Origin of the sequence: Acinetobacter sp. P8-3-8 (genome assembly GCF_000214135.1) — a bacterium.
Taxonomy (GTDB): Bacteria; Pseudomonadota; Gammaproteobacteria; order Pseudomonadales; family Moraxellaceae; genus Acinetobacter.
In genome coordinates this window covers 1-57,671 of record NZ_AFIE01000017.1, presented here as the reverse complement: position 1 = coordinate 57,671, position 57,671 = coordinate 1, and the positions used below count along the sequence as shown (strand labels likewise).

At 38.5% G+C, this 57,671-nt stretch carries 51 protein-coding genes, 1 tRNA gene and 1 pseudogene (1 of these 53 running past the window's edge); 14 read left to right on the top strand and 39 right to left on the bottom strand.

Going from position 1 to position 57,671, the window contains the following annotated elements; translation table 11 throughout:
* On the bottom strand, positions 1 to 382 hold the start of the coding sequence (gene tpiA, locus GGG_RS0109300) for a triose-phosphate isomerase (RefSeq protein WP_010114135.1). It extends 407 nt beyond the left edge of the window; 382 of the gene's 789 nt are visible here — the first part of the coding sequence; the start codon lies at positions 380 to 382; its stop codon lies beyond the left edge, outside the window.
* Positions 383 to 657: 275 nt separating this feature from the next.
* Between tpiA and pilB the strand changes: the two genes are divergently transcribed.
* The 4 genes from pilB to coaE are packed head-to-tail and all read left to right on the top strand — an operon-like array spanning position 658 to position 5,175.
* Positions 658 to 2,373 (top strand): type IV-A pilus assembly ATPase PilB, encoded by a 1,716-nt coding sequence (gene pilB, locus GGG_RS0109295; protein WP_010114134.1) that lies wholly within the window; start codon positions 658 to 660, stop codon positions 2,371 to 2,373.
* Positions 2,374 to 2,400: 27 nt separating this feature from the next.
* Positions 2,401 to 3,633: a type II secretion system F family protein gene (locus tag GGG_RS0109290; RefSeq protein ID WP_010114133.1), complete on the top strand. Its 1,233-nt coding sequence runs from the start codon at positions 2,401 to 2,403 to the stop codon at positions 3,631 to 3,633.
* Between the two features lie 27 nt (positions 3,634 to 3,660).
* Complete coding sequence (locus tag GGG_RS0109285) at positions 3,661 to 4,524, top strand: A24 family peptidase (protein ID WP_010114132.1); 864 nt, start codon at positions 3,661 to 3,663, stop codon at positions 4,522 to 4,524.
* 51 nt (positions 4,525 to 4,575) lie between these two features.
* Positions 4,576 to 5,175, top strand: a complete 600-nt coding sequence (coaE, locus tag GGG_RS0109280; RefSeq protein WP_010114131.1) for a dephospho-CoA kinase — start codon at positions 4,576 to 4,578, stop codon at positions 5,173 to 5,175.
* 26 nt (positions 5,176 to 5,201) lie between these two features.
* Here coaE and GGG_RS0109275 read toward each other — a convergent pair whose 3' ends face one another.
* The 4 genes from GGG_RS0109275 to GGG_RS0109260 form a co-directional block, all read right to left on the bottom strand.
* On the bottom strand, positions 5,202 to 6,128 hold the full coding sequence (locus GGG_RS0109275) for a DMT family transporter (protein WP_029574521.1): 927 nt from the start codon (positions 6,126 to 6,128) through the stop codon (positions 5,202 to 5,204).
* 83 nt (positions 6,129 to 6,211) lie between these two features.
* Positions 6,212 to 6,964, bottom strand: a complete 753-nt coding sequence (rlmB, locus tag GGG_RS0109270; RefSeq protein ID WP_010114128.1) for a 23S rRNA (guanosine(2251)-2'-O)-methyltransferase RlmB — start codon at positions 6,962 to 6,964, stop codon at positions 6,212 to 6,214.
* Between the two features lie 182 nt (positions 6,965 to 7,146).
* On the bottom strand, positions 7,147 to 7,470 hold the full coding sequence (locus tag GGG_RS0109265; protein WP_010114126.1) for a pyrimidine/purine nucleoside phosphorylase: 324 nt from the start codon (positions 7,468 to 7,470) through the stop codon (positions 7,147 to 7,149).
* A gap of 71 nt (positions 7,471 to 7,541) precedes the next feature.
* Positions 7,542 to 8,846 carry a tetratricopeptide repeat protein gene (locus GGG_RS0109260; RefSeq protein WP_010114124.1) on the bottom strand — a complete coding sequence of 435 codons (1,305 nt, stop codon included), beginning with the start codon at positions 8,844 to 8,846 and terminating at the stop codon, positions 7,542 to 7,544.
* Positions 8,847 to 8,960: 114 nt separating this feature from the next.
* Between GGG_RS0109260 and recN the strand changes: the two genes are divergently transcribed.
* The 3 genes from recN to ruvX all read left to right on the top strand — a co-directional run bounded on the left by recN (position 8,961) and on the right by ruvX (position 11,744).
* The gene (gene recN / locus GGG_RS0109255) at positions 8,961 to 10,616 is read left to right on the top strand and encodes a DNA repair protein RecN (RefSeq protein WP_010114122.1); all 1,656 of its coding nucleotides are present in this window, start codon (positions 8,961 to 8,963) and stop codon (positions 10,614 to 10,616) included.
* Between the two features lie 137 nt (positions 10,617 to 10,753).
* Positions 10,754 to 11,308, top strand: a complete 555-nt coding sequence (locus GGG_RS0109250; protein ID WP_010114120.1) for a YqgE/AlgH family protein — start codon at positions 10,754 to 10,756, stop codon at positions 11,306 to 11,308.
* Positions 11,301 to 11,744 (top strand): Holliday junction resolvase RuvX, encoded by a 444-nt coding sequence (gene ruvX / locus GGG_RS0109245; protein ID WP_010114116.1) that lies wholly within the window; start codon positions 11,301 to 11,303, stop codon positions 11,742 to 11,744. The genes GGG_RS0109250 and ruvX overlap by 8 nt, the downstream gene beginning before the upstream one ends.
* 487 nt (positions 11,745 to 12,231) lie before the next feature.
* Here the strand turns inward: ruvX and GGG_RS0109240 are convergent, their stop codons facing one another.
* Genes GGG_RS0109240 through GGG_RS0109230 form a run of 3 tightly spaced genes read right to left on the bottom strand, consistent with a single transcriptional unit; the run spans position 12,232 to position 15,567 of the window.
* Positions 12,232 to 13,239, bottom strand: coding sequence for an HlyD family secretion protein (locus GGG_RS0109240; protein WP_010114114.1), 1,008 nt, complete (start codon positions 13,237 to 13,239; stop codon positions 12,232 to 12,234).
* Between the two features lie 35 nt (positions 13,240 to 13,274).
* Positions 13,275 to 13,481, bottom strand: coding sequence for a DUF1656 domain-containing protein (locus GGG_RS0109235; RefSeq protein WP_010114112.1), 207 nt, complete (start codon positions 13,479 to 13,481; stop codon positions 13,275 to 13,277).
* A 1-nt stretch (position 13,482) separates the two neighbouring features.
* Positions 13,483 to 15,567: an FUSC family protein gene (locus GGG_RS0109230; protein ID WP_010114110.1), complete on the bottom strand. Its 2,085-nt coding sequence runs from the start codon at positions 15,565 to 15,567 to the stop codon at positions 13,483 to 13,485.
* 562 nt (positions 15,568 to 16,129) lie between these two features.
* On the opposite strand from GGG_RS0109230, the gene GGG_RS0109225 reads away from it, so the two are divergent.
* A complete protein-coding gene (locus GGG_RS0109225) occupies positions 16,130 to 16,933 on the top strand; it encodes an IclR family transcriptional regulator (protein WP_010114108.1) in 804 nt (267 codons plus the stop codon).
* Between the two features lie 251 nt (positions 16,934 to 17,184).
* Here the strand turns inward: GGG_RS0109225 and GGG_RS0109220 are convergent, their stop codons facing one another.
* The 9 genes from GGG_RS0109220 to lpxO all read right to left on the bottom strand — a co-directional run bounded on the left by GGG_RS0109220 (position 17,185) and on the right by lpxO (position 25,878).
* A complete protein-coding gene (locus GGG_RS0109220) occupies positions 17,185 to 17,820 on the bottom strand; it encodes an alpha-ketoglutarate-dependent dioxygenase AlkB (RefSeq protein WP_010114106.1) in 636 nt (211 codons plus the stop codon).
* 222 nt (positions 17,821 to 18,042) lie between these two features.
* Positions 18,043 to 19,206 (bottom strand): hypothetical protein, encoded by a 1,164-nt coding sequence (locus tag GGG_RS0109215; protein ID WP_010114104.1) that lies wholly within the window; start codon positions 19,204 to 19,206, stop codon positions 18,043 to 18,045.
* A 209-nt stretch (positions 19,207 to 19,415) separates the two neighbouring features.
* Positions 19,416 to 20,003 carry a CDP-diacylglycerol--glycerol-3-phosphate 3-phosphatidyltransferase gene (gene pgsA, locus GGG_RS0109210; protein WP_010114102.1) on the bottom strand — a complete coding sequence of 196 codons (588 nt, stop codon included), beginning with the start codon at positions 20,001 to 20,003 and terminating at the stop codon, positions 19,416 to 19,418.
* Positions 20,004 to 20,113: 110 nt separating this feature from the next.
* Positions 20,114 to 20,908 (bottom strand): thioesterase family protein, encoded by a 795-nt coding sequence (locus GGG_RS0109205; protein ID WP_010114100.1) that lies wholly within the window; start codon positions 20,906 to 20,908, stop codon positions 20,114 to 20,116.
* A 113-nt stretch (positions 20,909 to 21,021) separates the two neighbouring features.
* The gene (locus GGG_RS19645; RefSeq protein ID WP_157998078.1) at positions 21,022 to 21,342 is read right to left on the bottom strand and encodes a DOPA 4,5-dioxygenase family protein; all 321 of its coding nucleotides are present in this window, start codon (positions 21,340 to 21,342) and stop codon (positions 21,022 to 21,024) included.
* A gap of 97 nt (positions 21,343 to 21,439) precedes the next feature.
* On the bottom strand, positions 21,440 to 23,239 hold the full coding sequence (gene uvrC / locus GGG_RS0109195) for an excinuclease ABC subunit UvrC (RefSeq protein ID WP_010114098.1): 1,800 nt from the start codon (positions 23,237 to 23,239) through the stop codon (positions 21,440 to 21,442).
* Between the two features lie 155 nt (positions 23,240 to 23,394).
* Positions 23,395 to 23,838: a PH domain-containing protein gene (locus GGG_RS0109190; RefSeq protein WP_010114096.1), complete on the bottom strand. Its 444-nt coding sequence runs from the start codon at positions 23,836 to 23,838 to the stop codon at positions 23,395 to 23,397.
* Positions 23,839 to 24,179: 341 nt separating this feature from the next.
* Positions 24,180 to 24,803 (bottom strand): PH domain-containing protein, encoded by a 624-nt coding sequence (locus GGG_RS0109185; protein ID WP_010114095.1) that lies wholly within the window; start codon positions 24,801 to 24,803, stop codon positions 24,180 to 24,182.
* Positions 24,804 to 24,933: 130 nt separating this feature from the next.
* On the bottom strand, positions 24,934 to 25,878 hold the full coding sequence (gene lpxO, locus GGG_RS0109180) for a lipid A hydroxylase LpxO (RefSeq protein WP_010114094.1): 945 nt from the start codon (positions 25,876 to 25,878) through the stop codon (positions 24,934 to 24,936).
* Positions 25,879 to 26,412: 534 nt separating this feature from the next.
* Here lpxO and fadB point away from each other — a divergent pair.
* Together fadB and fadA are read left to right on the top strand one after the other, a co-directional pair.
* Positions 26,413 to 28,566, top strand: a complete 2,154-nt coding sequence (gene fadB, locus GGG_RS0109175; RefSeq protein ID WP_010114093.1) for a fatty acid oxidation complex subunit alpha FadB — start codon at positions 26,413 to 26,415, stop codon at positions 28,564 to 28,566.
* A gap of 12 nt (positions 28,567 to 28,578) precedes the next feature.
* Positions 28,579 to 29,751, top strand: coding sequence for an acetyl-CoA C-acyltransferase FadA (gene fadA / locus GGG_RS0109170; RefSeq protein ID WP_010114092.1), 1,173 nt, complete (start codon positions 28,579 to 28,581; stop codon positions 29,749 to 29,751).
* Positions 29,752 to 29,800: 49 nt separating this feature from the next.
* Here fadA and GGG_RS0109165 read toward each other — a convergent pair whose 3' ends face one another.
* A complete protein-coding gene (locus GGG_RS0109165) occupies positions 29,801 to 30,436 on the bottom strand; it encodes an alpha/beta hydrolase (protein WP_010114091.1) in 636 nt (211 codons plus the stop codon).
* 73 nt (positions 30,437 to 30,509) lie between these two features.
* On the opposite strand from GGG_RS0109165, the gene GGG_RS0109160 reads away from it, so the two are divergent.
* A complete protein-coding gene (locus tag GGG_RS0109160; protein WP_010114090.1) occupies positions 30,510 to 30,863 on the top strand; it encodes a MerR family transcriptional regulator in 354 nt (117 codons plus the stop codon).
* Between the two features lie 61 nt (positions 30,864 to 30,924).
* On the opposite strand, the gene GGG_RS0109155 is transcribed toward GGG_RS0109160, so the two are convergent.
* Positions 30,925 to 31,416 carry a hypothetical protein gene (locus GGG_RS0109155; protein ID WP_010114088.1) on the bottom strand — a complete coding sequence of 164 codons (492 nt, stop codon included), beginning with the start codon at positions 31,414 to 31,416 and terminating at the stop codon, positions 30,925 to 30,927.
* A 202-nt stretch (positions 31,417 to 31,618) separates the two neighbouring features.
* Complete coding sequence (locus GGG_RS0109150) at positions 31,619 to 32,368, bottom strand: hypothetical protein (RefSeq protein ID WP_010114087.1); 750 nt, start codon at positions 32,366 to 32,368, stop codon at positions 31,619 to 31,621.
* A 196-nt stretch (positions 32,369 to 32,564) separates the two neighbouring features.
* On the opposite strand from GGG_RS0109150, the gene GGG_RS0109145 reads away from it, so the two are divergent.
* Positions 32,565 to 33,293, top strand: coding sequence for a DsbA family oxidoreductase (locus tag GGG_RS0109145; protein WP_010114085.1), 729 nt, complete (start codon positions 32,565 to 32,567; stop codon positions 33,291 to 33,293).
* Positions 33,294 to 33,424: 131 nt separating this feature from the next.
* Here GGG_RS0109145 and GGG_RS0109140 read toward each other — a convergent pair whose 3' ends face one another.
* Both GGG_RS0109140 and GGG_RS0109135 read right to left on the bottom strand, forming a co-directional pair.
* On the bottom strand, positions 33,425 to 33,625 hold the full coding sequence (locus GGG_RS0109140; protein WP_010114083.1) for a dodecin family protein: 201 nt from the start codon (positions 33,623 to 33,625) through the stop codon (positions 33,425 to 33,427).
* A 187-nt stretch (positions 33,626 to 33,812) separates the two neighbouring features.
* Positions 33,813 to 34,730, bottom strand: a complete 918-nt coding sequence (locus tag GGG_RS0109135) for a hypothetical protein (protein ID WP_010114081.1) — start codon at positions 34,728 to 34,730, stop codon at positions 33,813 to 33,815.
* Between the two features lie 397 nt (positions 34,731 to 35,127).
* Here GGG_RS0109135 and GGG_RS0109130 point away from each other — a divergent pair.
* A pseudogene (locus tag GGG_RS0109130) lies at positions 35,128 to 36,114 on the top strand (hypothetical protein); the annotation flags it as partial.
* A gap of 257 nt (positions 36,115 to 36,371) precedes the next feature.
* On the opposite strand, the gene htpG reads toward GGG_RS0109130, so the two are convergent.
* The 5 genes from htpG to GGG_RS0109105 all read right to left on the bottom strand — a co-directional run bounded on the left by htpG (position 36,372) and on the right by GGG_RS0109105 (position 42,494).
* Positions 36,372 to 38,315 carry a molecular chaperone HtpG gene (gene htpG, locus GGG_RS0109125; RefSeq protein WP_010114078.1) on the bottom strand — a complete coding sequence of 648 codons (1,944 nt, stop codon included), beginning with the start codon at positions 38,313 to 38,315 and terminating at the stop codon, positions 36,372 to 36,374.
* A gap of 171 nt (positions 38,316 to 38,486) precedes the next feature.
* Positions 38,487 to 38,828 carry a lysozyme inhibitor LprI family protein gene (locus GGG_RS0109120; RefSeq protein ID WP_029574520.1) on the bottom strand — a complete coding sequence of 114 codons (342 nt, stop codon included), beginning with the start codon at positions 38,826 to 38,828 and terminating at the stop codon, positions 38,487 to 38,489.
* Positions 38,829 to 39,042: 214 nt separating this feature from the next.
* On the bottom strand, positions 39,043 to 39,645 hold the full coding sequence (locus tag GGG_RS0109115; protein WP_029574519.1) for an OmpW family protein: 603 nt from the start codon (positions 39,643 to 39,645) through the stop codon (positions 39,043 to 39,045).
* 475 nt (positions 39,646 to 40,120) lie between these two features.
* Complete coding sequence (locus tag GGG_RS0109110) at positions 40,121 to 41,497, bottom strand: Na+/H+ antiporter family protein (RefSeq protein WP_029574518.1); 1,377 nt, start codon at positions 41,495 to 41,497, stop codon at positions 40,121 to 40,123.
* 127 nt (positions 41,498 to 41,624) lie between these two features.
* Positions 41,625 to 42,494, bottom strand: coding sequence for an alpha/beta fold hydrolase (locus GGG_RS0109105; RefSeq protein ID WP_010114072.1), 870 nt, complete (start codon positions 42,492 to 42,494; stop codon positions 41,625 to 41,627).
* A 120-nt stretch (positions 42,495 to 42,614) separates the two neighbouring features.
* Here GGG_RS0109105 and GGG_RS0109100 point away from each other — a divergent pair, with 120 nt between their 5' ends.
* Entirely contained in the window at positions 42,615 to 43,103 is a 489-nt protein-coding gene (locus GGG_RS0109100; RefSeq protein WP_010114071.1) for a PaaI family thioesterase, read from the top strand.
* A gap of 107 nt (positions 43,104 to 43,210) precedes the next feature.
* Here the strand turns inward: GGG_RS0109100 and GGG_RS0109095 are convergent, their stop codons facing one another.
* From GGG_RS0109095 to GGG_RS0109040, 12 genes are all read right to left on the bottom strand, one after another.
* Positions 43,211 to 43,567: a hypothetical protein gene (locus GGG_RS0109095; RefSeq protein WP_010114070.1), complete on the bottom strand. Its 357-nt coding sequence runs from the start codon at positions 43,565 to 43,567 to the stop codon at positions 43,211 to 43,213.
* A gap of 251 nt (positions 43,568 to 43,818) precedes the next feature.
* Positions 43,819 to 44,370 (bottom strand): hypothetical protein, encoded by a 552-nt coding sequence (locus GGG_RS0109090; protein WP_010114069.1) that lies wholly within the window; start codon positions 44,368 to 44,370, stop codon positions 43,819 to 43,821.
* A 79-nt stretch (positions 44,371 to 44,449) separates the two neighbouring features.
* Complete coding sequence (gene rpoC, locus GGG_RS0109085) at positions 44,450 to 48,643, bottom strand: DNA-directed RNA polymerase subunit beta' (RefSeq protein ID WP_010114068.1); 4,194 nt, start codon at positions 48,641 to 48,643, stop codon at positions 44,450 to 44,452.
* 158 nt (positions 48,644 to 48,801) lie between these two features.
* On the bottom strand, positions 48,802 to 52,890 hold the full coding sequence (rpoB, locus tag GGG_RS0109080; RefSeq protein ID WP_010114066.1) for a DNA-directed RNA polymerase subunit beta: 4,089 nt from the start codon (positions 52,888 to 52,890) through the stop codon (positions 48,802 to 48,804).
* A 304-nt stretch (positions 52,891 to 53,194) separates the two neighbouring features.
* Positions 53,195 to 53,560 (bottom strand): 50S ribosomal protein L7/L12, encoded by a 366-nt coding sequence (gene rplL / locus GGG_RS0109075; protein ID WP_010114065.1) that lies wholly within the window; start codon positions 53,558 to 53,560, stop codon positions 53,195 to 53,197.
* Positions 53,561 to 53,608: 48 nt separating this feature from the next.
* Positions 53,609 to 54,115, bottom strand: a complete 507-nt coding sequence (rplJ, locus tag GGG_RS0109070) for a 50S ribosomal protein L10 (RefSeq protein WP_010114063.1) — start codon at positions 54,113 to 54,115, stop codon at positions 53,609 to 53,611.
* Positions 54,116 to 54,440: 325 nt separating this feature from the next.
* A complete protein-coding gene (rplA, locus tag GGG_RS0109065; RefSeq protein ID WP_004718482.1) occupies positions 54,441 to 55,136 on the bottom strand; it encodes a 50S ribosomal protein L1 in 696 nt (231 codons plus the stop codon).
* 3 nt (positions 55,137 to 55,139) lie between these two features.
* The gene (gene rplK / locus GGG_RS0109060; protein WP_010114061.1) at positions 55,140 to 55,568 is read right to left on the bottom strand and encodes a 50S ribosomal protein L11; all 429 of its coding nucleotides are present in this window, start codon (positions 55,566 to 55,568) and stop codon (positions 55,140 to 55,142) included.
* Between the two features lie 117 nt (positions 55,569 to 55,685).
* On the bottom strand, positions 55,686 to 56,219 hold the full coding sequence (gene nusG / locus GGG_RS0109055; RefSeq protein WP_010114059.1) for a transcription termination/antitermination protein NusG: 534 nt from the start codon (positions 56,217 to 56,219) through the stop codon (positions 55,686 to 55,688).
* 7 nt (positions 56,220 to 56,226) lie between these two features.
* Positions 56,227 to 56,667, bottom strand: a complete 441-nt coding sequence (gene secE, locus GGG_RS0109050) for a preprotein translocase subunit SecE (protein WP_010114057.1) — start codon at positions 56,665 to 56,667, stop codon at positions 56,227 to 56,229.
* A 75-nt stretch (positions 56,668 to 56,742) separates the two neighbouring features.
* Positions 56,743 to 56,818 (bottom strand) — tRNA-Trp (locus GGG_RS0109045).
* Between the two features lie 51 nt (positions 56,819 to 56,869).
* Positions 56,870 to 57,671: elongation factor Tu (locus tag GGG_RS0109040; protein WP_029574517.1), on the bottom strand; the 802-nt coding region annotated here is incomplete at its 5' end.

Here is a 57,671-nt window from a genome sequence, read left to right as displayed (position 1 = left end):
TTAAAGCATTTGTAACTTTTGCTTTAATTTTAACAACATCATCACCAAAAATTTCACGACGCTCAGAATGACCAATCAATACATAATCAATTTGACTATCTTTAAGTAGTTCTGCACTGACTTCACCCGTATATGCACCCGTTCCAGCCATTTGTGAAACGTCTTGTGCAACAACCTTAACCGCAGAGATATCTTGAAGCGATTGTTTTATTGAAAGTAGTGCAATAGAAATAGGTGCTACACCAATATGACATTGTTGTTCTGAAATTGGCGCATTTTGTAAAAGCTGTGTTAAATCCTGTATGAGTCGCTGCGAATCCGCCTGCATTGGGTTCATTTTCCAATTGCCGACAACCCAAGGAATAATGTTCGAACCCGACATACATCTAACCTTTTATCGAAAATGTGCACATTCTACACGGAATTTTCAATTTTAAAGCATTTTTTCTTTATCAATTTAAGCTTCTCATTTAAAGTCGTCATGTAGAATTCATAGGAAATATAAATCATTTCATGGATAATGATTAAAATTCTAATTGGCTCAAGTTATTGCTAAAATATCTTTGTAGAATAATGCGTTTAATTCTAGATATTTTTGCTGATAATCGTATAATTTTCGTATTCAAATTATAAAATCAAATTTAAGGTGTTGTGGGGATGTCTATACAAAATGGTTCACTTAGGTTTTCAGGATATATCCGTCGCTTAGTTGATGAAGGTTTTGTATCTGCACAACAAATGAAAGACGCCCTAGACAGCGCTCACAAATTGAAAATGAGTACTGTTGAGTATCTTATTGAAAAATTAAACCTCAAACCATTGCTCATCGCAGAAATGATCTCTTGTGAATTTGGTGAGCCTATTCTTGATCTGGACAGCTTTAATCCAGACATGTTCCCCAAAGAGGTTGCTGATAGCAATTTATTTTCTAAACATAGGCTCATACCTCTAGTTCAGCGTGGCAACATCCTATATGTCGCTACCAGTGATCCTACAAATATTGAAGCACTTGATGCGATTCGCTTTAACTGTGGGTTAAATATTGAACCGATTATCGTTGAATACGATAAATTAGAAAAAGTTTTAGAAAAACATTTTACTGTAGAAGAAAGCTTTAATTTTGGTGATGAAGATTTCGATGTTGATATCATTGCAACCAGTGATGATCCACCTTCAGATGAGGATGAAAATGAAACCTCTGAAGATGAAGCACCGATTGTTAAATACATCAATAAATTATTAATTGATGCAATTCGGATGGGTGCATCAGACTTACATTTCGAACCTTATGAAAAATCTTATCGTGTACGGTATCGAGTAGATGGCGTACTCAGAACGATTACTAATCCACCACTACAACTTGCTACACGTCTTGCCTCTCGTTTAAAAGTCATGTCAAGAATGGACATTTCTGAAAAACGTGTGCCTCAAGATGGTCGGATTAAATTAAAGCTTTCTAAGACCAAAGCGATCGATTTTCGTGTTAACTCACTACCAACTCTATTTGGTGAAAAATTAGTACTGCGTATTCTGGATCCATCTAGTGCGATGCTAGGCATTGATGCCTTAGGTTATGAGGAAGCTCAAAAAGCTTTATTTATGGAAGCTTTAGAAAAACCTCAAGGAATGTTATTAATTACAGGCCCAACAGGTTCTGGTAAAACAGTTTCTCTGTATACAGGTTTGAATATTCTAAATACCGAAACATCTAACATCTCTACTGCCGAAGATCCAGTCGAAATTAACCTAGAAGGGATTAATCAGGTCAATGTTAATCAAAAAGTTGGCCTAACCTTCTCTGTTGCACTCAAATCATTCCTTCGTCAGGACCCAGACATTATTATGGTCGGGGAAATTCGTGATTTAGAAACAGCTGAAATTGCGATTAAGGCAGCACAAACAGGTCATATGGTCATGTCAACATTGCATACCAATAGCGCACCTGAAACCTTAACCCGTTTACGTAATATGGGCGTTCCTTCATTTAATATTGCCACATCGGTGAATTTGGTCATCGCTCAACGTCTTGCACGACGTCTTTGTAGTCACTGTAAAACACCTGTTGAAATCCCAAAGCAAAGTCTGTTAGAAATGGGCTTTACTGAACAAGATCTAAGCAATCCAGATTTACAAATTTTTCAACCTGTCGGCTGCTCAGAATGCCGTGAAGGTTATAAAGGTCGAGTCGGTATTTATGAGGTGATGAAAGTAACACCTGAAATTTCTAAGATTATCATGGAAGATGGCAATGCATTACAAATCGCAGCTGCATCAGCAAAATTGGGGTTTGATAATCTCAGACGCTCAGGACTAGTCAAAGTCATGAATGGACTAACTTCTTTACAAGAAATTAACCGTGTGACCAGTGAATAAATATAATCAATATTCAAGGAAATTCTAATGGCAGCGAAAAAAGCTCAAATGATGCCTACATTTGCTTATGACGGGGTTGATCGTAAAGGGGTCAAAATCAAAGGGGAACTACCTGCACGAAATATGGCACTGGCAAAAGTGACCTTAAGAAAGCAAGGGATTACCATTAAAACCATTCGAGAAAAAAAGAAAAATATTCTCGAAGGCTTGATGAAAAAAGGCATTTCAACACTCGATATCACCATTTTTACTCGCCAACTCGCAACCATGATGAAAGCAGGTGTTCCATTGGTACAAAGCTTTGAAATCGTTGCAGAAGGTTTAGAAAATCCGTCAATGCGTGAAGTCGTACTCGGTATTAAAGGTGAAGTTGAGGGAGGCAATACCTTTGCTGGTGCTTTAAGAAAATATCCACGTTATTTTGATAATCTGTTTTGCTCACTGGTCGAATCGGGTGAACAATCGGGTGCTTTAGAAACCATGTTAGACCGCGTTGCTATCTATAAAGAAAAAAGTGAACTGTTAAAACAAAAAATCAAAAAAGCAATGAAATATCCCATAGCAGTTATTGTTGTTGCCTTAATTGTAACCATTATTTTGATGGTCAAAGTCGTCCCTGTCTTTCAGGACTTATTCAGTTCATTTGGTGCTGACCTGCCTGCTTTTACCCAAATGGTTGTGAATATGTCAAACTGGATGCAAAAGTATTGGTTTGTATTCTTACTCATCATTGGCATTATTATCGCTACTTTTCTCGAAACAAAAAAGCGTAGTAAAAAATTTCGAGATTTTCTTGATAGAACAGCATTAAAACTGCCTATTTTTGGAGACCTAGTTTATAAAGCCATTATTGCCCGTTATAGCCGTACATTAGCAACCACATTTGCTGCAGGTGTACCACTGATTGAAGCTCTTGAATCAACAGCAGGTGCAACCAATAATGTGGTTTATGAACAAGCGGTGATGAAAATTCGTGATGACGTTGCAACAGGTCAACAATTGAATTTCGCTATGCGTGTCACCAATCGATTCCCGTCCATGGCTGTGCAGATGGTTGCAATTGGTGAAGAATCAGGTGCCCTTGATGCAATGCTCGATAAGGTGGCAACGCACTTTGAAAATGAAGTGGATAATGCTGTCGATGGCCTGACATCAATGATGGAACCTTTAATTATGGCTGTACTCGGTGTACTTGTTGGTGGTTTGGTTATCGCAATGTATCTACCAATTTTCCAAATGGGCTCAGTTGTTGGTGGATAACTACAGCTTAAATGAAAGACTCTTAATATGTTTAATGAACTTCTAGATTTACTTATCCAATCCCCAACAGCACTCTATCTAACTGTTGGGATATTAAGCTTATGTATTGGCAGTTTTCTCAATGTTGTGATTTTTAGAACACCGAAAATGATGGAGCAAGAATGGCAACAAGAATGCCAAATGCTCTTGCACCCTGAACAAGCGATTATTGATGAGTCAAAACTCAGCCTAAGCAAACCAGCATCAACTTGTCCTAAATGTAAAACACCTATTCGTTGGTATCAAAATATACCCGTAATCAGTTGGTTAACTTTAAAAGGCAAATGTGCTACATGTCAAAACCCGATTAGTTTTCGTTATCCCTTCATCGAAATACTGACTGCTGTTTGTTCTTTAACAGTAGTCGCTGTGTATGGCCCAACTTTACAAATGGTTTTTGGTGTCTTACTCACGTGGATGCTCATCACTTTAACTTTTATCGATTTTGATACCCAATTACTACCAGATCGTTTTACCTTAACACTGGCAGGAATCGGTTTAGCTGTTAATGCTTTCCAAATCTATACCTCTCCCACTTCTGCGATTTGGGGTTATCTGATTGGTTTCTTATGTTTATGGGTGGTTTACTATCTATTTAAAATCATCACAGGCAAAGAAGGTATGGGTTATGGTGACTTTAAACTTCTCGCTGCGCTAGGAGCGTGGATGGGACCGTTAATGTTACCGCTGATTATTTTACTTTCCTCTTTGGTTGGTTCTATTATTGGAATTATTTTGCTTAAAACACGTAAAGAGAATCAGCCTTTCGCTTTCGGACCTTATATTGCAATTGCAGGTTGGATTGCATTTTTATGGGGTGAGCAAATTATGAAAGTATATTTAGGTCAATAATTTCCTGAATCATCTAAATCATTCATCAAAAGTTGTTTTAAAGGATGTAGCATGACATTTATCTTGGGTTTAACAGGTGGAATTGGCAGTGGAAAATCTGCCGCAAGCCAGTGGTTTGAAGCTCAAGGTATTCAAGTAGTTGATGCTGATATTGTGGCACGCGAAATTGTCGAAAAAGGACAACCAGCTTTAACACAAATTAAAGATACTTTTGGAGATTGGGTCTTACTTGAAGATGGTGAGCTCAATCGACGTGCTTTACGTGAACATATTTTTAAAGAGCCGAATGCACGTCAGCAACTTGAACAAATCACTCACCCTGCCATTCGTAGCGCCATTATTCAGCAATTGGCAAATGCGACAAGTCCTTACGTGATCTTAGTTTCACCTTTATTATTTGAAACTTCACAACACCAATTAACACATCGTACTTTGTTGATTGATGCGAGTGAAGATCTACAAATTTTACGTGCAGCACAACGTGATGAACAGTCTATCGACCAAATTCAAAAGATCATTGCAGCCCAAATGCCTCGAATCAAAAAGCAAGAAATGGCGGATGATATTGTGCTGAATGATGGTCATATTGAGCATTTATATACTCAGCTTGAAACACTACATCAGCAGTATCTTGACCGTTCAAAACCATAATATATGGGTTCTGTGACTTTGTTATTTTACTTTTTTAGACCGTTATTTTGCTGATCCAAGCTGTTTTGTAAACTATCTTTATGCATAAACCAGCGCCAAGGTTGTAATGCGCCAATTCCCATACCAACCAAACCACAAAGAATCGCTCCACTTAATGGTTCATTGAGCAAAGGCACAGCAATAATCGCTGCAATAAAAGGTGCCAAAGTGACGATACTGCCTGTTTTGAATGCACCCAAACGTTTAATTGCTTCAACATAAGCTAAGGTCGCAATGATGACCACAAAAATGCCATGAAACAGCGTTTGCATAATCAAATGTGGCATCGTAACTTGATCAAGTTGTTTTGGTAAAAACACCAAATAAAAAGGTACATAAACAATTGCTGACCAAATGGCCACACCTGCCATAGAGTGCCAAGCTGATAACTTCCATTGGCGTAGTAAAACAGTAAAGATTCCCCACCAAATGGCACTGATAAAAAACAGTAAATCACCAAAGCCAAACGCAACACCCGTTTCTTCATACATTAAGAAACTCATCCCTGAAATTGCAGACAACATAATCACTAAACTGACCCATGTGTGCTTATCAAAGGGTTGTTTGAATAAAAGAAAACCTGCAAGAGCTGTACATAAAGGAATGCAACCATTTAAAAAAATTGCTGCATGTGCTGCTGGAACATAAAGAAAGGCGCTATAACATGTTAAACAATAAACAACCCCACCGATCATGGCTAAAATGAACGGCTCTTTTTTAAAGAGAAAAGCAGTATCTTTTTTATAGATTAAAATCGGCATGAGAATACAAAATGCCAATGTAAAACGTAGTGCAGCTATATCCCAAGCACTGATATGCCAAAGTGCATTAAGACGTGATGTAATGGTAAACCCGCCCCAAATACACATCGTGATTGCGACATATATATAGCCTTGTGTACGGGTGGTCATCATGGTCATTCTCGAATCAAAAGAATAATTAAATGGATAATCTCTAAAATTACCCATTTACCGATTATAAAATGCTGATCATAAAATTAATTTGATTGTCTTTGACGGCAAGCTTCATACAGTGCCATACCTGTTGCAACACTGACATTTAAGCTTTGCAAATTACCTGACATCGGAATAAAGACAGTTTGATCGCACTGAGATTGAGTAATTGGACGCAGGCCTGTATCTTCTGCCCCCATCACCACACAAACTGCTGTACCTGTAAAATCAAATTGTTGAATCGGTAATGCTTTCTCATCAAGCATCGTTCCAACCACACGTACATTAAAATTGTCTTTGATATGACCCAATGTTCTTGCCAAATTGGTCACTTGAATAAATTTAACTTTTTCCGCACCACCTGCTGCGACTTTACGTGCAGTTGGTGTTAATGTTGCAGCGCGATCACGTGGAACAATTACAGCTTCAACACCCATTGCAGCAGCAGTACGAATACAAGCGCCTAGGTTGTGTGGATCGGTAATATGATCCAAAGCCAAGAGTAAAGGATGATTTGTCGATTCTAAAATTTGATCTAAATCTTTTTCGTTCAATACAGGTAAAGCTCGAACGGCAGCAACCACCCCTTGATGAAAAGGTTGACCCGCTAATTTTTCCAAGCTATCACGACTGGCTTTTTGTACGCTGATACCAAAAGGTTCAGCCAGTTGTAAAATGCGCTGTAAGCGTTGATCATCACGCCCTTTCAACGTAAACAAAGTTAAAACTCGTTCTGGTTCCAACTCCAATAATGACTCCACAGAATGAACGCCATAATAATATTCGGGCTTCGCCATGAACGACCTCTATTTGCAATACAATGATAGAAATGAAAAATCCTGCAAAGCCAACTTTACAGGATTTAATTTGATGCTTTAGTTTAACCGATTTACACTAATATTTGTTTGTCTAATTTCAAAACGCTTGATGCTGAAACAACTGGCTAAAAACTCAGTCATTCACATTTTGAAGCAAACAATTAACCTTCTAAATGGCAAACGTAGTCCAATACATCATCAGTTTCAATTTTAAAACGACTATTGCCTGGCACATAAAATGATTGCCCTGCACGGAACAATTCACTTTCTTCACTATCTGCAATTTTTACTCGACATTCACCAGAAATAATTTCCATACGCTCAGGTACATGCGTTTCAAAAGTCAAAGCTTCTTCAGTTGGAAGAATAACCCCTAAAGTCTTTTTAGTTCCGTCTTCAAATTGCACAGTATGACTAATGCACAAGCCACCAAAATATACATTTGATTTTTTTACCACTGATACGTGATCGTACTGAGTTGACATGCGTATTCTCCAGATAATGCGCATTTATATAAATGATGATCAAGCTAGTTTAATGTTGCGATTCAAACTAATCAATCTATGTTTTCAACTGGATGTACTTCTACTTTCCAATTTTGTTTTTCAATCTGTTTGGCAAAAAATCTTGGCATATCGATTTCTAATTTACCAGCACATGTCTGCGCTAGATAGCGACAGATTTGCTGTTGCTCTTGATTATAAATCGCCCAGAAAATCTGCTCACTCTTCAGATCATGAATGACTATTTTAGATGAACCTTCATTCATTCCAACATGGAATTGCGCTTCAGTTTCATAGTCTTTATACCTATCTGACTGCGGAAAATCCACACTGTTTTCATCAAAATGATGACTATCGTGATTAAGAACACTTTGCTTTAAGATGGGCCAAATACAAAACCGCAGGAAATGTTGATCTGCAACACGACTATTTAAATAATTTCCCGTATTTAAAAATTGCTGAATGTGCTTTTCTATATCATTTACACCACCCTGACAGCCGCCCCACATACCTGCCAATATCAGTTCTGTATGTGAATAATAATCATGCATAACATGAAACCAGCAATCACTCTCCAACCATGCATTCACAGCCGCCTGTTCACGGTAAGACACCAGTGAATCTGCATCACGGATTAAAAATCGTTTTACCGTTGGATCATCCATCACCAGAAAACGCCAAAATAATCCAGAAATTTGTCGTTGTTGTTCATTCACAATAATAATTTGCGTACCTTTCTCTCGCAATCGCTGCACCACATCTATAGGAACGCTATCATCCATATAAAAACGACAAATCCAATCTGGGTAGATTTCTTTGGCTAGGTCCACATTGATCACTGAAGTTTCACAATAACGTGGATTTGCTCCAAACAAAGAAAATGCAATGATATTTTCAGATGGATTTTTAGGATTGAATGGCGGTGGAGCTTCAGCGAGCAAGGTCACAACCGCATGTTCTTGGACTTGTTTTTTCTTACTCTCTATTGCTAAGCGACCATATTTTTTTAAATCGTCTATTTTATTTAGAAAATGGCATACTTCTGCCAAACCATCATAAATATTAGTATCTACATTATTCGGACTAAGTTGAATGGCTTGTAAATAATGATCATAAGCATCGTCATAACGTTTTAGACGCAATTCAGTAAAGGCCAAATCCATCATCACAACAGCATGATGAGGAACAAGTTTGGCCACTTGTGAAACAGCTTTATAGGCTTCTAAATAGTTCCCTTGTGCTGTCGCCTGTTTAAACTGTGTTGAAAATTGACTCAGCTTTTGGTTTAACTGTGCGATGTTATTTTTATTGATTTGCTGTTTAATGGGTGCCTTTGGTAAAGGAAGTTTCATTTTCATATTAAAATTATTTAGAATACTTAGAATTACTCCATATTAGAATATTTTCTGACTTGTGACAAAAACAAAACTTCACTATCTTAGAACCTCATCGTTCGCAGCTTGGATGCGTTTATGCTGACACACTTAAATTTAATGAATTTTGCTTTAGCTGATAACCTTGCAATCGATATAGAGCATGGTTTTAACGTCCTGACTGGGGAAACGGGCGCAGGTAAATCATTACTCTTAGATGCTTTATCGGCCTGTCTAGGTGAACGTACAGATACCAATTATGTCCGCTATAATGCTGAAAAAGCGGATGTAACGGCTGTTTTTAGTTATCAACCCCAAAGCCCTGAAGCTGAATGGCTCAAAACTCACGAACTGGATGATGAATCGGGTGAAATTCATTTACGTCGTGTTATTTTTGCCACAGGTCGTAGCAAAGCGTGGATTAATGGTCGACCAAGTAGTTTGGCTGAGTTAAAAGAAATTGGACGCTTACTGGTTCAACTTTATAGCCAACATAGCCAACAACAATTATTAGAACCACCTTATCCAAAACATTGGTTAGATCGTTATAGTAACTTTTATCAACCTGCACAAGATGTCCGTGAAGCCTTTAATGCTTGGCAGAAGAATATTCGAACTCATCAAGCCGCTATTGATGCTCAAGCCAATCGCTTACAACGCATTGCAACTTTAGAATTACAACTCGAAGAACTCGAAGATGTGATTCGTATTGATTATAAAGAAATTGAACAGGAATTTGATCGTTTAAGCCATCATGAACACATCATGCAAGATTGCGGATATAGTTTGAATGTTTTAGATGATTCCGAGCAAAATATCAGTCAAGAAATCTCTTCTGTGATTCGTCGTTTAGAATCTCATGCAGGACGTAGTGAACAACTCACAGAAATCTACAACTCATTGTTGAATGCTCAAAGTGAAATCGATGATGCCGCAGCAAATTTACGTCAATTCATTGACCGCCAAAGTTTTGACCCTGAACGTATGGATGAGTTGAATACTCAATTAGAAATTTTCCATCGTTTAGCACGTAAATATCGTATTCAGCCTGATGAACTCAAACAACAATTTGAAACATGGCAAGCTGAATTAGCACAACTACATCAACTTGAAGACCCTGAAACTTTAGCTGAACAAGTTGAAGTTTCTCATCAAAGCTTTTTAGAAAAAGCAGAATATTTAGATCAAATTCGTCGTGAAGCAGCCCTACCATTAGCCAAACATTTGACAGAACAAGTTAAACAATTAGCACTTCCAGAAGCACATTTTGAATTTAGATTTGAACCTTTAGAACAAGTATCTAGTGAAGGATTAAGTTTTATCCAACTGCTCTTTACTGCCAATAAAGGTATACCTGCACAGCCTTTAGCTCGTGTCGCTTCAGGGGGTGAATTATCTCGAATCGCCTTAGTTATGCAAGTAATGAATGCTGAAAAAACCGAAGCCGAAGTTTTGGTTTTTGATGAAATTGATGTCGGGATCAGTGGAGGTACAGCAGAAATTGTCGGTCGATTATTGGCAGGCTTAGGACAACATGTTCAAATTTTGTGTATTACCCATCAAGCTCAAGTCGCAGCACAATCTGATCAGCATCTATTGGTGAAAAAACAGCAGACAGACCCTGCAAGCAGTACCATTATCGAATTAGAAGAAGATGCGCGCATCCTTGAATTAGCAAGAATGACAGGTGGTGTTGAAATTAGTGAAACCACTTTGCAACATGCAAAACAACTTCGACAGTTGAAATTTCAATAAAAAGATTCAATATGGCGATATTCACCTTAAAAACTATTTGGTGAATATCGATTTGTCTAGTATGTTGAAATTTAAATAGGACAATCTATCCATAAAACTTTAATCCTTCATATATAAATCGCAGGAGCAGTCCATAGGTGACCAAACAATATCTTTCACATCGCTGCTTAATCGCCCCTCCTGATTTAGCGGATGATTTTTTTGCAAATACCGTGATTTATATTGCTCGGCATGATGAAGACGGCGCTCAAGGCATTATTATCAATCGTCCTGCTGGCATTCAGGTCAAAGAACTGCTCAATGATTTAGAAATAGCAGCCGATCATGTACATCCTCATGAGGTGCTACAAGGTGGGCCTCTGCGTCCCGAAGCAGGGTTTGTCTTGCATACAGGTCAACCGACTTGGCATTCTTCGATTGCTGTTGGGGAAAACCTGTGCATTACCACCAGTAAAGATATTTTAGATGCGATTGCTCACAATGAAGGCGTAGATCGTTATCAAATTGCTTTGGGTTATGCCAGTTGGGCGAAGAATCAACTCGAAGATGAAATTGCCAAAGGTGACTGGCTGATTTGTGATTCAGATATGGATCTGGTCTTTAATTTACCGTATACCGACCGTTGGGATGCTGCATACCGTAAAATGGGCATTGATCGTACGTGGTTATCTTCTGAGATTGGACATGCTTGATTTAACAGCCCCACAACTCATCATGGCTTTTGATTTTGGTACACAGAAAATGGGGATGGCTGTTGGTTCATCTTTGATCCAAAGTGTAAATCCTTTGCCACTGTTCCCAATGAAAGATGGCATCCCCAACTGGGATAATTTATTAAAAATTGTCAAACAGCATCAACCCAGTTTATTTTTAGTGGGCTTGCCATTAAATATGGATGATTCAGAATCTGAATTATCGACCCGAGCTCGAAAATTTGCTCGACGCTTACGCCATCAAACCAATATTGAAACCTTGATGGTCGATGAGCGTTTAACCACACGTGAAGCACGAGATGAATTAGAACATTATCAAGCTCAAGGTCGTGGTAAAAATTTAGCCGCAGATAGTATTGCAGCAGCATTATTTATTGAAAGCTGGTATCGAAATCCTGAAGGCGTTACACCTTAGTAAATAACCTGAACTCGAGATAAGTATGTTCCCTACTATACGATACGCGGAAACGTCAGTCGCATTGTTTGAGGCCGGGCTACATTTGCAATATACTGTTTTTGCAATATATTTGGCACTTGAAGATATCTGTCGAGTTGGCGACTGACAAATGGTTTTGCCCTTGCGTGGCAGTGCCACTCATCCCGAAAGCCTTGCGAGGTAGTACCTCTCAGGTCGAACCTGAACAAGATTGAAATATATTTCAAACGAAGTGCAAGACGAAGTGGGTTAATTCTTGTATCTGACTTTAAATGGTAAGACTCCGTTGTGCCTGATCTATCTTTTCAATACCTTACATCAGAATTTATCCCGAACTGACGTTAAATAGATACCAAGACTTTAAAACTTAATCATTGAGATTGTTGTAAAAAACCCATCTTTCGATGGGTTAACATTTAATAAAACAATTGATGAAATTATTGATAAAGAAAAAAATTAAAATTCGTTATTTTTTACGCTCTAAAATATGTACTGTTGCTGTTCGTCCTGCAACGAAAGCTAGAGAGTCATGTGGTACCTCATCCAAAACGATTTTAACAGGTACACGTTGTGCCAAACGCACCCAACTGAAGGTTGGATTTACATTCGCCAATAAACCTGATGAAGTCGTCCGTTCACGATCTTCGATACCAGAAGCAATACCTTGCACATGACCTTTGTATTTAAATGAATCCCCCATCAACTGAACAGTAGCAGGATCACCCAAATGGATTTTATTCAGTTTGGTTTCTTCAAAATAACCAACCACATATAACTGCTTACGATCCAATAATGCAGCAACAGCCTGCCCAACTTTGACATAGTTCCCTATACGCATATCAAAATTTGAGAGTGTTCCATCGGCAGGTGCAACCACTTCAGCACGATTCATATTCAACTGAGCTAAATGCACATTACTGGTCGCAGCCTCGATCAAAGCTTTTTGCTGTTTAATATTGGCTTCTGACTGTTGAATTGCAGCCTCAAGTTGTTGATGTTCTGCATGCGATTGATCACGCTGAGCAAACATTTGATCTTGCTCTTGTTTTGAAATCGCACCATCCATCAAATCTGAATAGCGCTTAGCATTCTTATCCGCCAAATTAATATTGGCTTGTGACTTAATGACATTGGCTTTAGCCTGAGCCAAACCTGCTTCCGCTTCTGCCAAACCTGATTTGGCTTTGGCTAAATCAGCTTTCGATTGTTCAACATCTAAAGCTTGACGTGCTAAATCAATTTTGAAAAGTACCTGCCCTTTTTTCACAGTTTGATTATCCTGAACCAAAACTTCAGTCACTAATCCAGAAATATCAGAAGACACTTGAATCACATCACCACGTATACGACCATCTCGCGTCCAAGGTTCAGCATTATAGTAATCCCAAACATGGACAATACATACTATTGCGATCAATAACACCACAACAAAACCGAATGGTCGTATCGCTTTCCGTATATCAAACGTTTTCATGATTTACCTATTTTTCATCAAATTCAAAAGTGAACTTACAGTCCTAATCCAATAAATAACCAATGCATACCGCACAATAAAATCAAATACACACACAAATTAAAAATCGCGGGGAAAATGATCCAGTTTTTTTCAGTCAAGCGATCTAAACCAATGACCACAATTTTGAACAAAAGATATGCCAGAATTGCTTGAATCAAAAATGCAGGAACATAAACACCATAAATATTAAATTCACCCATTTTATGCTCCGACTAAAGCCACTGAATCCGGGTTAGGCTCAACATGTTGGTGACAAATACTATTTCGAATATTATTCACTGAAATTTCTACACGCTGACGAATATCCTCATCACCCACTGATTGAACATCAATAAGCACCTGATCAAACATGGCAAGCAATGCTGTTGGTACATTTTGACCAAATTGATTGACTTCACGCTGTGCTAACCATTGATCCAATAATTTTTGCAATTCAACAATAGAATGTCTGACTGCGGATTCTGGAGATAACTTTTTCACCAGCTCTTGCAACCGAGCCAAATCAATTGCAGCACTAGATTCAATCAAGGCGTTATTAATTTCAATTTTCAATTGTTCAGACTGCACAGGCTTGGTATTCAGCACACCAATACGATCCAGCATGCTACGCAAATGTATTTTAAAACCAATACCATAAGGCATATCAATCGTTTCTCGCATAGCTTTATAGTGCCTTGCCAATATCCGCTGTACGGTAATATCTGGTGACATAGAACGAACTACATGCACCACAAGCACGGAAATAATAGGGCCAAAAATGGTACTAATCGAAAAATCAAAGTAAGCAATTTGATCCATGGCATAGCGGTTTTGTAGCCCTAAACCCATTACCGTATTCATAATCAAAGGCAGCCCCAATCCATTGAGTGGAGGATGCGGATACAACATCACGCAAAATATGATAAAAGGCGCCAAAACTACCATCAATTCCCAAAATGTAGTCACATGTGGGAAAATACCAAAGGCATAAATAAAGACTAAAATTGCACCATAGACACTTGCACGAATAAAAACTTTAAGTGCGGGTACAGGATCATCTAAAAAGGTCAAAACACAGGCTGTAATCGCCGCCATTTCAGCCAACATGAACCCTGTTTTCCAGCCGCTATAAATCCAAATCAAGCATGCGATAATGATCGTTAAAAATGCCGACAAACCACCTCGTACAGCAGCCCCATAGTCCCGATGTAGGCTCGGATATGCTGTTGTCAATGGTGCGATCATTTTGGGTAAAGTATTATCCCCAACTTGTATACGTTGCCAAATCAACTTCACTGCACGAAAGTTTAGAATGAAATGGCGAACATCCATTTTCAAACTACCTAAAATAATCTGCTGTTCAGGCGTAGCGTGTTCAACAATGATTTGAAATTTTTGTTCAAATGTTGCAGGTAACTGTTTTAACTCGTTTTCCTCAATGGCATTTTTATCATCTAAAAATGCTTCTACATCATCGTGTAATGCTTGAAGATATTGCCTATACGTCAGGTCAATTTGATCCAATTGCTTAATTCTTTCAGACATCGCAACCAAGTTCGCAACCAACATTGTGACTTGGTGTAATAACTCCTGAAGTGGCTTCGTCATGCCTTTGAATTTAGATTTTTCATAACTCAAATGCACAGCCATGGTATGAATATCAGAAGTATCTCGAGTGATTCCCGCGAGAAGTTGGGTATAACTATCCAAATGTTGATGATTTGACAAAATTGAATCAAAAGCCTGTTTGGTGTCCTGCAAAGTTTTCGTGACTCGTACTTGTACGACAGGCCCCAAATGCATCGGGAAAATAGTTGCTGTCACGACAGCACTACAAGCAACACCTAAAGAAATCTCAAGAAAACGGCCCAAAGCCATATCGAAAATAGAAATTTTGTCGATATAGTAAATGGAGTTAAAGCAAATAATGACAGCGGTATAACCCGCTAACATCACCACATAACTTCGAGGTGATCGATCAATCAGGGAAAGATAAAGACAAATACCCACCCATGATGCCAAAACAAAAGTGAATAGTAGCGGTGTATTAATTAAATAAGGCATGATTGCGACTGCGAAAATCGCGCCAAATAATGTTCCCAATAAACGATAAATACTTTTTGAAGCAGTCATACCAGAATAAGGATTGGCAATTACAAATACCGTGCCGATCGCCCAAATTGGATTACTAAGATCAAGTACAAATGCAATATAAAGCGCCAACATGCCTGCGATAAATGTTTTAATCGCAAAAATCCAATCCAGTTTATTGGGTCTAAAAGCCAATAGTGGTTTGATTAATAACATGAATGCGACTCGCTATAACCTTAATCATTTGAAATCTCTCTCAATTTATACCTCTCTGGTTTACAACGTACTGAACGATCATCAACATCATATTTGTTGAACAATTAAGATAGATGTCGCACACAATATTTTCCACACGACCAAGAAACCGCACCATTTAACATATAAACAGTGAGGTTAATCTTCAAAAACAATAAATTATGGATTTGAGAACTCGATGGAACTTTGTTCTGAGTACAGCTTTTGAGAAGAGAATACGCCCAATCTATGCTGAAATTTCATTCCATTTCAAAATATAAATTTCATCATCGAATATTCTTGCTGCAATTTTGGCAAGAAAAACACAATTCGTCAATAAAAATATCTTAATTTGATAATTTATTAACTTTTTTATAATATAATAATGTAAGATTTATACAACATTCTCAAACTGTTGTTTAAGTTATTCATTTTTAAACAATCTGTAATTACCATACAAATTACGCTGATTTTTATTGAACAATTTGTTATAACGTAACATTAGCTTTTATTTTTTGATTCTCACTAATTGAGTAGGTCATTCATGGCTCTTTCTAGTTTTGGAAAAATTCTCACTGTTTTAGACTTATTTTCAGTCTCTCGCCCTGTCATCAATGTTGATGTAATTTGTGAAGAGTTGGGGTTGTCTAAACCCACCAGTTACCGTTATTTAAAAGAATTGGTTTCAGCAGATATTTTACAACGCTTAAGCGGCACTTCAGGCGATTATACGCTCGGCCCTAAAATTGCGGTTATGGATTATATTTCTAGAACGACTGATCCATTGGTACAAATCAGTAAACCTTTCATGCAAGAAATTTCTGAACGGACTGAACTTTGTTGTTTGCTTACGCATTTAAATCATGATTATTGTATTGATATTCACCATGAGGTGTATCGAGATGAAACATTATTGACCTATGGCCGTGGCTGTCCACGCCCTGTTTATATGGGTTCATCTCCTAAAGCAATCATGGCACATCTGTCCAAACAAAATATTCATCATTATTACACACGTTTCCAAACGCAATTGGCAGAAGTTGGTTTTGCTGAGGATGAAGAAACTTTTATTAATAAAATGAAGAAAATCAAGAAACAAGGTTATTATTTTTCTCAAGGAGAACTTGATCCGAATGTTTCTGGTCTATCCATTCCTGTGAAATTCTCAAGTAAAGAAGCGCCACTTGCCTTGACTGTACTGGCGTCTAAAAACCGTTTTGAGTATGTCAATTTGCAAAAACTGATCGAAACATTGGAAGATTCAGCAGCTCAGATTGAAAAACGTTATCAAGCACTCTCTGAAAATGATCAACTATCTGAACTCAACTCAAGTGCTAAGATTTTTTGATCTGGGCGATAATTTAAACAAAAGTTTACAATTGCAATTCTTGTAAATTACATCAAATTCTCATATTATGATTATGTTCTCCAGTGGTACATGATATCAGATATTATTTTTCCAAGGTAATATCGACTCAGAGTGATGCTAGTCAGTGTTAAAACTGACTGGCATTTTTTTATGTCACTTTATTGCTATGCTTAATGGATGAATTGGCGAATGATTTGAATTTATCCATTAGAGATTGTCAAAATGGTTATTTAATTTTGCTCACTCTCATCAGAATAAAAACGCCGAAAGGTTAAATTCACACGTGGTTCAATCACTCTTAAAGACTTCGCCAGACAATGCTTCCAATAACGCTGTGTCTGCCCTTGCATCACAATCAATTGCCCACTTTGTAATAATAAATCGACTTTTTCGGCTTTCCATTTGTGCTTAAAACTGAATTTACGGGTTGCGCCTAAACTCAATGAAGCAATCACCACATTCTGATCGGGCGAAACTAGAGAAGGTTCATCATCACTATGCCAACCGACAGCTTGTGTCCCATTCTCATATAAATTAGCAAGACATGAGTTGTAGTGATGTCCAGTGAGTTGTTCGATATGCTGCTTGAGTCGGAATAAAGCTGGATTCCAAACATGCGCTTGTTTTGCCATCCCTGAGTAGTGATATTGATAATTTTCATCGCCATACCACACTACTTTACGTTCAGTTTTGTAGTATTGACCATGCAAAATCACTTCATCATGTTGCCATGCTAAATGCTGTAAAAAATATTTTAAATACTTGTCACTTTGCTCTGTATCTAAAATTAGGCCATAGTCTGTGACTTGCCCATCATAGGGCAATAAGTTGTCTATGGCTTCGGGTTCAAATAACTCTAGATTCATCACACAACATAAAACAGGATTTTATAAAAACAATGAATGAAATCTTTGAGAGAAACAAGTGATATTGATTGTTAAATTTTAAGCAAAAGTGAAAATCTATTGATCCTACAACTCAATCAAAAATACATAACTTCTGTTATGAAAGATAATGTCCTTTTGATTTTAAAGGACATTATCTTAATCTATTCATTGTGAATAAATATCGACATGTTTTGAGATGATTTAGCAAATAATCTTAGAAATTAACTTTGCTTCTACCAATAACTTTTCATTCTGATCCGGTGTAATTTCAACTAAATATTGACCATTGGAAAATAAGATAGCGTCATCCTTCAAAGCAAAACTCATCACCCCTTTTTTTAATGTAGCCATCTCCCCTGAAGGGGTCATTTTGATGAGTTCCCAAGAGTTTGGAATCATGCCCGGATATTTCTCACCTGCATTTTTATTACGTTCTAAATTTTGTTGCGCCTTAATCAGATTTCCCTCAACAAATAATTCTTCTTCAGATTTTTGTTGAGCTTTGGCAGGATTATTCCCTGAAGTGGTTTTTAACGATTCCCCCGTATAGCGTTGGGTAAAGAAGTCCAACCAACCCACAATAGCTCGTATAATTTTAAATGGTGCAAAAACAATATCTTTCAATGACGTCATTGGTGAGTTATTGCTCTGTCCATCTTTAGAATAAGGACGTTTCAGAAAATATAAATTCCCTAGACTGTCCATTTTCGGTTTAAAGAAATCAAATTTTGGGTCTGCAACAACTGTGGTTAAATCCCCTGTTGCCATATTTAAATGACAAATTTCTTTAGGGCCATAAGCAATTCGATGCTCACCATAAGCCAAACCACAAGAGTCATAATACAGTTGCATCGTATCTCGTGGATCGAACATTGGATTGGAATCCTGACAATCCCCTTCAGTCAAATATTGGGTTCGATTGGCATCCAAAGGTAAAATACAAATATGACGTTCCAAACCTTGTGTATTTACCGAAAGTGCTAAACGACGTTTAGATTCATCATAAGCAATATCTTGCACCACAAAATCATTTTTACGTAATACCAAGCCTTCAGCTTCTTGTAAATCTGTTAATGACTTGATATTGATTGCCGTACCTTCTTGCAAGCAAGCACTATAAATCACTTTTTGATCAGCCGTGATCACCGCATCTGATGGAAAGATATAACGTAAATCTGCCTCTTCCTGTTGAGCATACGCCCCCATAAACTGAGCACCCGTCCCTTTAGATTTCCATTCTTTTCGTTGTTGGATTTCAACCAAGTTCTTTTTATATTGATCCACAGATTGGCACGGAACAGTAATACTTTTATTGCCTTCTAATAAATATAAGTTTCCATTGGATAAATAGAGTAATGACGCCATATGTATTCCTTCATTTGACTGGCAACGGTATGCTCTTTCTAAATTGTCCCGTTTCAGTTCATTTTTATGATCTTCATTTAAGCGCAATATAGCATAATCTGTACATTAAACACGTTTTCTACGCGTCAACAAATACTTTAATTTTTCATTCATTCAAAAACAAAAAAGCCTTTCTCTGTGGAAAGGCAATCTTGAAAATCTTATTTATATCAGGGCTGTTTTAAATAAGGCCACGCTGCTTTTAAATAAATAAACATCGACCACAACGTTAAAATAACCGCTGTATACAGCAAAGCATAAGCCAATAGTTCAAGTGGTTGCCAATTCAATAAAAATACAGTGATCGCAATCATTTGAAACGCGGTTTTATATTTACCGACAGTAGATACTGCAACATTGGTACGTGCACCTAATTCGGCCATCCATTCACGTAAGGCCGAAACAGTGATCTCACGCGAAATAATCACAATTGCAGCAAATGCCATTGCGATACTCGGTTGCCATTGCACCAAGACGATTAATGCTGCTGCGACCATGAGTTTATCTGCAACTGGATCTAAAAACCGCCCAAAAGCAGAAGTTTGATTTAATGTCCGTGCAAGATAGCCATCAAACCAATCTGTGACTGCTGCAACAACAAAAATTGCTGTTAAGACAATATGACGCGTCATACTGCCCTCATGTCCACCCACGCCAATCGCAGGTGGCCAATACGCAATCACTAAAAAAACTGGAATTAACGCAATACGAGCTAGCGTCAAGATATTTGGAATATTCAGGATACGACCTGTAGTCATAGACACCGCCAGTGAGTCCCCTTCTACCTAAATTCAGGCAAAATGTAATTTAGAGTATGAGTAATGCTCAATTTCGTCAATACTCTATACGATTCACAAGAAACTGTCGACTAGGCAAACACGGTAACTGTCTGCCTTGCAATTGCAATCAGTCGATTTTGTTCATCCCATAAATAAGCATGTTCAGTCGCATAACCATGTTCTGCATAATCAGTCATCACCTTGTATTTAAACCAATCATTTAAACCATGTTGTAAAGGATGGATAAAAGTCACATGCCATGTCAAAGTGCTGGCTGGTGCAGGTTTACGGAACATCGACAACACACCTGGTGGCCAAACATCCATGAGTGTTAATAGATCCGCAATGGTCATTTCCCGATCTGTATGTTCAGCGGGATCAAAGCGACACCACCCTGAAAAATCAGGCTGCGTACTGGCTGACATGGGGTAGTTACCCTCTGTCCATGCCAATTGAAAATTTTTAACACATTCAGGAAAGGGTAAGTATTTCGGGACAATATTTATTTGATCAAGAGATGGGAAATCAGGTGCTTGCGGTTCTAATGCGACTTGAATATTGGATTCACGTTGACTACCAAAACTGGCAATAAGAATACTTTGTACCGCATCATTTTGCCATAAGCGTACTTCAATGGTGGTGACTGACTTACCTTGCCTTAAAATTTCAGCAGTGACTTTGGCCTTATCGTGTTCTACAGGCCCGACAAAGGTAATACTACAACTCAATAACTTTTTCTCTGCATCTGCAATGGTTGCAATCGCTTTATGTATCAGCATTCCTGCAACCAAACCGCCAAAGATGGTTCTGCCTTGTAGCCATCCTTGTGGGATATCAATCCATTCACTTTGTTCAATTTGTTGAAATAATTGTTCTAATGACATATTTTGCTCTGCATCCGATCCTTTGCACTACTGTTTCATATTTTTAAGGGGATGAAAATGATCAGTGACTGGAGCGTCAGTGAGCATTTCGGCTAATGACCTTTTCTCAATCGCTATAAATATTCAAGATTTAGACTTAAGGGCAAACCAATCCACTCTGCATATGCTGTATGAGCAAGGTATTCATTTTCGAGTAAAGGATGAATCAGAATAGAAAACCCATAACATACTTGAGTTAAAACCTGTTTTACCTGCTGTAATTCTGATTGTTCAAAATCTATTTGAAACATTGGTTTTGGCAAAGGCCCAACTGATTTATCTAACAATCTACCTATCACAACTGGATCAGATAATTCTTGCTGGAGTTTAAAATGCAATTCTTGAATTTTATTTAACTGATCAAGTTCAAAAAACACATGAGCATGATATTTCATCATTTACCTTACTAATTAAAAACTCATTCAGTACCAATCAATTATTCACATGAAAATATAACCAACACGCCTTTCAATTCAGCAGAATCAAATTGTATTACTCATGCAATACCTTATAAATCATTCTTGCCATCACATCACCCAAACCCGGAACCAGTTTTAAATCATTCTCAGAGGCTTTTAACACACCCTGAATACCACCAAAATGTGTGAGTAAATCACGGCGACGTTTCGGCCCTAATCCGGGAATCGCTTCTAATACAGAACCACCACGGCGCTTATCACGTTTAGCACGATGTTTGGTTATCGCAAAACGATGTGCCTCATCACGTACCTGTTGAATCAAATGCAAAGCTTTATGGTCTTCAGGCAGTTGAATCTTATTTCCATCTGTAAAATGCAAAGTTTCGAGTCCGGGTTTACGTCCTTCGCCTTTAGAAACACCGACCATAAATGCTTCTAAGCCAAGCTCTTGCATGACTTCCATTGCCATGTGTAATTGACCTTTTCCGCCATCAATCAGCAGTAAATCGGGTAGCATGGCTTTTTTATAACGGCGAGTCAGCGCTTGGCGCATAGCCGCATAATCATCTCCGGGAGTAATTCCATCAATTGCAAATTGGCGATAATCTCGCTTACGTGCACCGCCCGCATCAAAAACCACACAGGATGCAATCGTTGCTTCACCCATGGTGTGCGAAATATCAAAACATTCGATACTGTCGATTGGACGACCTGTGACTTGCTCAAGCTGGTGAAAACGTTCATTTAACTCTAAATGATTGGCAAGCTTGCCTTTAATCGCATGCTGTACATTCATCTGTGCTAACTCAAGCCACTCTGCACGAGTCTCTCTCACACTGTGTTTAACTTGAATTTTCTTTTCAAACTGCTGATGTAATGCTTCTTCTAATTGTTTTTTATCTTGAATTTCGACATTCACAATCAACTCTGCTGGTACTTCATCGGCGACTTGGAAATAGAAATTCGCCATAAAGTCTGACAGCATTTGTCCTAAATCATCCCCTAACATGTCTGGGAAATAACTTTTACCACCGAGCATTTTACCATTACGAACGTGCATAATCTGCACACAGGTCACACCTGCCTGATAAGCAATGGCGAGAATATCAGCTTCACCTTTGACTTTATAAATCGCTTGCTGCGCCTGTACATCACGTAATAGCGCCATTCGATCACGATAGAACACTGCTTTTTCAAACTCTAAATTTTCCGCAGCCTGTTCCATTTTTTGGATCAACTCTTGATTCAGCTCTTTGGTATCACCATTTAAAAAACGAATCGAGTTTTGCACATCTTCATTATAAGCTTCAGGGCTAATCAGCCCAACACACGGCGCAGTGCAACGTTTAATTTGATATTGTAAGCATGGACGTTTACGTTGTGAGAAATAACTATTTTCACATTGGCGTACATTAAATAATTTTTGTAAAACCAGTAAGGTATCCCGTGCATTATAGGCACTCGGATAAGGCCCAAAAAATTTACCGACTTGATGTTTCCCCTTACCACGCCCTGATGCAATTCGTGGATAAGGTTTATCCGCAGAAACAAAGATATAGACATAAGATTTATCATCCCGCAGCATAATATTATAAGGCGGGCGATGTAACTTAATTAAGTTTTGTTCGAGTAATAATGCTTCCGTTTCAGAACGAACCACTAACGTTTCTATATTGTAAATACGTGCAACGAGAGCCTGTGTTTTCGGATGCTCAATGGTTTTGACAAAATAACTCGACACACGATTTTTAAGATTTTTGGCTTTGCCGACATAGAGTAACTCACCCTCTTTCCCCAGCATTTTATAGACACCGGGAAGTGTGGTCATATTGGCTAAAATCTTTTCGATATTTTCTCGTGCGTTTTCGTTCACAACTTACTCATGATTTATCGTTAGCATACATGATGTAATGCTTTAACCTTGTTTTTCAAGTTCTCATTCAAAATATCAATTCAACGTTTTATATATGTACTTCAATAAAATACATAAATCAAAGCATTTAAAGTTTAAGAAAAAATAGCGAAAGATTATTCGCTGAATGGTACTTTTAATTGAATCTGAGTATTTTGACTTTGTACAAGCTGACAAAACTGTTGTGAATTTCTTGGAGAAATCAAAACATATTTGATTTTACCCTTTTGAATATATTCAATTTTCAAGCGATCTAATGATAAAGCTGGAGAAGAAATTGGATTATTGGTTTTAGAAATCTGTTGGATATTCGCCAAAGGAATCACCCACTTTGAAAACATGCAATGAATGATCAAAGTATCATTTTGAATAGAATAACGCGTATTGAAAACAGGCCACCAAATCACAGCAATGATAAGTACATACACCGTCGTATGCTCAGGGTATTCAACCATTGTCCCTTTGGCATACATTGTCAGTAATAACTGAACAAGTAAACCTGTCGCCGCAATTATAAAGCCCAACACCCACCAATCAATTTTAGAATGAAATTTCTGCATATTTTTCCCCAATCTGCGTTCATTCTAACTGAAATTACGATCAGAAGACTCACAATAAAAAACCAATTTTTGCAATAAAAAAAACGCCATTATGGATTAATGCTGATCAGTTAAGTCTTTTTCAATTCCCCCCCTTGCGGAGCATGCTCCTCATCTTTGAAAAGGAGGGATGAGCAGCACAGCTGCGCAAGAGAATCTAAAATTATTTTAAACTCTCAACAACTCCCCTCTTTTTTTAAAGAAGGGTTAGGGGAGATTCTTAGATGAGTAACGACTAAATTACTCTTAACTGACTGACATTACCCTTACGGACGTTTTCTATCTAAAATCATTTAAAACGATTAATTCTTCAAATAACGCTCAAAAATCTCTGAGAAATCAAAATTTTCAATTTCTACGAGGCGTTGACGAGTATAGTCATCAACTTGATGCGCTGTTTGATTAATAATTGCAGGTAAATTTAAAATTGCCTGCTCATTTAACTCACGTAAATTAAACATTTTCTGAACACTTTCATTGCTTTGCAGTAAAATATTTCGCTTACGATTAATTTCTTTTAAAGTTTCACCAATGGTAAACAGTGCTTTGTACAAATCACGAATTTTCTCAATTTGCTTTTTATCAATATCAATTGAAAAATGTTGATCACCTAGTTGGAACTTAATTTCTGCATCTAAATCTACACCGCCTGCCGTTTCTAAAAGTACATTTTTAATAGAATGATGCTTGTATAAATAACGGTTTAAGGTGCGTTTTTTACTCATCGCACTTTTACCATCTAGATGTATAAAAGCCACATTGGTAAAGCAATATTCATCTGCTGCACTTTTAATCACGAAGAAGATTTTTTCATTATCTTCATGGAAAATATAATCATCAACATCCGTTTTATTAAAATCTTGTGGTTCAATAATGGTGCCAATATCCCCCATGCCCATCATTTCCGCAGCTAAGTTTTTAAACATACGCTTCCCCTTATACTTTTATCAATTATTACTTTAACTTATGAAAATAAAAGCGGAAACGCAAGTCAAATTTTGTATAAAAAACGCCCATTTCGGGCGTTTAGTATGTGTTGCATTTTAATGTTATTTCTTAAAATAACTTTTGCACAAAAGCAATAATTTGTGACATATACGGTCGTATGAAAATCAGGAAGAAAATACCTAACATCAGGAACCATTTTAGGAAGTAATACAACTGACGATTACTTTTCTTCAAGGCTTTTGCTTTGATGCGGATTTGGTAAACATAACCAAAAACCTTATTCAAACCGCCCGTCTGATCACCTGCTTCATTTGGAGAACTTGCAGCAGTCATCACTTTTTTACCAAACCAGTGATTAAAACGTTCCATCAATTTTGTTTTTAATGGGCGCTCCACATCAGCAAAGAAAATGATACGGTTTTGATCAGTCTTATTTTCAGCATAGTGAATATAAGTTTCATCAAAAACTACACTTTCACCGTCACGCCATGAATAACGCTGACCATCCACATCAATAAAACAACGATCATCATTCGGTGTGATTAATCCAAGATGGTAACGCAATGAACCTGCATACGGATCACGGTGACGCACCAAACGGCTATCAGGTGCCAGTTCAGTAAACATAGCAGCCTTGATTGTCGGTAATGTTTTCAATAATGCTGTGGTTTTTGGGCAAAGCTCAGCCGCTGAAGGATGTGCTGAGTCATACCATTTTAAATAAAAGCGTTTCCAACCCGTTTTAAAAAATGAGTTAAAACCCAAATCATCATAAGTGCTCGACGCTTTAATTCCACCTTTGGCATATAAAGCTTTGGCTTCATCACGAATCATTTCCCAATTTTCATCCAAGACTTTTAAGTCTTTGAAATGTTGTGTGTCGATATACGGTTGATTCGGCACTTTCGAAAACATATACATCAGGAAATTAATCGGTGCGAGAATCGTTGAATGGTCAAAAAATTGACGATAAAACGAATGGCGCACTTTTCCGCGATTTTGGATATACAATGCTGAAATCACAAAAATCGCCAATATGATCCACTTAATCATATAGCACTCTTTTAAACAGAAGAAATCAGGTTAATCAATTCATTTAACTCAATATTGTATTATTACATTCAATACTCAGTCTGCTAAATTCTAACAAATCTCACGATCAAAATGCCAATTCATCTGACAAAATGCTGTATTTTATATGTTTAACAATATGAAGTAAAACAAAGTATTTTTTGTATAGCATACGACTAATTCTGCTTAGAATTGACCAAAATGACTAAAAGTACATTTCTCAAGGCGACTTGAATTTCTTAAAAGCTCCCTCATACAAACACAGTTCTTTTTTGAAAATATCAAATTAAACATATACTTCATATTATCCTTAAAATGAATAATGCATCAGAGCTACGATACAATTGGGTTTTGCAACAATAAAATTGATGACCCTTGCGTCACGGCTTGATACAACTTGTTATGTTCTTTTTAGATATAGTTATCGTAAGATTAGTGAAGTCGAAATGTGTGCGGGAATTGCACACACACTTCAAAACATCAACTTAGAAGTCCTCCACAAAAGGAGATCAGGGCATGATCCACGCTGGCAATGCCATTACCGTCCAAATGCTTGCGGACGGAATTGCAGAATTCCGCTTTGACTTACAAGGTGAGTCGGTTAACAAATTCAACCGTGAAACGATTGAAGACTTTAAAGCTGCCATTGAAGCTGTAAAAAATAACAGCGAAGTGAAAGGCTTAATCGTTACTTCTGGTAAATCTACATTTATCGTCGGCGCGGATATCACTGAATTCGGTGAAAACTTCAAACAAGGTGAAAGCGCAATTGTTGAATGGGCTGGTCCTGTTCACGATATTTTCAACTCATTTGAAGATTTAGAGATTCCTAAAGTTGCTGCGATCAATGGTATTGCATTGGGCGGCGGTTTTGAAATGTGCTTAGTCTGTGACTACCGTGTCATGTCTACGGCTGCAACTGTAGGTTTACCTGAAGTTAAACTTGGAATCATTCCTGGTTTCGGTGGTACAGTTCGTTTGAGCCGTGTGATCGGTATCGACAATGCTGTTGAGTGGATTGCAACTTCTGCAAACAAACGTCCTGATGCTGCGCTTAAAGACGGCGCTGTAGATGCTGTGGTTGCACCTGAGCAATTACAAGCTGCTGCAATTGATCTTGTTAAACAAGCGATTGCTGGCCGTTTAGACTGGAAAGCAAAACGTCAAGAAAAATTAGAGCCTGTTAAATTAGACATGCTTGAACAAATGATGGCGTTCAACTCTTCTAAAGGCGTGATTCTTGCGAAAGCAAATCCTGCGCAATACCCTGCTCCAAAGCTTCTTCTTGATTCACTTCAAGCAGGTGTAAGCTTAAACCGTGATGGCGCATTAAAAGCTGAAGCTGAAGCTTTTGCTAAAGCTGCAATCACACCACAAGCAGGTGCGTTGATTGGTTTATTCATCAACGACCAAGTTGTGAAAAAAGCCTCTAAAAAACATGAAAAAGGTGCGCATCCTGTAAACCAAGCTGCTGTACTTGGCGCTGGTATCATGGGTGGCGGTATTGCTTACCAAGCGGCAAGCAAAGGCACACCAATTATCATGAAAGATATTGGTAATCCACAACTTGCATTGGGTATGGCTGAAGCGAACAAATTGCTGACTAAGCAAGTTGAACGTAAAAAGATGACCCCTGCGAAAATGGGTGAAACACTTGCTCGTATCCGTCCAACTTTAAGCTATGACGAGTTTAAAGAAGTGGATATCGTGATTGAAGCAGTGACAGAGAACCCTAAAGTTAAGGGTATCGTACTTGCTGAAACTGAGAAGAACGTTCGTGACAACACGATCATTGCTTCAAATACTTCAACAATTTCGATCACTCGTTTGGCTGAAAACTTACAACGTCCTGAAAACTTTGTTGGTATGCACTTCTTCAACCCAGTTCACATGATGCCACTTGTAGAAGTGATTCGTGGTGAGAAAACGTCTGAAGAAGCGATTGCAACAACTGTAGTTCTTGCTCAGAAAATGGGTAAAACACCAATCGTTGTGAACGACTGCCCAGGCTTCCTTGTAAACCGTGTATTGTTCCCTTACTTTGGTGCGTTTGACCTTCTTCTTAAAGACGGCGCTGACTTCCAACAAGTGGACAAAGTCATGGAGAAATTCGGCTGGCCTATGGGTCCTGCATACTTGATCGATGTTGTTGGTATCGACACAGGTGTTCATGGCGCAGAAGTGATGGCTGAAGGTTTCCCTGACCGTATGAAGCCTGATTTCAAAGGCGCGATCGAAATCATGTATGAAAACAAACGTCTTGGTCAAAAGAATGACGTTGGTTTCTACAAGTACGAACTAGATCGTAAAGGTAAAAAAGCGAAAGCTGTTGATCCAACTGCGTATGAGCTTGTTGCAACAATGGCAACAACTGAAAAGCACGAGTTTGATGCACAAGAAATCATTGATCGTATGATGCTGGCTTTCTGTAACGAAACAGTTCGTTGCTTAGAAGACAACATCGTTGCTACTGCTTCTGAAGCAGATATGGCGATGATCATGGGTGTAGGTTTCCCTCCATTCCGTGGTGGTCCATGCCGTTACATCGACCAAACAGGTGTAGCTGAGTATGTTGCGCTTTGCGACAAATACGCACACTTAGGTAAGGCTTATGAAGCGCCACAAATGTTGCGTGACATGGCTGCTAACAACAAAAAATTCTACGGTTAAGGAGCAACGTGAATGGCTACTTTAAATCCACGTGACGTTGTCATCGTTGATGGCGTACGTTCAGCAATGGGTAAAACCAAAAACGGTATGTTCCGCAATGTACGTGCTGACAGCTTATCTGCTGAATTGGTTCGTGCTTTAGTTGCTCGTAACCAGTTTGATACAAACGAAGTTGAAGACGTAATCTGGGGCTGTGTTAACCAGACTTTAGAACAAGGTATGAACATTGGTCGTAACATCGTGTTATTGGCTGATTTACCAAAGACTGTTGGTGGTCAAACGGTTAACCGCCTTTGCGGTTCATCTATGCAGTCTATCCATACTGCTGCGGCTCAAATTGCAACGAACCAAGGTGATGTTTTCATCGTTGGTGGTGTTGAACACATGGGTCACGTAGGCATGATGCACGGTATCGACTTGAACCCTGAAGCGTCTAAACACTATGCAAAAGCATCTAACATGATGGGCTTAACGGCTGAAATGTTAGGTCGTATGAATGGCATTAGCCGTGAAGAACAAGATGCATTTGGTGTTGAATCTCACCGTCGTGCATGGGCTGCAACTCAAGAAGGTCGTTTCAAAAACGAAATCGTTGGTGTTGAAGGTCATGATGCAAATGGTTTCAAAATCCTTTGCGACGTTGACGAAGTAATTCGTCCAGATGCTAACCTTGAAGCATTCAAAGCATTACGTCCTGTGTTTGATCCTAAAGGTGGTACAGTAACTGCTGCGACTTCTTCTGCATTGTCTGATGGTGCATCTGCAATGTTGTTGATGTCTGCTGAACGTGCTCAAGCATTTGGTCTTAAGCCTCGTGCTGTGATTCGCTCTATGGCGATTGCAGGTTGTGATGCTGCGATCATGGGTTATGGCCCAGTTCCTGCAACTCAAAAAGCGCTTAAACGTGCTGGCTTGACGATGGATGATATCCAAACAATCGAGTTAAACGAAGCGTTTGCTGCTCAAGGTCTATCTGTAATGAAAGGCTTAGGCATCTACGAGAAACAAGACATCATCAACTTGAATGGTGGTGCGATTGCTCTTGGTCACCCATTGGGTTGTTCAGGTGCGCGTATTACAACAACATTGTTGAACGTGATGGAACAACAAGATACTCAAATCGGTCTTGCGACAATGTGTATCGGTCTTGGTCAAGGTATCGCGACAATTATCGAACGTGTTTAATAGACACCAAGATAAAAGAAAAATCCCCGCTTAATGCGGGGATTTTTTATTACTTCAGTATTTGTTTCAAATAATCTACCAGTTGAGGAAATTCACTATAGCCATCCTCCGCTAAAAAATGTCCTGATTTAGGGATAATGGTATAAGGTATTTTAAATTGCTTTGCTAATTTCAGACTCAATTCAGGTGAAACATAAGCATCATTGTCAGAAATAAAAAGATGTTTGTGCAGAACATTTTCAAAACTAAATTTAATATTTTGGCTTGTTAAAATAAAAGGATCGAGTTGCGGCAAAGTGGGTAAGGTTTCGGTAAAGCCTGATATCAGCACAACTCCTCCAACCTTGGAAGGACTTCGCTTAGATAAAAAATTTAATAAAGTGATACTGCCTAAACTATGTGCTACAAAATAAGTATTTTCATCAATCGTTTTAATATTCTGCTCAAGAACCCATTGCCAACTCTTTACATCTGGCTGCATAGAATCAGGTAAAGATAAAATCGTCACTTGCGTATGCGAATTCTGTATCTGATCTTGTACTGAATCAAACCAATGATCATGCACTGTAGCACCATAGCCATGCACAATATAAATATGTTTTTGTGGAACTACTGGCTGGGCTAAAGCAGCATATCCTAACAATGGAACACACCATAATCCTAGCAAACCGATTAATTTTTTCATTCAACTCTGCTCAATAAAATTGTCTGAAAGGCATGCTAAACTATGACACCAATGTCAGAGTCAAGTGATATTTATGAACCTTGCAAAAGTTGCCGAATTGACACAAGTCAGTCCTCGTATGCTACGTTATTATGAAGATTTATGCTTGGTTCAACCTAAACGAACTGAAAATAATTACCGTTCTTACAGTCAAAAAAATATTGAAGATATTCATAAAATTAAAATATTGAATGATGCAGGAATGAATTTAAAAGATATTCATGCACTATTGCCCTGTTTTGATTTAGCAGATCGCCGTTTTAGTCTTTGCTCAATTGTTCACTCAAAATTAGAAAATGAACTTAGCCAAGTGAGTGAGCAATTAATCAAATTACAACGATCACACGAATTGTTAAAATCATTTTTAGAACATGGTACTGTTAAATAAAATGCTTAGAATTATAAATATAAAAAATAAAAGTGATCAAAATCCAAAAACACTTGGAAAGCTACTTCTTCCCCTTATCCCCAAACATGATGTTCAAACGATTGGTATCAAAATTAAATTTAATCGGTTCATTATTACTGACTGCATCGAGTGCTTTACCACGGTCAACACCCAAAGGTTGAAGCATGATAAATAAACCCTTCGTCGGGTCAGAAGACTGTAAGCCTTGAGCAACAGCAAGCACATATTCTTGTTGTAAAGGAGAAAGTTGATTCATATCGACTTGCGACATATTCGGTTGAATATCGATCATGGTAAAATTATCACCAATTGCAAAATTCTGAATTTCATTTTCATCTTTTTGAATCTGATGCTGTAATGATTTACGTGCAGTTTTATCATCCTGAAAAGGCACAATACCGACTTCTTCACGCAACTCAGAATCTGCCATCACTTTAATCGTAGGCAATGTATTCACTTCTTCAGCTTGAGCCGATGTGAGCCCAACAGAGCCAAGTGTAGTTACAAGTGTTAAAACTTTGATAAAGTTCATACGCTTCACCCATAAAATTAGCCATTCGATAAAAGACTAAATGATTCGGCAAAATTCAAATTTATATAAATAGCCTATACCAAAATGCCTATTGCTTCACCAAAGCTCAGATAAACGGCTGACCATCAAAGTGATTCAGCTTTTCCAAAAGATCAAACCGAAACCCTATTTTCCCCTAAGAAATTTCATCCTATAAAATACGCTATAAAGCCTCTTCTAAAACTTCCGCATTTTGTTCTTTTTGATCATTAATTTGTGCATTCAGTTTTAAAACATCTTGGAATAGCTGATTAAATTGTTTCACTTGAGCATCATTCTTAAACAATATTTGCCCTCCTTTCGCTTCCCATTCATATTTTTTCAACATTTCAAACATCGCTTCCGCTTTTGCCAATATTTGTAATTCATTTAAAATTAATGCGTTGTCTTCATCCAATTGTGTATTTTGTTCTAATTTAGATTGTAATGGCTTCTTTAAATCTGCTTTTAAATCCAAACTTTTCAATTGCGCTAAAGCATCTTTTTTATTTTGAGCATTTTGCTTTTGATAATTCAACATTGCTTGACGGACTGTCGTCATCATCCGTTCTGTTTCTTGATAATTCTGTTTACGGTCTGCATCTAAGCGCTTCACATCAAGAAAATAGTTCCATCTCGCTGCTGCGAGTTGATTCAAGTAAGCGTTGCGTGTATCGATATTTTTAATCCAGTACTTGAGTAAAAATTCAGATAAGGTTTTGTAATCCCCAGTTAAGCGTGGATCTTGAATATCAATATTGACAGGTTTAGAGCGATCCTGTGCTTGTTCATAAAGTTGACGCATTTTATCGGTCATGACCAAATCAAAGACTTGGCGATTCTTTTCATCACGCTTGGTCATGGTATGGTCGTAATAGAAAAAACCAGCTACAGCAAGGATGATGATTGCCAAAATAATCAATATTCGACGCATACCTTGTTCCAAAAATAATTTACTGTTGTCTTAGAATAACTTATGCCCCATATATTTGTATATTAATTATGCAAATAGATGATAAAGCGATTCGTTCATATATTTTTGTGACACTCAGATTCATAAACAAACTTTAAATTTACACGCATTAACCCCATGATATATGCAATAGATTTTTTCAAGTTTGAGATTTCCCATGCGTGTAGATATTTGGTCAGATGTGGTTTGTCCATTTTGTTATATTGGTAAAAAACGTTTAGAAGCGGCTGCAAAGCAAACTGGTATTGAGCTTGAAGTGCATTGGCATAGTTTTGAGCTTGATCCTGAAGCCCCAGTTCGCCAAGAGGTTTCAAACACTGAACGTCTTGCTCAAAAATATGGTCGTACTTTTGCAGAAGTTGAAGAGATGGAACGCAATATTGCAGCCATGGCAAAAGAAGAAGGGATTGAGTTTAATTGGGAAAATGCCAATTCAGGTAATACCTTCAATGCACACCGTATTATCCATCTTGCACAAAGCAAAGGATTAGGTTCTGAAGCGGAAGAAGCATTTTTCTATAGCTACATGACTCAAGGTTTACCAATTGGTGAACGTGAAACCATTGAAGATGTTGCTGCACGTATTGGTTTAAATCCAGGTGAAGTTGAGGATGTACTTGATTCAGAAGAATATGCTGATTTTGTCAGATTCGATGAAGAAGTTGCACATGATCAACTGAAAGTAACGGGTGTTCCATTCTTTGTTTTTGATCAACGTGTGGCTTTAGCAGGTGCTCAACCTCGTGACGTCTTTGTTCAGGTTTTAGAAAAAGCCAAAGAAACAATGGGTCAAACTGAGGATACTGAAAATATTGAAAATACTGAAGTTGAACAACAAGATGCTGCTGTTTGTAATGATGAATCTTGTGATGTTCCAAATAAATAATTTCAAAGCGCTTTGACATTATTTTGAAATGTATTCGCCTAGTCGATTCAAAAAATAGTCTAAAAATAAAACCCCCGACATTATATTGTCGGGGGTTTTATTATTTAGAATGTAGATAGAATTTAAAATACTTACTCAACCAAAAAGCTAATTTTTAGATTGACGCGATATTCAGTAATTTTATTTTCCTTAATAATAACTTTTTGTTCGTTGATCCACGCCCCTTGTACATTTTTGATTGTTTCTGTGACTTTGGCGATCCCTGTTTGAATTGCATCTTCAAAACTTTTAGTGCTACTCGAATTTACCTCTACAACTTTTGCAATTGCCATGTGACGCACTCGATTTTTTATAAAAGGAAACTCCATCCTATTACAAATACAGGGCTTATATTGTCTGTTTAAAATTTAAACAAATTAATCATACATAATGCTACAAGAAATCACTCACAGTTCAATTCGATCTATCAACCAAAAACTGTAATCCATGACGATCCATCATGTCGTTCAGTCTTCAAAATCAGTCATCAAAATCCGTATTACATTTACCCTTTTGATCGATATAACAATTTTTCTTATCATTAAATTTCAGCAATTCTGTACTTCCATTCTTAGGAAAATGATCACGCCAATCCATATTGCCATAGCTTGAATAAGTCACTTGGATCGGATACAAACTTGGGGCTGTTGAATCAGCCTTCAACTGATATTCCTTAGAAAATCCCGCCAATTTAGGGTCACCACTTTCATAAGCACCTGAATTATCCTCAGAAATACCAAATGGATATTCCTCAATCCAACCTTGCTCATTCAACACAATCAACGATGAAAATTCAGAATGCGAACCCGTTGAAGTATAGCCACCTGAATAAATCAACCCCATTTGATCTTTACCCACACGGCGAATTTTTTGAAAATCTTCAGCCTGTAAATGTGAATCTCCCCAACTGCCTGAAATATCGAGATTGGGACGAGAGCGGCTAAGTAGTTGGTATTGCCCATTGCTGAGTCGTTTAAATAAATAAAGTTCTACTTTTGGTCGAGCAGGATGACCTGTATTAATTTCACCATTGTCTTGCCCAAAAATTTCTAAACGGACAATAAAACGTTTCTCCCCCTGTACATTTTGATAGCTTTGAACAGGATTAAACACGGCGTAATCAACATTGCCCTCTTTATTTTTTAGCCCAACCGCTTCATCCATCGATACATTATTCATTTTTAAATAACGAATATCTTTCTGATGAAATTGCATAAAAATCGTTTTGTAATTTAGATTTTTAACAATAATTGCTGAATTTGATTGCGTCTTCACTGTTCGAGATAACGAACTTTGCTCAGCAAATAAAGAGGATGACAATAAAAGACTCGTAACCAATATGAAAGATTGAATCGGAGCATTTTGTAGTAAGATTTGTAGTAAAATTTTCTGCTTCATCTTGTTTTCCTGCGACGATTTAATACTGATGCTTATAAGCATTCATCATTTTAAATAACAACTTAACTTAGCTTATGTTGATCAATGACAACTTATAAATAAATCATGTTGTGCTTCTATTTTAAGCATTTTGAACAGATTTTATATTTAGCACAATGAATAGATTGAAATTTACTGTTTCTTTAAGGCATAGTGATCTTGAAGACTAAGAATTCATAAACTTTAAGAGATAGAAAAAGTGAAAATGACAAAAAACTTAAATTCGATCCTTTCAGCAGTTCCCTATCTTTTTATATTGGGAGGTTTTTATGGAAATTCAGTCTCTGCTGAAACAATGAGTAGCCTTGCAGATGCAAAGGCGAAGCAAACTGAATCGTTATACACTATTGAAGAAGGCGAAAAAGGTTGGCTCAATTATATTCCACGTGCTGTCGATGCAACGCCAACAGTTTTCCCCAATGAATCTAATGACGATATTGTTCCGCCAACAGAAGCCACTGAAAACCAAACATGGACAGATAAAAAGCAAAAAAGTATCCGTAATTGGGTAGATCGTACTGCAAATAAAATGGACAGTTGGTTTGGAGAAACCGATCCGAAAAAACCAGCAACAGCTACGTTAAGGGTTTTAGTCGATAACCGTTGGGATGAACACGATGGTTATGATATCAGCCCACGTATCCGAGGCAAAATCAAATTACCAACCCTTGAAAATCGTTTAAGTGTGGTTTTTGGTGATGATTCTTTAGATGATGAACTTGAAAATAATATTGCGATTAGCAATCCAAATGCTGAAGCCGATCCTGATAAAAAATTTAATGGTAAAAGTGCTCGAGACGACAACAGCTCCATTGCATTACGCTGGTCACAAGCGTCTAAGAAACTGCCTTTTGATGTCGATGCCGACTTAGGTATTCGTTCAGGTAATGATATCTATGCTCGCCTTAAAGCTGAAAAAGATTGGGACTTAGGCGATGATTTCTATTTTCATGCTGAACAAATTTATCGTTATGGTATCGACAGTAAAAATTACCTCAGAACCAATTTAGAACTGACCCATGCACGTCCAGACCAACCATTTCTTTCCAATCAGTTTAATGTCACCTATGCCGATGAGCAAGATGATGATTTAACTTGGAACAATCGCACATATCGTCAACACCAATTTTTTAAAGGCAATCGTTTTAACTACGGCATCTACACAGGTGGTTATTACAATGAGAGTGATTTGAGACTCAACAGTTGGGGGCCTTTTGTTTCTTGGCGTCAACCTGTATTGCGAGAATGGTTCTTTGTACAAGGTGATTTAAACTATTTTAATGATCATCGTGAAGATCGTGGTCATTATCCAAGGGCTTTGATCCGTTTAGAAGCATTATTCTAAAAATCTATTCTGCAAAATAATAACAACTGTTTTATAGCAACTTTAAATCCTTCCCCTTGCGGAGTAGTCCTCACCTTTGGAAAAGGAGGAATGAGTAGCACCGCTGCACAAGAAATCTAAAATTATTTTAGATTCTCAATAATTCCCCTCTTTTTTAAAGAGGGGTTAGGGGAGATTCTTAAATGAGTAATCACTAAATTACTCTTAGCTGATCAGCATTAACCTTGAAGATAGGCTTTTTAACAATAACAACTTACTTAAGCTTTAAGCAATAAGTTGTTAATGCGTTTTACATATTCAGCAGGATCATCAGGTAAACCACCTTCGGCAATCACCGCTTGATCAAAAATCACATTGGCCAAGTCATCGAATTGCGCTGAACCTTCAAGTTTTTTCACCAAAGGATGCTCAGGGTTAATCTCTAAGATCGGTTTAGACTCAGGAACAGCTTGACCTGCCTGTTTCAACATACGAATCAATTGCGGCGACAAATCACCGTCACTTGTTACTAAACATGCAGGTGAATCTACCAAACGTGTGGTTACACGGACTTCTTTAGTCTTCGCTTTCAATGAATCAGAAAGTTTATCAACCACAGGCTTAAATTGTTCAGCCGCAGCTTCTAAAGCTTTCTTCTCTTCCGCATCTTGCAAATCACCGAGATCAACAGCACCTTTGGCAACGTTTTGCATTGGTGTGCCATCAAACTCATTCACAAACTCCATTGCCCATTCGTCAACACGATCAGCCATGAGTAAGACTTCAATGCCTTTCTTACGGAACAATTCAAGTTGTGGTGAATTTTTTGCAGCAGTTAAACTATCCGCAGTCACATAATAGATGGCTTTCTGCCCTTCTTTCATGCGTGCTTTATAGGCTTCAAGTGAGGTCGAAACTTCATCATTGGTTGATGTAGAAAAACGTAATAATTTCAGAATACGTTCACGATTTCCAAAATCCTCACCCAAACCTTCTTTAATCACTGAACCAAATTCAGCATAGAACGTTTTGAATTTTTCTTGATCTGCTTCGTCTTCAGATTTCGCCAAACTATCTAAAGTTGTTAAGACACGGCGAGTATTCCCCTCACGAATCGTTTTTACATCACGGCTTTCTTGTAATAACTCACGGCTTACGTTTAATGGAAGGTCTGCACTATCCACGATCCCTTGTACAAAACGAAGATAATTTGGAATCAGATTGTCTGCATCATCCATAATAAATACACGTTTTACATAAAGCTTAATACCTGCTTTCGCTTCACGTGTAAAAATATTACTCGGTGCTTTGCTTGGAATATAAAGCAATTGCGTATATTCAGTGCTACCTTCAACGCGGTTATGTGCCCATGCCAATGGTGCATCAAAATCGTGGGTTAAATTCTTATAGAACTCAACATATTGCTCTTCAGTAATTTCACTCTTATTGCGTGTCCACAATGCGCTTGCAGAGTTAATTGCTTCCCATTCATCAGTTTTGACATATTGACCTCCATTTGAAGCATTGCTTTCTTCACCTTCAACAACTTCATCTTCTTGCCAAACTTCTTTTTGCATTTCAATCGGCAGGCTGATGTGATCAGAATATTTATTGATGATCTGTTTAACTTTATAGCTGTCCAAATATGCTAAAGCATCATCACGTAAATGCAGAATAATATCTGTTCCACGTGAATCCTTACTGATTTGTTCTACTTCAAAATCACCAGTTCCACCACTGATCCAACGTACACCTTCGCTTGCATCTAAACCTGCACGACGTGATTCAACGGTAATTTTATCCGCAACAATAAACCCTGAATAAAAACCAACACCAAACTGACCAATCAACTGCGCATCAGACTTCTGGTCACCTGACAATTTAGACATAAAGTCTTTGGTACCAGACTTGGCAATTGTACCTAAATTTTCAATCGCTTCTTGTTGGCTTAAACCAATACCATTATCAGAAATGGTGATTGTTTTTGCATCTTTATCGAGGCTAACACGGACATGAAGATTTGGATCATTTTCATAATAATCAGGATGGTTAATCCCTTCAAAACGCAATTTATCACATGCATCAGAAGCATTAGAGATCAATTCACGTAGAAAAATTTCAGGGTTTGAATAGAGAGAATGCGTCACTAAATGTAAAAGTTGGGCTACTTCAGCTTGGAAACTATGCTTGTGTGAACCTTGTTGTGCGCTTTGTTCGCTCATAAATCACTCCGTTAAATTCATATCAATTTTGTTATTAAAATCCTTCCATTTCGGTTTGCTTTTCTTAACCCGATAAAAAATAAAAGTGTTCGAAATACCGATGAAAGAATTTTTGAATGCTTTAGAAATGGAGTGAGTTCACGATATTTCAATAGGAAATCTTAATTTTTTTTAAAATGGCCCTTGTTGATAGACACGATTCATATAAATATCCAGCTTTTGCTGACGCATTTTATAGACATCAGCCAAACAACTGACATTATCTTGACACTGATCTCGTAGCTGTAACCATTTGACTTGTTGATCTTGAATGACGCCCCGAGTACCCATCGGTACAAGTTTGCGAATAATAATATAGGTGGTTGCCATTTTGACATCGGCATCATTTAAATTTCTATGTTCACATACTGCATGCTCCGTCTTGGTTTGTGCTTTATCACAATTAAAACTTGCCGCATGAGTGGTTGAAGTCATACAGATGAATATACTAAAAATATAAAGATAGATTTTCATAAGAATTTTAAATTATTAAAATGTAGCGATTAGATTAGTTGGATTTGATAATGACTTATATAGTCAAAAGTAACTATTTTGTTCTTTTTATTTGTCTTTTATTTAACCATTTCCAAATCAAATTTTGATCAGTTTATCCAATATTTTAACTTCATTTATTTTCAAACTGAATATAAAAACTCGACAGCATTGTCGAGTTTTTACTTTCTAAAACTTAGAATTTATAACTATAGCCAATGGTATAAATCATTGGATCGATATCTAAATCAAATGTTGTTACACCTTTAACTTCAACCTCTGGGCTGAGTTGAGCATAACGTGCATCAAAGAATACGCCCCAGTTTTTAGCATCCGCAGGTTGGTAGTTAAAACCAATTTGACCTGCAAAACCAAAGTCTTCTTTCACTTTTACTTTAGTACCTTCAAGACCACCTGAAGTTTCTTCATCCCATGCAATAAATGCAGTTCCACCTACACCAATATATGGCGTAAAACCTGTCGAATTTTTAAAGTTATATTTAAACGTGACTGTTGGCGGTAAATGTTTAAGTTTAACTGCCTTTTCACCATCCAATAACACATCATGGCTAATTGGTGTTGCCAAAAGAACTTCAGCGGAAAAAGGTGTTTGACCAAAAATATATTCTACAGATGGTGTAAATGCATATTCATTATCTGCTTTAACGACTGCTGCACCATTGAGTATTGCTGTGTCTTCCGTTGGCGCAATTGCTGAAGCACCAACTTTAACTTGCCACTGTGCAAACGATGTAGATGAAATCCCCATTAATGTAATAAGTATTGCTTTCTTAAACATTATAAAACCTCTGCGTTGTTATTAATTGCATTAAACACATTCATTTTAAATATTGCAATACTCATTTATTTTAAAATTTTAAACTTATTTTTAAATACATGTATTTTATAGGTATTTAATTAATCTAACTAATTTACTAGGTTTTAAATACCAACCAAATTAATATGCTTTATTTTAAATACATCAAATCAATGTATTTTAGTATGGTTTAGATATTATTATTAAAATCTAATTAAATGTATTTAAAATATACTTTTTAATATTTACAATAATATTCTCATTTTAAATAAAATAATGATTCAATATTTTATAAATTTAATCGATTTCTATAGAACTAAAATTCAATATATTATTTTTTTCAATAAAAAACTGCTTTGATCGTGGTTTAAAACCACCACCCTAAACTTCACATATCGAGAATATTTAAGGCTTGATCAAAGCAGTTCTGGAGTGCAGCTATTTAACTATGGATGGCTTAAAGCACCATTGCTGCAATCCATCCAAAAATCAATAAAGGAATATTAAAATGGATAAAGGTTGGAACAACACTATCTTTCATATGATCATGTTGCCCATCCATATTCAAACCTGACGTTGGGCCTAAGGTTGAATCCGAAGCAGGTGAACCAGCATCTCCCAACGCAGCAGCCGTACCAATAATGGCAATGGTTGCCATTGGACTAAATCCAAATTGGATGCAAAGCGGTACATAAATAATCGCTAAGATCGGTACTGTCGAGAACGAAGAGCCAATCCCTAAAGTAATCAGTAAACCAATCAATAACATTAAGAATGCTGCCAATGCCTTACTGTTGCCAATCCAATCCACAGATGCCGTAACCAATGCAGGAACTTGATTCGTTGCCTCAATCACTGCGGCAAAGCCTTGTGCAGCAATCATAATGAAGCCAACCAATGCCATCATGCGCATGCCTGTAATAATGACATCATCGGCTTCTTTCCATTTGAAAATGCCAGCACAACTCAAAATTGCAACACCGACCAATCCTGCAAGAATCATCGAATCTGAATACAATTGAACAGACAATGTCGCTACAACGGCAAAAGCCGCCATAAATATCGTAAATTTGGCAATTTGAGGTACAGCATTATCATCAGCACTATCTGTAGTCATTTCACCCGTAATACTGTGTACTTTCACTTCAACTGGTACATTGTTGTAATGACGTGGTTTACGATAACTAATAAATAAGGCAATCAGTAAACCTACGAACATACCAGACACAGGAATCAGCATCGCATGTGGAATTTGTTCATTACTCACTGCAAAGCCATACGGCTTACCAAAGGTATTGATGTTCTGTGCCAAAATATCGTTGAGGAAAATTGCACCAAAACCAACTGGAATCAGCATGTAAGTTGCACATAAACCAAAGGTCAATAAACATGCCACAGCACGTCGATCAAGGTTCAAGTGGTTAAATACACCCAATAAAGGCGGAATTAACACAGGAATAAAGGCGATATGTACAGGAATTAAGTTTTGTGAAGAAATGGCAGCTAAAGCAATCGTGACGAAAATAATATATTTCACTTTATTTTGCGATTTACGATCACTGTCTGCTTTTAAAGTACGAATCAGTTTATAAGCCAATAAATCTGGCAAACCTGAACGTGCTAAAGCCAAAGCAAAAGCACCTAATACACCATAGGCTAAAGCAATTTTCGCACCGCCACCTAAACCATTATTAAATGCTTCTAAAGTCCCTTGCAGACCTAAACCAGCCAATAATCCACCTGTCACAGCACCAATAATAAGCGCAAAAACAACAGGTACACGGGCTAAAGAAAGTCCGAACATGACCACGATAGCAGCGATAATTGCAATCATAAGAAAATGTTTTGTGAAAAAAGGAGGCATTTTATCAGAGATTAATCTTTAAATTTACTCCTTTAATCCCATTCCCAAAGAATAAAAACTGTCGAAATGACAGTTTTTATGGATATTCTCATATCATTTATTGTGATTTTTGAGCGAACACTTTGATATATTGCGCAATTTCTTGTGGTCGACTCAATATCGCCCAATGGTTTGCATCGACTTCTACCCGTTCAAAATTAGCCACCCACTTCGGCATTTCATCAATCAGTTCTGGACTTACGAATTTATCTTGTTTTAAAACCACTGCTTGCACAGGACAAACCGCATGGCGTTGACGTGGCATGGTCAAACGAGGACCGAAGTTTGCTCGATACAAACCAATGCCATGTTCACCATCTTTTGCAATATTTTGATTGAGCGGTAAGCCTTTGGTTTTCTCAAGTTGATTTAAGACTTTACCCCAGCGTTGTGGACTAAAAAAATGCCAAACCGTCGGTGCAAGAATGGGGAGCTGAAAAGCAACAATGTACCAAGATTTAAATAGCTGTTTAAAAAACTTGGGTTTTTCATGCATAAACTGATCACGCATCCAAAATGCTGCATGGTCTAAACATGGTCCTGAAATAGTGGTATACGACAAAATACGTTGTTTAAATTTACCTTCAGTGACTGATTCCCACGATTGAATTGATCCCCAATCATGTGCAGCTAAATGAAAAGAACGATGAGGTAAAAGTTCATTCACCACACATTCCAAATCTAAAGAGAGTCTAGGTAAAGCATAATCACGGATACGCTTAGGTACAGAAGATTGCCCTGCGCCTCGAACATCGTAAGTTATAATATAAAAGTCATGGATGAGCTGCTCAATAACCGGCTCCCATACTTCTTGATTATCTGGATATCCATGGACCAATACTAATGCTGGGTTTTCAGCATTCCCCCATGTTTTTGCACAGAGTTTTTGATTATCTTGTGTGGAAATCCAAGTCATCTGTGTTTGCATTGAGTCACCTTTTATTGTTTTGACCATTGACTATGATTTAATTGTTCAGGGCATTTAGATCAATGCCACTTTCCATTCTGTTGTTTATTATGGTTGAAAAGTAAATAACTAGAATTGACCATGAATACACTAATCAAAAAACTACAGACAATTCCTTTTGTGTCGAAATTTATGTTGAATCACTATTCTCCATATAAAGGCGCAGGTATTGAAATCGATAAGATTGATTTAAAAAATTATCATATCCGAGTCAAAATGCCATTAACGCATAAAAACCAAAATATTGTCGGTGTGCATTTTGGTGGAAGTTTATATTCAATGGTTGACCCATTTTATATGCTCATTTTGATGCATCATCTTGGACCTAAATATGTAGTTTGGGATAAAGCTGCAACGATTAACTTTCTTTCACCGGGTCGTAGTACGGTTTATGCGGATATTCGCTTAGATTTTGCGGAAATAGAGCAGATTAAAAAAGCGACTGCAGATTTTCAGCCAGTTTATCGTAACTATACTTTAAATATTTTTGATGATTCTGGACTGCGAATCGCAGAAGTACAAAAAACACTGTATATCAGACGTAAAAATCCACAGCCTCTAAGAAGATAAGTGCATACCCCCTATGATTCAATGCTTATCTAATACATCTAATCAGCAAAAAAATAAGCGCAAATTTGCGCTTATTTTTATTTGACAGATCATTAATCTCAATCAAATTATTTTTTACCTTCAATGGCAGCACCTGTACCACCACCGATTGCACCACCAATTGCAGCGCCAGTATCACCACCAATTAATTCTTTACCAATCACTGAACCAATCCCTGCACCTACACCACTATAAGTTGCATTGCGATTAGAACCATTGCTGGTTTTACTTCCGACCGCTGCACCACCACCTGCACCAACAGCAGCACCAACACCACCACCTACGTGATTACCTGCTGCACCACCTACTGCACCACCGATAGCAGCACTACCAATTCGCTTATCATTGGCAGACATGTTTTCACATCCCGTTAACATCACAATTGGCAAAGCTGCACATATTGCGACCATTACTGTCTTTTTCATGTCTTTGATCCTTTTCTACTCGAACGAAGTATATTGCTTTGCAACAATATTTACTCATTTTATGAAAACATTGATTTATGGAATAAATCGTAATTTCATGCTGTGATTTGTAACTTAGTATTATCAAGTATCAGCCAGATTAATAAAATAATATTCATGTTAATGCTCTGTAGTGACTTCGTCACTCAAATGTATATTTTAGTTTTAATAGCATGATATAAAATAAAATTTATAAGCCTAAATCATTAATTTTATTTACATTTTTCTTTGATAAAATTATAACTCGCATAGACAACCATAAAAATTACTAGCTGGCTAAATATCAGGAATAACATAAAAAATAGTTCACCAAAAATAATACCAAGTTTATATTGATAGAGCGTTTGAAATAAATAGCCGTTTCGCCCCAAAGCCACAGTCATATCTTGTTTAGAGAAATGCCATCGCATCATCGAGAAACTAAAAACAGTAAAACCAATGATTAATCCTATCATCATCAATGCATCCCAAATTCTAAATTGAGATGGTTTGGGAATTTCTGAACGCTTATCCGCTAAAAGCATCCAAAAGATAAATACAGCCCACAAGCTACTGAGTAGTGAAAAATAAGCGGTAACAAACACCGTATAAAGTGCCAATTCTCCAAACATTCCTGTTTGAATATGTAGCTTTAGGGTGATGAACTCGAATAGCGTATTTTGCCACGCCGTTGTCGGTTGTTGAGGTAAAAACATCATCATGCAGACAGGAAGTAAGGTTACTGCCAGTAAAACGTTTGTTGCATATCTAATTTTAATTGCCATTTTTACTATTGATGACTTGAGTTTATTCAGTATACAAAAAAGACGCCCTAAGGCGTCTTTTTTAGATCAAATTTTAAACTTAGAAAGAATCTTCGTTTAAAGCTTGAGAGAAAGCTTGGTCAACTTCAGAGAAGTCATTTACAAGTTCGTGTTCAGCAGCTTCAGCTTCTTGACGACGACGTTCTAAATGGTATGCAAGACCCGTACCCGCTGGGATCAAGCGACCCACAACAACGTTTTCTTTCAAGCCACGTAAATCATCTTCTTTACCTGTTACAGCCGCTTCAGTTAACACACGTGTTGTTTCCTGGAACGATGCAGCAGAGATGAACGAGTCAGTAGAAAGCGATGCTTTGGTAATACCCATCAATTGGCGTTCAAACTTCGCAGGGAACTTGTTCTGTGCAAGAACAGCTTGGTTCTCGCCCACAACACGGATGTAATCCACTTGTTCGCCTTTGATGAAGCTTGTATCACCGCCATCAGTGATATCAACTTTACGCAACATTTGACGTACGATGACTTCAATGTGCTTATCGTTGATTTTTACACCTTGTAAGCGGTAAACGTCTTGAACTTCGTTCACGATGTAGTTTGTAAGTGCAACTTCACCTTTCAAACGCAAGATGTCATGTGGATTCTGCGGACCGTCAGAAACAGTTTCACCACGGTTTACATGTTCGCCTTCAAACACGTTCATGGTACGCCATTTCGGAATTAACTCTTCATAAATTTCAGAGCCATCATCCGGAGTAATCACAAGACGGTTCTTACCTTTAGTCTCTTTACCGAAGCTTACAACACCTGAAATTTCAGCAAGAATTGCATGTTCTTTCGGCTTACGTGCTTCAAACAAGTCAGCTACACGCGGTAGACCACCGGTAATATCACGAGTACGTGAAGTTTCTTGTGGTACACGACCAATAACGTCACCCACACCAATTGTTTCGCCATCACGGACAGTAACAATTGTGTTTTGTGGCAAGAAGTAGAACTGTTCGCCGCCATCGGTTGTATCCAACACGATTGCAGGACGCATATCTTTACCAGAAGCAGGACGTGCTGTTACAGGCAAGATTTCAACAGTAGTCATACCTGTTGCATCATCAGTCTTCGATGTTGCAGTTACGCCATCAGCGATTTGGCTGAAACGTGCTTTACCAGCAACTTCTGTTACCAATGGATGTGTATGTGGATCCCAAGTCGCCACGATACCGCCAGCTTCTACAGATTCACCATCTTTCAACAAGATGCTTGCACCGTAAGGCAGTTTATAACGCTCACGCTCACGACCTAAATCATCCGCAATACCGATTTCACCTGAACGTGAAACAGATACCAAGTGACCTTTAGCATGTTGTACAGTTTTCACATTGTGGAAACGTACAGTACCTTTATTACGTACTTGAACACTGTTTGCAGCAGATGTTCTGCTCGCAGCACCACCCACGTGGAATGTACGCATGGTTAACTGTGTACCAGGTTCACCAATTGATTGTGCAGCCATTACACCTACAGATTCACCTGGGTTCACCAAGTGACCACGTGCAAGGTCACGACCATAACATTTCGCACATACGCCGAAAGTAGAAGCACAGTTTACAACTGAACGTACTTTGATTTCGTCAACCCCTGCATTTTCAATAAACGCAGCAAGTTTTTCATCAATTAAAGTATTACGTGGAAGAAGAACTTCATCCGTACCTACTTTCTTCACATCTTCAGCAACAACACGACCAAGTACACGTGCACCAAGGTTTTCGATTACATCACCACCTTGAATGAACGGAGTCATTACAAGACCTTCGTAAGTACCACAATCTGGCTCAGTAATCACCAAATCTTGTGCTACGTCTACTAAACGACGTGTTAAATAACCTGAGTTCGCTGTTTTCAATGCAGTATCGGCCAAACCTTTACGTGCACCATGTGTTGAAATGAAGTACTGAAGTACTGTCAAACCTTCACGGAAGTTTGCTTTAATTGGTGTTTCAATGATCGAACCATCTGGTTTCGCCATCAAACCACGCATACCTGCAAGCTGACGAATCTGAGCTGCCGAACCACGGGCACCAGAGTCAGACATCATGTAGATACTGTTAAATGATTTTTGCTTCTCGTCTTCACCCTGTTTGTTTTTAACAGTTGTAAATGACAAGTTATCCATCATCGCTTTCGCTACTTGGTCGTTAGTACGTGCCCAAATATCGACAACTTTGTTATAACGTTCACCAGCAGTTACGAAACCTTGCTCAAATTGTTGTTCAATTTCACGAACTTCAACTTCAGCTTTTTCAATAATTGCGTGCTTTTGTGGTGGAATCAACATGTCTTCCATACCCACAGAAACACCTGAACGTGTTGCTTGACGGAAGCCCAAGTACATCAATTGGTCAGCAAAGATAACAGTATCTTTAAGACCTAATTTACGGTAGCAAGAGTTAATCAATTTAGAGATGTTCTTTTTGGTCATCTCAAGGTTGATTTGTTGGAAATCCATACCTTCAGGAACAACTTCCCAAAGTAAGCAACGACCTGGTGTTGTATCTACAACAATCGTTTGCTGTTCACGGTTACCATTTTCATCAATTACAGTTTGATGTACACGCGCTTTAACACGAGCATGTAAATCAACTTGACCTGTAGCAAGTGCACGGTTTACTTCGTGAGTATCCGCAAACACCATGCCTTCACCTTTGGCATTGATCGCATCACGCGTGATGTAATACAAGCCCAAGACAACGTCCTGAGAAGGTACGATAATCGGTTCACCATTCGCAGGTGACAAAATGTTGTTGGTAGACATCATTAACGCACGAGCTTCTAATTGAGCTTCAAGTGTTAATGGAACGTGTACCGCCATTTGGTCACCATCGAAGTCGGCGTTAAACGCAGCACAAACGAGTGGATGTAAACGGATCGCTTTACCTTCAATGAGAATAGGTTCAAATGCTTGAAGACCTAAACGGTGAAGTGTTGGCGCACGGTTCAACATGACTGGATGTTGACGAATTACAGATGCAAGAACGTCCCAAACTTCTGGAGTTTCACGCTCAACCATTTTCTTCGCAGCTTTAATGGTTGTTGCTTGGCCAGATGCTTGTAGTTTAGCGAAAATGAATGGCTTGAATAACTCAAGTGCCATTTTCTTAGGCAAACCACATTGATGTAGACGTAATGTAGGACCTACAGTAATTACCGAACGACCAGAGTAGTCAACACGCTTACCAAGTAAGTTTTGACGGAAACGACCTTGTTTACCTTTGATCATGTCTGCCAAAGATTTAAGAGGACGTTTGTTCGAACCTGTAATTGCACGACCACGACGACCGTTGTCTAACAATGCATCTACAGACTCTTGTAACATACGTTTTTCGTTACGTACGATAATGTCTGGCGCTGCAAGGTCAAGAAGACGTTTTAAACGGTTGTTACGGTTAATCACACGACGATAAAGGTCGTTCAAGTCAGAAGTCGCAAAACGACCACCTTCAAGAGGAACCAACGGACGAAGATCAGGCGGAAGTACTGGAAGTACATTCATCACCATCCATTCAGGTTTGTTGTTCGACTCTTTGAACGCTTCCATCAACTTCAAACGTTTAGATGCTTTTTTAAGCTTTGTTTCTGAAGTTGTGTTTGGAATTTCTTCACGTAAACGAGAAATTTCAGCTTCAAGATCGATGTCTTTCAACAAGTCTTGAACAGCCTCAGCACCCATTTTCGCTGTGAATTCGTCGCCATGTTCTTCTAATGCAGTGAAGTATTCTTCATCATTCAGAAGTTGATACTTCTCCATTGGAGTCATACCAGGATCTGTAACAACGTATGATTCGAAATACAATACACGCTCGATATCACGTAAAGTCATATCAAGAAGCAAACCAATACGGCTTGGTAATGATTTCAAGAACCAAATATGTGCAACTGGAGAAGCAAGCTCAATGTGACCCATACGCTCACGACGAACTTTCGCAGTTGTTACTTCAACGCCACATTTTTCACAAATGACGCCTTTATATTTCATACGCTTATACTTACCGCATAAGCATTCATAATCTTTTACTGGACCAAAGATTTTGGCACAGAACAAACCATCACGTTCAGGCTTGAACGTACGATAGTTGATTGTCTCAGGCTTTTTAACTTCACCATGAGACCATGACTTAATCATTTCTGGTGACGCAAGACCAATACGGATGCGATCAAACTCTACAGGAGCATGACCGTCTGAGTCCGTCTTTTTGCGCATGATATCGAGCAAGTCTTTCAATTTTTTTCTCCGTGTGTCAGAGAGATTTTCACTCCCCGACTGGGTCACAAATATTGTTTTTTACTGAAATTTGGGAATCTCGAAAAATCCCCCTAAGTCTCCCTTTGTAAAGGGAGACTTTCTCCCCTCTTTCTCAAAGAGGGGTTGGGGGAGATTTCTTAGTCACCATTTTTCAGTTCAATGTTGATACCTAAAGAACGGATCTCTTTGGTCAATACGTTGAACGATTCAGGCATGCCCGGATCCATATAATGGTTACCATCTACAATGTTCTTATAGATGCGAGTACGACCTTCAACGTCATCCGACTTAACAGTAAGCATTTCTTGAAGTGTATAAGCAGCACCATAAGCTTCAAGTGCCCAAACTTCCATCTCACCGAAACGCTGACCACCGAATTGCGCTTTACCACCAAGCGGTTGTTGAGTTACTAATGAATAAGAACCAGTAGAACGTGCATGCATCTTGTCATCAACCAAGTGGTTCAATTTCAACATGTACATATAACCAACAGTTACTGGACGGTCGAAACGTTCACCTGTACGTCCATCATACAATACTGTCTGACCTGTACGTGAAATTCCACCAAGTTCAAGTAACTCTTTGATTTGTGACTCTTCTGCACCATCAAATACTGGCGTTGCTAAAGGAACACCTTGGCGAAGATTACCTGACAATACTAAAATTTCATCATCAGTTAAGCTGTCAAGATCTTCTTGCTCACCACCAACTTTGTTGTAAATCTTGTCTAAGAATTCACGAAGCTCAAGAACAGTACGCTGCTCTTTCAACATCTTGTCAATCTTATCACCAAGACCTTTCGCTGCCATACCCAAGTGAGTTTCAAGAATCTGACCCACGTTCATACGTGATGGTACACCCAGTGGGTTAAGTACAACATCAACAGGAACACCGTGGATATCATGTGGCATGTCTTCTACTGGTAAGATGTTAGATACAACACCTTTGTTACCATGACGACCCGCCATTTTATCACCCGGTTGGATGCGACGTTTTACAGCCAAGTAAACTTTAACAACTTTCAATACGCCAGTTGTCAGTTCATCACCTGTAGAAAGTTTACGTTTTTTCTCAGCAAACTTCTCATCGATCTCTTGGCTCTTCTCTTTCAAGAATACTTGAATTTGAGTTAAGCGCTCTGCAATACCTTCATCAGTAGGTTGCACTTCTAACAGGTCAACAAGTTCTAAATTCGACAATACGTCTTCAGTAAGCTTATCGCCACGTTTCGTTGTACCACCACCATTAGACTCTTGACCTTTCAACAAACGTACAATACGTTCACGAGCAGCTTCTTCGAAGATTTTAAATTCTTCTTTCAAGTCTTTACGGTATGCATCTAATTGAGCTTTTTCAATTGCTTGAGCACGTTCATCTTTTTCGATACCGTCACGTGTAAACACCTGAACATCGATAACCGTACCTTTAACGCCTGAAGAAACACGTAAAGAAGAATCTTTAACGTCAGCAGCTTTTTCACCAAAAATTGCACGAAGCAGTTTTTCTTCTGGTGTTAACTGAGTTTCACCTTTAGGCGTTACTTTACCTACAAGGATGTCACCAGCAGCAACTTCAGCACCGATATAAACAATACCTGACTCATCAAGTTTAGACAGCGCAGCTTCACCAACGTTAGGAATATCCGCAGTAATTTCTTCTGCACCTAACTTCGTATCACGAGCAACACACGACAATTCTTGAATGTGAATTGAAGTCAAACGGTCTTCTTGAAGTACACGCTCAGACAATAAGATCGAGTCTTCGTAGTTGTAACCGTTCCATGTCATGAACGCTACACGCATGTTTTGACCAAGCGCTAACTCACCGCCATCAGTTGATGGACCATCAGCAAGTACGTCACCACGACCAACTTTATCGCCTAACTTCACAAGCACTTTTTGGTTAATACACGTGTTTTGGTTAGAACGTGTGTATTTGATCAAGTTGTAGATATCTACACCTGCTTCACCCGCGATCATTTCGTCTTCATTGACACGAATAACCACACGAGAAGCATCAACAAACTCGATACGCCCACCACGTTCTGCAATCACACATACCCCAGAGTCATGTGCTACGTTTGCTTCCATACCAGTACCAACAAGTGGCTTGTCAGCAAGCAAGGTAGGAACAGCCTGACGTTGCATGTTTGAACCCATCAATGCACGGTTCGCATCATCGTGTTCAAGGAACGGAATAAGTGATGCTGCAACAGATACAACCTGTTGAGCAGATACATCCATATGCGTCACTTTTTCAGGAGGCATACGAACGAATTCACCTTGGTGACGTACAGAAACGAATTCTTCCGTTAAGTTACCCTCTTTATCTACGCCAGAATCGGCCTGTGCAATGACAGTACCTACTTCTTCAATTGCAGATAAATATTCCACATCTTCAGTTACACGACCGTCTACAACTCTACGGTAAGGTGTTTCTAAGAAACCGAAATTGTTTGCTTTTGCATATACAGAAAGCGAGTTGATCAAACCAATGTTTGGACCTTCAGGCGTTTCAATTGGACATACACGACCATAATGCGTTTGATGTACGTCACGTACTTCAAAGCCCGCACGTTCACGTGTCAAACCACCTGGACCAAGTGCAGATACACGACGTTTGTGTGTAATTTCTGACAATGGGTTGTTTTGATCCATGAACTGAGACAATTGGCTTGAACCAAAGAATTCTTTGATTGCAGCAGCAACTGGTTTCGCATTGATCAAATCTTGTGGAGACAAGTTATCTGTTTCAGCTTGGTTCAAACGCTCTTTAACTGCACGCTCAACACGAACTAAACCAACACGGAATTGGTTTTCAGTCATTTCACCAACTGAACGAACACGACGGTTACCCAAGTGATCGATATCGTCGACTTCGCCTTTACCGTTACGGATCTCTACAAGTGTTTTAAGTACATCAATGATGTCATCGTTAGAAAGAATACCTTCTACTTCACGAGACTTTTGATCTGTACCCACTTCGTAAGGACGACCCAAACGACGGTTAAACTTCATACGACCTACTGGCGATAAATCATAACGCTCTGTAGAGAAGAATAAGTTATTAAATAAATTTTCAGCAGCTTCTTTCGTCGGTGGCTCACCTGGACGCATTACTTTGTAGATTTCTACAAGCGCTTCTTCACGACCAGATGTTGTATCTGCACGTAAAGTATCTGCGATGAAAGAACCACGATCGATGTCATTGGTGAATAGGATGTTAAATTGTTTAACACCACCTTCAGCAATTTTCACCATGATTTCATGGCTAAGCACTGTATTCGCAGCAATTACTTCACCATCACGTAAAGTAATATCTTCTGCTGTAATACGCTCATATAAGTATTCATCAGGAACTGAAAGTTTAGTTAAACCAGCAGCTTCCATTTGACGTACATGACGTGCGTTAATACGTTTACCTTGTTCAACAATGTTCTTACCATCATTGTCAGCAATATCGAATTGTGCCATTTCACCACGAAGGCGTTCTGGTACTAAATCAATTTGATAGCTACCCATATCAAGATATACAGGTACTTTCTCATAGAACATATTTAGAATTTGTTCATTGCTATAGTTCAATGCACGTAATACAACAGTCGCAAGTAATTTACGACGACGGTCAATACGAACAAAGACTAAATCTTTAGCATCAAATTCAAAATCTAACCATGAACCACGGTAAGGAATAATACGTGCTGAATAAAGCACTTTACCGCTTGAGTGAGTCTTACCTTTATCATGGTCAAAGAATACGCCTGGAGAACGGTGTAATTGAGATACAATTACACGCTCAGTACCGTTAATAACAAACGTACCATTCTCAGTCATGAGTGGCATTTCACCCATGTACACTTCTTGCTCACGAACGTCTTTGATAGATTTCGTTTCACGATCTTTAATGATCAAACGAATTTTAACGCGCATTGGTGCCGCATAAGTCGAACCACGTAAAATACATTCACGTACGTCAAACTCAGGTTTACCAAGACTATACTCAACGAATTCTAAAGCAGCATTGCCAGAATAACTTTCAATTGGAAAAACTGAACGAAACGCGGCTTGCAGACCGATATCTTCGCGATTTTTTGGAGTTTTGCCGTCTTGCAAGAATGTTCTGTACGAGTCAACTTGAATCGCAAGCAGATACGGAGTATGCATGACTAGGGGCAATTTACCAAAATTCTTACGGATCCGTTTCTTTTCGGTATATGAGTATGCCATCTGGAGTCCTCGGAAAGTAAACTAAGTCCGCCTGCAGAACGAACTTAGAAGGAATTACGCAGGTCGATATGACCACCACTTTTATACAAATGCTGCAAATTTCAGTGGTACAAAACGCTTAACAATATTTTTAAATTTGAAAAATATTGGTAAGCGTTTGATTTCATTTATTTGTTTTAAAAATTGATGATTTTTATATCAATCAATCTAAAATCGAGCCGATTATTGTAACGCAAAAAGGCTGATGACCCAAGAGCCATCAGCCACTTTTTGGGGTCAAATTAAAATTTGCCCCCTAGCGAAATTACTTAACAGTAACTGTAGCACCAGTTTCTTCAAGTTTTTTCTTAAGTTCTTCAGCTTCTTCTTTAGAAACGCCTTCTTTAAGGTTAGAAGGAGCGCCTTCAACTAAATCTTTAGCTTCTTTCAAGCCAAGACCAGTTACTTCACGAACTGCTTTAATTACAGCAACTTTGTTCGCGCCAAAAGAAGTCAATTCAACATTGAATTCTGATTGCTCTTCAACAGCAGCAGCAGCTGGACCAGCAGCAACAGCTACAGCAGCAGCAGATACGTTGAATTTCTCTTCAAAAGCAGAAATAAGTTCAACAAGTTCAAGAACAGTTTTTTCAGCAACTGCGTTTAAGATTTCTTCGTTAGTTAAAGCCATGAGAATAACTCCAAATGGAAATTGAATGGTGTGTAAATAGATTTAAGCTTATGCAGCTTCTGACTCGTTTTTCTCTTTGAGCGCTGTAATAAGGCGACCCAATTTCGAAATAGGAGCTTGAAGAACATTGGCAAGCATAGTAAGTGCTTTTTCTTGGTTTGGAAGATTCGCAATAACGCTAACTTCAGCACCTTGATAAACTTTGCCGTCAAATGCAGCAGCTTTTAATTCAAATGCTTTGTTAGTTTTAGCAAATTCTTCAAACAAACGAGCAGCTGCGCCCATGTCATCTTCAGAAGTCGAGAAAGCCAAGATTGTTGGACCGACAAGGTTGTCATTCAAGATAGTAAATTGAGTATCTTGAAGAGCACGTTTAGCCAAAGTGTTACGCACAACACGTGTGTAAACACCAAGCTTACGAGCTTCAACACGAAGAGCAGTTAATTGCTCAACAGTTAAACCTTGATAGTCAGCAACAACGGCAGCAAACGCTGTAGAAGCAACTTCAGCAACTTCAGCAACGATCTGTTTTTTGCCTTCGATAAGAAGAGCCATTGTAAAACCTCCTAACGGTGATTTATGTACCCAAATAACAGGTACACTCCCAATTCGTAAGTCCATCATTGAACTTACACGCGGAGGATGAACAAATCACACCACCGCGTCTACTCAGGCTGATTGATTAAGAAGTAAGTCCGAAAACCCACCTCGCCTGAGGTCTTTGACGCTGATAAATTTACATCTATCAATTCAAAGTCCGCCTGCGCATCCCCTCTCCTACTAGAAGAGGGTTAGGGAGAGGTTTTACCCTCATCCCGACCTTCTCCCTGAGGGAGAAGGAGATTCACAGGACTTTAAAATTCTTTAATTAAGTCGAAACTTATTTAGAAACGTTTTGTACATCAACAACAAGACCAGGACCCATAGTTGAGCTCAAAGTGATCTTTTGGATGTAAATACCTTTAGAAGTAGCAGGTTTTGCTTTCTTAAGGTCAGCGATAAGCGCTTCAACGTTTGAACGAACAGCTTCAGCAGTAAAACCTACTTGACCAATCGCAGCATGGATGATACCTGCTTTGTCTACACGGTAACGTGCTTGACCCGCTTTTGCATTTTTAACTGCAGTTGCTACGTCAGGAGTTACAGTACCCACTTTAGGGTTTGGCATTAAGCCACGTGGACCAAGAATCGTACCTAACTTACCTACAACGCGCATTGCATCTGGAGCAGCAATAACAACGTCGAAGTCAAGATTACCTGCTTGAATGCTTTCAGCAAGATCATCAAAACCAACAATGTCAGCGCCTTCAGCTTTAGCAGCTTCAGCAGCAGCACCTTGAGCAAATACAGCTACACGTACAGTTTTACCAGTACCTGCAGGAAGTGTAGTTGCACCACGAACCACTTGGTCAGATTTACGAGGATCAACACCCAAGTTTACCGCAACATCCAAAGATTCTTTGAATTTTGCAGCAGGAAGGCTGCTAAGAACTTGTACTGCTTCTTCCAAAGTGTAAACTTTGTTTGCTTCAATAGCAGCAGCAATGGCTTTTTGACGTTTAGTTAATTTAGCCATGTCTTATAGCTCCACTTCCAAGCCCATAGAACGCGCAGAACCAGCGATGGTACGTACACGTGCGTCTAAATCAGCACCAGTTAAATCTGGTTCTTTAGTAGTCGCAATTTCTTCCAATTGAGCACGAGTCAACTTACCAACTTTAGTTTTGTTAGGTATAGCCGAACCCTTTTGGATACCAGCAGCTTTCTTAAGAAGAATAGATGCAGGTGGAGTTTTCATGATGAATGTGAACGACTTATCGTTGTACACAGTGATCACTACAGGAATTGGAAGACCTGGTTCAACTTTTTGTGTAGCAGCATTGAATTCTTTACAGAATGCCATGATGTTAACACCACGTTGACCTAGTGCAGGACCAATCGGTGGAGATGGATTCGCTTTACCAGCTGGAACTTGCAGCTTGATATAGCCGTCAATCTTCTTAGCCATTTCAAAATACCTCTGGGTACAAACGCCTTTTAGAGCTCCCCAAACTTCTAAGTAACGATACCGTTACAATAACAATGCCCGATCCATAACAAATCGGGCGCTTTAAAACCATTTAAATTAAATTGATTTTTCGACTTGACGAAATTCCAATTCAACTTGAGTTGGGCGATTAAACACATTAATCGTCAACGTTAAACGCGATTTTTCGTATTGAACTTCCTCAACCACACCTTTAAAGTCTGTGAATGGGCCATCAACAACAAGTAATTCTTCACCAGGTTCAAACATCGTCTTAGGACGAGGTGCTTCACCTTTATTGTGTACACGCGCAAGAATCGCATCAGCTTCTTTCTGCGTAATAGGTGCAGGTTTTTCTGCCGTACCACCGATGAAACCCAATACTTTTGGACATTCTTTAACAATGTGCCAAGTTTCATCATTCATTTCCATTTCGACTAAAACATAGCCTGGAAAGAATTTACGCTCTGATTTGCGTTTCTTACCATCCTTCATCTCTACCACCTCTTCGGTAGGAACAAGGACTTCACCAAAACTATCAGCAACAGCGCTACGCTGGATTCGATCATTAAGCGAACGCATCACTTGTTTTTCATAGCCTGAATAGGCATGAATAATGTACCAACGTTTCATAGCTCTCTTACCCGATAATAAACTTCATAAACCAACCAATAACGTAGTCAAAACACCACAGAATGATTGCAGCAACAATGATAACAAGCAGAACCTGCCATGAAGTAGTCACTGTTTCTTGTTTCGTTGGCCAAGTTACTCGACGTAATTCGATACGTGAGTCTTTAAGCAAACGAACAAAGCCTTTGCCTTGATGGGTGGCGTATAATAAACCTAAAGCCACTACGATACAAGCTATAATTACCCCAACACGCACCCAAATACCATTCGCTGGCGCCCAATATGCTGGAAGATATTGATTTGTCATTAAAGCACAGCCAAATAAAGCCAGTGCAATAATCCACAAAATAAAATCTAATGGAGAACTTGATTTCACCACTTCAGCAGAATTGTTTCTTTGGGGAATTGCCGCGTCGCTCATTGCGTCACGTGATTTATCATTCGACATTTTTGTACTCGTCGTAGGTTTCGCGACTTATTATATGACCAGTTTAGCCGACATCAAGTTTTTATTTCAAAAATATGGCAGGCCAGGAGGGACTCGAACCCCCAACATTCGGTTTTGGAGACCGACGCTCTACCAATTGAACTACTGACCTATAGACACAAACCGAGAGTCGAAACTCTCGGTTAGAATCATGCTTGAGTGATTATAGAGTTACTTTCGCAACAACACCAGCACCTACAGTACGACCACCTTCACGGATCGCAAAACGTAGACCTGGGTCCATTGCGATTGGGTGAATTAGTTCTACTGACATTTCAACGTTGTCACCTGGCATAACCATTTCAACGCCGTCTTGTAATTGGATTGCGCCAGTTACGTCAGTTGTACGGAAGTAGAACTGTGGACGGTAACCGTTAAGGAATGGAGTATGACGACCACCTTCTTCTTTAGAAAGTACATATACTTCCGCATCGAATTTAGTGTGTGGCTTGATTGTACCTGGTTTAGCAAGTACTTGACCACGTTGTACGTCTTCACGCTTAGTACCACGTAGAAGTACACCACAGTTCTCGCCTGCACGACCTTCGTCAAGCAATTTACGGAACATTTCTACGCCAGTTACAGTTGTTTTAACTGTATCTTTGATACCAACGATTTCAACTTCTTCGCCGACTTTAACGATACCAGACTCTACACGACCTGTTACCACTGTACCACGACCAGAAATAGAGAATACGTCTTCGATTGGCATCAAGAATGCTTTATCGATAGCACGTTCTGGTTCTGGAATGTAAGTATCAAGCGCTTCAACAAGTGCAAGAACTGCTGACTCGCCATATTGACCAGCATCACCATTAAGTGCAGCAAGTGCTGAACCACGGATGATAGGAGTGTCATCACCTGGGAAGTCATAAGTAGAAAGAAGTTCACGAACTTCCATTTCTACTAATTCAAGTAATTCTTCATCATCAACAAGGTCGCACTTGTTAAGGAATACAAGAATG

Bases quoted from the DNA above. Each gene is read 5' to 3' on its own strand.
- GGG_RS0109240 (WP_010114114.1), bottom strand. From the start codon at position 13,239: ATGAAAACGTTTGATATACGGAAAGCGATACGACCATTCGGTTTTGTT.
- GGG_RS0109135 (WP_010114081.1), bottom strand. From the start codon at position 34,730: ATGAAGCAGAAAATTTTACTACAAATCTTACTACAAAATGCTCCGATT.
- GGG_RS0109150 (WP_010114087.1), bottom strand. From the start codon at position 32,368: ATGCGTCGAATATTGATTATTTTGGCAATCATCATCCTTGCTGTAGCT.
- rpoB (WP_010114066.1), bottom strand. From the start codon at position 52,890: ATGGCATACTCATATACCGAAAAGAAACGGATCCGTAAGAATTTTGGT.
- GGG_RS19645 (WP_157998078.1), bottom strand. From the start codon at position 21,342: ATGAAATATCATGCTCATGTGTTTTTTGAACTTGATCAGTTAAATAAA.
- pgsA (WP_010114102.1), bottom strand. From the start codon at position 20,003: ATGACTACAGGTCGTATCCTGAATATTCCAAATATCTTGACGCTAGCT.
- GGG_RS0109285 (WP_010114132.1), top strand. From the start codon at position 3,661: ATGTTTAATGAACTTCTAGATTTACTTATCCAATCCCCAACAGCACTC.
- GGG_RS0109265 (WP_010114126.1), bottom strand. From the start codon at position 7,470: ATGTCAACTCAGTACGATCACGTATCAGTGGTAAAAAAATCAAATGTA.
- htpG (WP_010114078.1), bottom strand. From the start codon at position 38,315: ATGAGCGAACAAAGCGCACAACAAGGTTCACACAAGCATAGTTTCCAA.
- GGG_RS0109225 (WP_010114108.1), top strand. From the start codon at position 16,130: ATGGCTCTTTCTAGTTTTGGAAAAATTCTCACTGTTTTAGACTTATTT.
- GGG_RS0109095 (WP_010114070.1), bottom strand. From the start codon at position 43,567: ATGAAAAAGACAGTAATGGTCGCAATATGTGCAGCTTTGCCAATTGTG.
- GGG_RS0109235 (WP_010114112.1), bottom strand. From the start codon at position 13,481: ATGGGTGAATTTAATATTTATGGTGTTTATGTTCCTGCATTTTTGATT.
- rlmB (WP_010114128.1), bottom strand. From the start codon at position 6,964: ATGGCGAAGCCCGAATATTATTATGGCGTTCATTCTGTGGAGTCATTA.
- secE (WP_010114057.1), bottom strand. From the start codon at position 56,667: ATGTCGAATGATAAATCACGTGACGCAATGAGCGACGCGGCAATTCCC.
- nusG (WP_010114059.1), bottom strand. From the start codon at position 56,219: ATGAAACGTTGGTACATTATTCATGCCTATTCAGGCTATGAAAAACAA.
- rplJ (WP_010114063.1), bottom strand. From the start codon at position 54,115: ATGGCTCTTCTTATCGAAGGCAAAAAACAGATCGTTGCTGAAGTTGCT.
- GGG_RS0109165 (WP_010114091.1), bottom strand. From the start codon at position 30,436: ATGAAAAAATTAATCGGTTTGCTAGGATTATGGTGTGTTCCATTGTTA.
- coaE (WP_010114131.1), top strand. From the start codon at position 4,576: ATGACATTTATCTTGGGTTTAACAGGTGGAATTGGCAGTGGAAAATCT.
- fadB (WP_010114093.1), top strand. From the start codon at position 26,413: ATGATCCACGCTGGCAATGCCATTACCGTCCAAATGCTTGCGGACGGA.
- GGG_RS0109100 (WP_010114071.1), top strand. From the start codon at position 42,615: ATGAATACACTAATCAAAAAACTACAGACAATTCCTTTTGTGTCGAAA.
- GGG_RS0109160 (WP_010114090.1), top strand. From the start codon at position 30,510: ATGAACCTTGCAAAAGTTGCCGAATTGACACAAGTCAGTCCTCGTATG.
- GGG_RS0109215 (WP_010114104.1), bottom strand. From the start codon at position 19,206: ATGGCGTCATTACTCTATTTATCCAATGGAAACTTATATTTATTAGAA.
- GGG_RS0109220 (WP_010114106.1), bottom strand. From the start codon at position 17,820: ATGAATCTAGAGTTATTTGAACCCGAAGCCATAGACAACTTATTGCCC.
- GGG_RS0109145 (WP_010114085.1), top strand. From the start codon at position 32,565: ATGCGTGTAGATATTTGGTCAGATGTGGTTTGTCCATTTTGTTATATT.
- pilB (WP_010114134.1), top strand. From the start codon at position 658: ATGTCTATACAAAATGGTTCACTTAGGTTTTCAGGATATATCCGTCGC.
- rplL (WP_010114065.1), bottom strand. From the start codon at position 53,560: ATGGCTTTAACTAACGAAGAAATCTTAAACGCAGTTGCTGAAAAAACT.
- GGG_RS0109260 (WP_010114124.1), bottom strand. From the start codon at position 8,846: ATGAAAATGAAACTTCCTTTACCAAAGGCACCCATTAAACAGCAAATC.
- recN (WP_010114122.1), top strand. From the start codon at position 8,961: ATGCTGACACACTTAAATTTAATGAATTTTGCTTTAGCTGATAACCTT.
- GGG_RS0109110 (WP_029574518.1), bottom strand. From the start codon at position 41,497: ATGATTGCAATTATCGCTGCTATCGTGGTCATGTTCGGACTTTCTTTA.
- GGG_RS0109290 (WP_010114133.1), top strand. From the start codon at position 2,401: ATGGCAGCGAAAAAAGCTCAAATGATGCCTACATTTGCTTATGACGGG.
- GGG_RS0109190 (WP_010114096.1), bottom strand. From the start codon at position 23,838: ATGCAGAAATTTCATTCTAAAATTGATTGGTGGGTGTTGGGCTTTATA.
- rplA (WP_004718482.1), bottom strand. From the start codon at position 55,136: ATGGCTAAATTAACTAAACGTCAAAAAGCCATTGCTGCTGCTATTGAA.
- GGG_RS0109275 (WP_029574521.1), bottom strand. From the start codon at position 6,128: ATGATGACCACCCGTACACAAGGCTATATATATGTCGCAATCACGATG.
- ruvX (WP_010114116.1), top strand. From the start codon at position 11,301: ATGCTTGATTTAACAGCCCCACAACTCATCATGGCTTTTGATTTTGGT.
- lpxO (WP_010114094.1), bottom strand. From the start codon at position 25,878: ATGATTAAGTGGATCATATTGGCGATTTTTGTGATTTCAGCATTGTAT.
- GGG_RS0109205 (WP_010114100.1), bottom strand. From the start codon at position 20,908: ATGTCATTAGAACAATTATTTCAACAAATTGAACAAAGTGAATGGATT.
- fadA (WP_010114092.1), top strand. From the start codon at position 28,579: ATGGCTACTTTAAATCCACGTGACGTTGTCATCGTTGATGGCGTACGT.
- GGG_RS0109120 (WP_029574520.1), bottom strand. From the start codon at position 38,828: ATGAAAATCTATCTTTATATTTTTAGTATATTCATCTGTATGACTTCA.
- GGG_RS0109155 (WP_010114088.1), bottom strand. From the start codon at position 31,416: ATGAACTTTATCAAAGTTTTAACACTTGTAACTACACTTGGCTCTGTT.
- GGG_RS0109090 (WP_010114069.1), bottom strand. From the start codon at position 44,370: ATGGCAATTAAAATTAGATATGCAACAAACGTTTTACTGGCAGTAACC.
- GGG_RS0109230 (WP_010114110.1), bottom strand. From the start codon at position 15,567: ATGTTATTAATCAAACCACTATTGGCTTTTAGACCCAATAAACTGGAT.
- GGG_RS0109140 (WP_010114083.1), bottom strand. From the start codon at position 33,625: ATGGCAATTGCAAAAGTTGTAGAGGTAAATTCGAGTAGCACTAAAAGT.
- rplK (WP_010114061.1), bottom strand. From the start codon at position 55,568: ATGGCTAAGAAGATTGACGGCTATATCAAGCTGCAAGTTCCAGCTGGT.
- GGG_RS0109185 (WP_010114095.1), bottom strand. From the start codon at position 24,803: ATGTTTAAAAACTTAGCTGCGGAAATGATGGGCATGGGGGATATTGGC.
- GGG_RS0109115 (WP_029574519.1), bottom strand. From the start codon at position 39,645: ATGTTTAAGAAAGCAATACTTATTACATTAATGGGGATTTCATCTACA.
- GGG_RS0109105 (WP_010114072.1), bottom strand. From the start codon at position 42,494: ATGCAAACACAGATGACTTGGATTTCCACACAAGATAATCAAAAACTC.